Below are 47,925 nucleotides of genomic sequence, written 5' to 3' on the forward strand. Positions count from 1 at the left end.
TTCTCGCTTGTGTCTTTATCTGGCTGCCGCTGATTTGAATTCTATACAGCCCCTAAAATTAATAGTTAAAAAAGGACATCATAATGACCACATTATCACAAGCCAGCTGTGAAGCCTGCCGTATTGGCGCTCCGACCGTCGATGAGAGTGAAGCACGCGAGCTATTAAAACAAATTCCTGATTGGTCGCTTATCGAAGTCGATGGCATCAATCAATTACAACGTCGGTATAAATTTAAAAACTTCGTTAAAGCGATGGCATTTGCCAATGAACTTGCCGAAATTGCCGAAGCAGAAGGGCATCATCCTGGGATGTTGGTTGAGTGGGGAAAGGTTACCGTCACTTGGTGGTCACATAGCATCAAAGGTCTGCATCGTAATGACTTTGTCATGGCAGCTAAAACTGATAGCCTAATGGGTAAATAATGAGAGTAGCAATCATTATCGTAACTCATTAAACTGTCCACCCTCAACGCCAACCCTAACGCCAGAATTTACTGGTACGCCAAGGATGTGTTATGCCGCCACATGTACTTACCGAGCTATCTCCTAAGATAGCTTTTATCATTGCTAGCGTTGTCATCGCGATTATGGGTGTCACCATGATCGGCTTTGGCTGGGTTCCGCACCTATCGTTAATGCTTGCTATTGCCGTTTTGCTGGCCCTAGGTATGTTTAAGGGTTTAAGCTTTGAGAAGATGCAAGAGCAGATGTCTTCAGGCGTCGTTAGCGGTATTGGTGCCATTTATTTATTATTTTTTATTGGATTGCTAGTTGCTGCTCTCATGATGTCGGGCGCTATTCCCACCATTATGTACTATGGTTTTGACCTCATCTCACCGCAGTATTATTATATTTCCGCCTTTGTATTGACCTCTATTATCGGTATTGCTTTGGGCAGTAGTTTGACCACGGCAGCGACGATAGGCGTGGCCTTTATTGGGATGAGCAATGCCTTTGATGCCAATGTCGCTATCGCTGCAGGTGCCATCGTCTCGGGTGCGTTCTTTGCAGATAAAATGTCTCCTTTATCAGACACTTGTACGCTGGCTTCTTCTGTCGTGGGCATTGATTTGTTTGAGCATATTCGTAATATGATGTATACCACGGTACCGGCGTGGCTCATTACAGCAGGATTGTTTTGGTTCTTTTCGGGGCAGACAGGTAGCGGCAATTTAGATCAAATTACTATGTTGCAATCACAATTGGTTGATAGCGGCTTAGTCCATGGTTATTCAGTACTACCATTTATCGTGCTAATCGTCTTAGCGGTTTGTCGAGTGAATGCCATCTACACTATCATTTACACCATTGCTAGCGCGTTACTCATTACCTATTTGCACAGTACGCCCAGTATTGGGCAGCTGGGTAATTACATGTTTGGTGGTTATACACCTGCTGACAACTTGGAGCTGGGCGAAGTAGGCGGCATGATCTCACGCGGTGGTATGCAGAGCATGTTCTTTACGCAGACCATTGTGATATTGGCATTAAGCTTAGGTGGCTTGCTACGCGCATTGGGTATCTTGCCAGCGTTATTGTTAGGTATCAGAGATATGCTAACCAGTTCAGGTCGCGCGATTTTTGCCGCCGCTATGGCAGCATTGAGTATCAACGTGCTTATAGGTGAGCAGTATTTGAGTATTCTATTATCAGGGACGGCTTTTCGCCAGACGTTTGAGCGCTTGAACTTACATCCCAAAAACTTATCGCGCACTATTGAGGATGCGGGTACGGTTATCAATCCACTCGTGCCATGGAGTGTGTGTGGTGTGTTCATCAGCCAAGCGTTAGAAGTACCTGTACTTGATTATCTGCCTTATGCATTCTTCTGTTATTTATCGCTATTACTAACGATATTGTTTGGCTTCACAGGAATAACCATCACTCGCAAGGATGGCACTAACGTTCGTAAGCACCAAAAAGCACAAGCTGTCAATTAACAAGCTAAATAGAAAAATAGCATTCATCACGAAGTATAAAACAACCCCCGTAAGTGAATAACTTATGGGGGTTGTTTAGTATGAAAAATAGAGGTTTTTAAACTGTTTACTGCACTTTTTTATGTAAGCTCTTTTTTATGTAAGCTCTTTTTTAAAAAGTGATCAAAAATAAACGGCCCAAATGGTAAAAACGAGCCGAGTACACCCGCAGGCATCGCCCAAATTGGGGTTTTAACCTTGTTGACGACGATCATGAGTATTAGGATATAGGCGATGAATAAGCCACCGTGAGCCATACCGAGGTATTTCACCGCTTCGGGGATACCCATCATATACTTTAGCGGCATGGCAACGCCTAGCAATAATAAAAAAGAAGTGCCTTCTAGGTAACCTATGATGGTTAGATTTTTCAATGCAGATTTTTGATTTTTTCTCATGCCAGATGCGGGTTCGGTAGTTGTCTGAGCCTTCGACACATGGTGTTCCTTTTGATATGATCGTTTAGATTGAGGGCATGCCTTGATACCGCTATGATACTGGCTTTGCTCGATGCTTTGAAGCATTAGTTTTTGCCAACCTTTAATAGAGATCAGTAGAAAACCAAACAACCACTAGGACGAATCTGATAAAAAGTATCCTAGAGTCTGTGACTATGAGCCTATTGATCTCGCTTTGACTGCGAAAAATATCTATGACTGTTTCACTTCCTTACTTATATTCTTTTCGTCGCTGTCCCTATGCCATGCGCGCGCGGCTTGGTCTTTTGTTTGCTGGATTGCAAGTAGAGCTGCGAGAGATAGTCCTTAAAAACAAACCAGCCCAAATGCTGGCCATTAGTCCGAAAGGCACCGTACCTGTATTACAGCGTATTGATGGGACTGTGATTGAAGAGAGTCGAGAGATAATGCTGTGGGCGCTTGAACAGCAAGATCCGCAAGGGCTGTTAGACTCAGAGACTTTACCTCAGGCAAACGCTTTAATCGAGAAAAACGACAACGAGTTTAAATATTGGCTGGATCGTTATAAATATGCCGACCGCCATCTTGAAATGACCCAGACAGAATATCGACAACAGGGTGAAGAGTTTTTACAGGTTTTAGAAGCGTTGCTCACTAAAAATGCTTATCTACTGGGAGACAGTGTAAGCATTGCCGATATTGGCATTATGCCTTTTGTTCGCCAATTTGCCCATGTGGATCGTGAGGTATTTTACAGTTTACCATATCCAAAACTACAATCATGGCTACAAAATTGGCTTGAGCATCCCATCTTTTTGCAGGCTATGACTAAGTTTCAGCCATGGCAAGAAGAAGATGACGTGGTGGTTTTTCCTGCGTCTTTTATACCGTTATGTTAAAAGGGCTAAATGGCTATTGTGTACACTTGTACTCTTAGGTTAAGATGCACGCATAATATGTGGCCAATTAAATATGCGTGAGTCATCTACAAGGGAATGCTGAAAATGTCAGAAAGTGCAATTAAAAATAGCGAATTGGAACAGTTGGGTATCGTTTTAGAAGAGCAGGTTTTAGAGATTGGTGTTCAAAATGAGTATGCGGACAAGATAGCTGCTGAATATGTAGAGAAGCTCGCAAGCGCAAAAGGGGATAAAAATAGCGTCTTATATAAATCCTCTAAAGTGAAGGAACGTTATAAACAGTCAGACTTGCATCAGTCTATCAACCGTATTATTAATAAAATTGAGCCTTTGCGAGTCGCCATTATACGTGAGCACTTAGCATTGAAGCAGGCAGTCGCTGAAGGCAATAAGCAGGCAGCAGATGAGAGTATTAAGGCTATCGCTAAAAATAAAATGGAAAAAGGTAAGCTTGAGAAAAACCTTAACGCACTTATGAGTAGTGCAAATAAGCTTAAGCTTGCTAGCTAATAAGACAGCCAACCAGCCAAAACCTTCTACGTTATTTCTGTATAGCATAGAAGGTTTTTATATTTGAGAAACCCCATAACTAAATCACAAGTGATGCATATACCCCTTTTAGCTATCTATATACCACCATGTAAGGATATCAATAGTCATAGTAGCAACGTAACTTAAGTGATCATTTTCTGTTATGAATTCTTTAGCCATAAGCTGAATGGTTTTGTTATAACGCCATTGCATACATTGTGTAGGACACTGCACCTTTAATGTCTTTATACCTATTTTAGTAATGACAGTTTTTAGTAATGACAATAGGGATCATCGGGATAGCGAACACTAATATTTGAATGTTCAACAGACCCTGATAACAGCGTCTCTATTAAATATCCTCTTAATAACCAATTTGATAACCAAAGAGAGTGTTTTAGGGTGTGGTTTTTTACAATTATTAGGAAGTATCATGCGCACTATGAAGGATCGGATTCGCCATACTTTAGCCTTTCAAATAATAGGTTTATTAACTTTTGCCCCTTTAGCAAGTTGGGTGTTTGGATTTGAGATGCAATTGATGGGCACTATCGCCGTGGTAGGCTCTGTCACTGCGACCATTTGGAACTATATTTATAATTTGTTGTTTGATCATGGCTTATTGAAACTACGTGGAGACAGCCATAAAACAATCTCGCTACGAGTATTACATGCGTTGTTGTTCGAAGCAGGACTGCTATGCTTACTGTTACCATTTATTGCTTGGTACTTGCATATGAGCCTTTGGGAAGCTTTTAAAATGGACATTACTATGGCTACTTTTTATCTGGTATATGCTTTTATCTATAACTTGATTTATGACAAAATTTATCCTATACCGCCAGCAGTTAAATCTTTGGCTTAAAAAAACCACTTGTTATAGGCAATTCTAAATAAAATCGATACGATTGTCAGAAAGCTCAGAAGTAAATAGTCACGTGCTATTATAAACTTTTCTTGCTTGCTGCTCGCAAGCGTGACAGAGGCTGCAAAAAATTTACTTCAGCAGCACTGTATCGTTTTTAAAGTGAATCAACTAGACCTCTTCCTTTTCAGTGACGTTAAGTTCCTGATTTGGGCGCTTATTCCCTTCTAAAATAGCCATCCTCTCAAATATCCCCACTATTTTTTGAATCTGTTGAACATTCAAGTATTGGGACCGCTGATATAACTACTTATGACAAGAGTTATCGGCAAGGCTGTTTAATATTCCACATGACTCGGCTGAGGCCTCGTTTATACATTTCTGCCGTAAAGCTATTAAATGTTGCTTTAACTGTGTCAACTCCTTCATCCGTATTTCCACAGCGTGAATATGCTCATCCAACAAGTTATTGACATCACCACACTCTCTGTCAGGCTCATCCCAATACTGTAGTAAGGTTCGAACTTCATCCAACGTCATGTCCAATGTACGGCAGTGTAGGATGAATTGTAGTCGTGCCATATGCGTTTCGCTATATAAACGATAATTGCCTGCGCTGCGTGAAGGCGCTGGTAACAACTGCTCTTTTTCATAATAGCGAATGGTTTCTACTGTGGCGCCTGTGCGTTTAGCAAGCTCACCAATTTTGATTGGCATAACAATCTCTAGAATCTAAAACATTAGAGTAACTATAATGTTTGATATCGGATAAATCAAATTTATAGGCTTGAATATAAAGGACATTGAACAGATATTGCATTCTAAAGTAAATTCACTATATCGATAAAAATCGACCATCACATTAATATATTTGATGTGCTATTCTTTTATATCCATTATGGTGATGACCGATGTCAGGATGCTTGTTAGAACAGCACCAAAACTTTTAGTCATTGTTATGGCTTATTGTCTTCAAGGAGTAATTCTATGAAACCTATTGACAATGAAAAACCTATCGAAGGCGGCAAGTACGATAAAGTACCTGAGCATTACAACGGTACAGTCTTTATTTGCCCCATGCATCCTGAAGTCAGAGATATCGAAGCGAGTGATTGTCCAATATGTGGGATGTTTCTTAAACCTGAAGATGAGGTTGCTGACTCAAGCGATAATGAAGACAAACAAGCACAATGTCATAGCACTGATTCAACCAATACCAATAATACTGATGTAAAATCCGTCAAAGGTGGCAAATACGACAAAGTGCCAGATGATTATGAGGGCACAGTCTACACCTGTCCCATGCATCCTGAGGTCAGAGATGTCGAGAATAGTGGCTGTCCAATATGCGGTATGGCGTTAGAGCCCGAAACGCTCACTGTCGGTGAAGAAGATACCTCAGAGCTTGACGATATGACCCGTCGTTTTTGGATCTGTACCGTACTCACTATCCCGCTTTTCTTGTACGCCATGAGCGATATGGTCGGGATAAATTTAGATAGCATTGGTCAATTTGCTATCTCTTCACAAGTCGCGCAGTGGATACAATTAGCCTTAGCAACCCCCGTTGTCGTTTGGGGTGCAGCGCCGTTCTTTGTTCGCGGTTGGCAATCGATAAAAAGCCGCAATCTAAATATGTTTACCTTAATCTCTCTGGGCGTAGGTGCCGCGTTCGGTTTCAGTCTAGTGGCCACTTTCTTCCCAGCTATCTTTCCAGACAGCTTTAGAGACTCGGCGGGTCAAGTCGGTGTTTATTACGAAGCGGCCGCTGTTATTACTACCTTAGTCCTATTGGGCCAAGTTTTAGAATTAAAGGCCAGAAGTCAAACCTCAGGCGCGATTCGAGCGTTACTTGAGCTAGCCCCACCGACAGCAAGACGAGTGGATGAAAGTGGCGCTGAGGTAGAGGTTTCTTTAGAAGAAGTCGTCAGTGGCGATAAGCTGCGCGTCAAACCAGGTGAAAAACTACCCGTAGATGGTACGGTCATTGAGGGCAATAGTAATGTTGATGAGTCGATGGTCACTGGTGAGCCGCTTGCTGTCGCTAAAGTGACAGGCGATTCCGTTACTGGAGGCACCGTCAATGGTACTGGCACTTTATTAATCGAAGCGGTCAATGTCGGTGACGATACGGTGTTATCCAAAATCGTGCAAATGGTTGCCGAAGCTCAGCGTAGTCGTGCGCCAATACAAAAAATAGTCGATCAAGTAGCAGGTTGGTTCGTGCCGATTGTACTTATCTGTTCAGTCATCACTTTTATCGTTTGGGCTATGTTTGGGCCTGCACCTGCAATGGCATTCGCGATAGTTAACGCTATTGCAGTACTTATTATTGCTTGCCCTTGTGCGCTCGGATTGGCAACGCCGATGTCTATTATGGTTGGTACCGGTAAAGGCGCACAAAATGGCGTCCTTATCAAAAATGCTGAAGCGCTTGAGAGTATGGAAAAAGTCGATACCATCGTCGTCGATAAAACCGGCACATTGACTGCTGGTAAACCTGAATTAACGGCGATCGATGCACTGGCAGGTCAAGATGAAGATGAGTTTTTAGCTTTAGTAGCCGCTGTAGAAAGCGCTAGCGAGCATCCTTTAGCAGAAGCTATCGTTCGAGCCGCTGAGGACAAAGCGCTTAGTATTCCCAAAGCTACTGATTTTAATTCAACGACGGGCGAGGGCGTACAAGCTACAGTTAATGGCAAGCAAATCGCTATCGGTAACTCAAAGTTGATGCAAAGCCTAAATAGTTTTGATAGTGAATTATCCAGTAAAGCCGACGTGCGTCGAAAAGACGGCGAAACAGTCATGTTCGTCGCAATAGACGGCAAAGCGGCGGGGATAATATCAGTCGCTGATCCCATCAAGCCCAGTACTGCTGACGCTATAAAACTGCTACATGATGCAGGTTTAAAAGTAGTTATGCTAACCGGTGATAATGAGAAAACCGCACAAGCAGTCGCTAATAAATTAGGCATTGACGAAGTACACGCTGACGTCTCACCAGAGGACAAAAACCGTATTGTCAAAGAGATGCAAGATAGCGGTAAGTTGGTGGCTATGGCAGGAGACGGTATCAATGACGCTCCCGCACTAGCACAGGCTAACGTTGGTATCGCTATGGGTACGGGTACCGATGTGGCGATGGAAAGCGCCAGTATTACTTTGGTCAAGGGCGATCTAATGGGCATTGCCAAAGCCTATAAACTTAGCCACGCTACCATGCGTAATATCAGACAAAACTTGTTCTTTGCCTTTATCTATAACGCTATTGGCATACCGATTGCTGCGGGCGTACTGTATCCCACTTTCGGGTTATTACTGAGTCCGATGATAGCCGCAGCTGCGATGAGCTTATCGTCAGTATCGGTGATTGGTAATGCGCTTAGATTGCGTCGGTTAGAGTTATGATGTAATACCATTCACAAAAATTAGAGTAGCAAGGAAAATGTGTGCAAGTGCTACGCACTGTAGCCTAAACGAGTTTGACACGGCTAATCGTTTTTTTGGGTTTGGTGTAAGGCGCACTAAGGCAGTGTGCTTGGTTTATCTCATCAGTACTCGGCTCTCGTAATATAACTATCGGAACTGTCTGTTCTGCTGTCCAACGAATAAGTCCCATATTTGAAAACTGCTCAAGCCATCCCTCCATCGGCCAATGCTGCTATTTCTCATAAAAGCGGTTGGCAGAGGACTTATGGATATTAAAATCCATACCAATTAAATACTTAGGATTCAGTTGTATACTTTGAAATTTGAAGCTACTTTAACAAGAGGTTCACTAAGCTTTTATTATGAGCAATGCCCTCAGTAACTTGTGTACTATTTTAAGATACGGATCCTTCAGGCTTAGACATCGAGCGCCACAACATATCAAATAGAGCATCAAAATTTGCATTTAGCGGCGTATCTGCTTGACGAATATTCTGCATAATGCCAAGTCGACTGACGAATCCCATAAACACATCAAATAAAATATGCAGTGGTACTGTATCAACGAGTACCCCTCGCTTTTGGCCATCTTCTAATACACTCAAAAACGCGTTAATAAGCTCTTTATTCTTATAAATAGCAATGTTATGAAAACGCGCTATCGATACTTTAGATAGCACCATCACAGCGTCAGGCTGAGTATCTACAAAATCAAGACATACCCACAATGTCTTGCGTAAGCGATCCTCCACACTGTCAATACCTTGTAGGTGATCCATCATTCTCGCCGCCAACCTTCCCAGCACCAAGTCCATAATAGTGTAGAGCACCGTTTGTTTATCACCAAAATACTTATAGAGCGTTTGCAGCGACACGTTTGCCGCATTTGCAATCTGTATCATAGTGATATCGCTTGCATCATGACCTGCAAATAACTGGCGCACCGCTTTTTCTATTTTGTCTAAAGTAGCGGGTCGCATGTCGGATAAAGGAGCCAAGGATGAGGGTTTACTCTGAGCCTCTTTTTTGGAGGTTGTATTATTGGTTTTACTACTAGTCTTAGCATGAGTCTTGCTAACTCTGTGATTAGAGCCATCATCATTACTAAGTTGTGTTTTCGAGCGAGTGGTTTTCATAGCTTATGGTTCCTTTATAGTATTGGCTTTTAGATGGTTTTAGCGTTTACAGTAAATTGATAAAGACAATATATATTACCATTATAAAATAATCGATTGCACAAGCTGTATATATTTTCTAATATAATAGCTATCTAGATTAGTATTTAATGAGATTATAAGTATTATACTTAAAGGTAATATATATTACCATTTTATTATAAATATAATATAGCTGTTATTTTTTAACTCCATTTATCATCTACAAAAAGGGATTTTTTATGACTGAGACCGCCTACATTTATGAGTCACTTCGCACGCCACGTGGCAAAGGAAAAAAAGATGGCTCGCTTTATCAAGCGACGCCTATCTGGTTAGTTCGTACTTTGTTAAAAGAGATGCAGCAGCGTCATAGCTTAGACACCAGCTTAGTTGATGATGTGGTGCTTGGCTGTGTAACTCCAATTGGCGAACAAGGTTCTGATATTGCTCGCATTGCAGTCATTGATGCAGGCTGGGCACAAAGTGTCGCAGGAGTGACGTTGTCACGTTATTGCGCATCAGGCCTTGAGTCGATCAATCTTGCCGCTGCCAAAGTTATGTCAGGTATGGAGGATATGGTGGTCGCAGGTGGCGTTGAATCGATGAGTCGCGTGCCGATGGGTTCTGATGGTGGGGCGTGGTACATGGATCCACGCGTCAACGAGGCGACACACTTTGTTCCGCAAGGGGTTGGCGCAGATACTATAGCGACGCTGAAAGGCTTTAGTCGTACTGATGTCGACGAATTTGCCACCGAGTCGCACCGCCGTGCCGCTGCGGCGTGGGAACAAGGCTACTATGATAAATCAGTCGTCCCTGTCACTGACATGAATGGCATGCTGTTGTTAGACAAAGATGAAACCATTCGTCCAAACACCGATGTAGCCACTTTAGCTGGGCTTAATCCTTCTTTTGTTATGCCGGGAAAAATGGGTTTTGATAGCGTTATATTAGATAGATACACCACCATTGAACACGTCAACCACGTCCATCACGCGGGTAACTCGTCAGGCATTGTTGATGGCGCTGCGCTCTGTTTAGTCGGTAGCGCTGCTGCTGGCAAAAAGGCCGGTCTAAAACCTCGTGCCAAAATCACCATGGCTTCAGTCATTGGCTCGGAACCTGCCATCATGCTGACGGGTCCAACGCCTGCCTGTCAAAAAGCCCTCGATAAAGCGGGCATGCAAGCCTCGGATATTGACCTTTGGGAGATTAATGAAGCCTTTGCTGCCGTACCACTCAATACTGCCAACGACTTTGGCATCTCACTTGATATTGTCAACGTCAATGGTGGCGCTATCGCGATGGGTCATCCCCTTGGCGCGACAGGCGCGATGCTTATGACGACGGTACTTGACGAATTAGAACGTCGCGACTTGAAAACAGCGATGATCACCTTGTGCGTAGGCGGTGGTATGGGCATTGCGACTATCATTGAGCGCGTCTAGCACTGATAGGTTTTTAATGATTGTCATTAGTTTTTAGTGATTAAAGCGACATACAATAATATAAGAAGGACTTAATATGAGCACAAATAGCGTAGATGCCATCAATGCATTGAACCACTTTTCTGCCGAATCTGATAATGGAATTATCACTGTTATTATCGATCAAGCAGATCGTAAAATGAATGTCATCGGTGATGGTTTTACAGACTCCTTTGCTAAGATGACCGATAGCTTTATCAACGATGCGTCTGCCAAAGGTTTGATTTTAACCTCTGGTAAAGAAACCTTTGTCGTTGGTGCCGATATTGACCAATTGGCTAGTATCCAAACCGCTGAGCAAGCATTTGACTTAGTAGAAGATCTTAAAGGTAGCTTACGTAAACTTGAAATATCAGGAAAACCTGTCGCCGCCGCCATAACTGGAACGGCACTTGGCGGTGGCTTAGAGCTAGCATTGGCTTGTCATTATCGTATAGTGATTGATTCTCCTAAAACCAAGCTGGGTCTACCTGAGGTTAAGTTGGGTCTGTTGCCAGGCGGTGGTGGTACTCAGCGTTTACCGCGCTTGGTTGGTATTCAAGTAGCATTAGAGCTCATGACTCAAGGTAAAGAGCTGCGTCCAGCTGCTGCTAAAGACATGGGTCTGATTGATGCCGTGGCCACTGATCAAGCAGATATGCTAAAGCAGGCCAAAGACTGGATCAAAGCCAATCCTACTGCGCAGCAACCGTGGGATAAAAAAGGCTTTAAGATTCCAGGTGGTGATAGCAAAAACCCTAAAATAGTACCGATATTTTCTATTGCTCCTGCGATGGCCAATCAAAAATCACATGGCAATTATCCGGCCATCACCCACATTATGTCTTGCGTGTTTGAAGGCTGTTTGGTTGATATCGATACCGGTCTTGAGATTGAGTCACGCTACTTTGTCGCCTGTGTGCTCTCAGCTGAATCCAAAAATATGATTAATACCCTTTGGACACAGCTTAATAGCATCAAAAAAGGCCAATCACGACCTGAGGGTTTTGAGCGCTATAAAACTAAAAAGGTCGGTATTCTTGGTGCTGGCATGATGGGGGCAGGTATCGCTTATGTCTCAGCCAAAGCAGGCATGGAAGTGGTTCTTTTAGATACGGCGATCGAAGGTGCTGAAAAAGGCAAAAATTATTCTACTAAGTTGTTAGATAAGGCTATCAGCCGTGGTCGCTCAAACGAGGACAAAAAACAAGCGTTATTAGATAAAATCAAAACGACAGTTTCTTATGATGATCTAGAAGGCTGTGATTTAATTATCGAAGCGGTCTTCGAAGATGTAGATGTTAAAGCAGAATGTACTCGTAAGTCTGAAGCAGTGATACCAGAAACTGCTGTTTATGCCTCAAATACATCGACGCTACCTATTACTGAACTTGCGAAAGCGAGCACACGTCCAAACCAGTTCATTGGCCTGCATTTCTTCTCGCCAGTCGATAAGATGCCGTTGGTTGAGATTATCGTTGGTGAAGATACGGATGATGCAACCTTAGCCAAAGCCTTTGATTATGTCGGTCAAATTGCTAAGACGCCAATCGTCGTTAACGATAGCCGCGGTTTTTACACCTCTCGTGTATTCGGTACTTATGTCTCAGAAGGTATTGCAATGTTAAGTGAAGGCATACATCCGCGCAGCATCGAAGTGGTCGGTATGAAATCTGGCATGCCGGTGCCGCCACTGGCACTGCAAGATGAAGTATCGCTCAGTCTATCCTTACATGTGATGCAACAAGCTAAGCGGGCACTAGAAGCTGAAGGTAAAACGTTCACGCCACACCCTGCAATGCCAGTGGTTGAAAAAATGGTTAATGAGCTTGGCCGTGAAGGGAAGAAGGTCGCTAAAGGCTTCTATGATTACCCTGAAAATGCTGAAAAACGCTTATGGCCTGAGCTCACTGAGCTATATCCAACTAAAGACGAGCAACCATCGCAGCAAGACTTGGTAGACCGTTTATTATACGTTCAAGCTAATGAGACCGCGAAATGCTTCGAGGAAAATGTCGTACGTACCGTGGCGGATGCCAACATCGGCTCTATCTTTGGCTGGGGTTTTGCACCTAACCAAGGCGGTACGTTGCAGTTCATCAACTCAGTAGGTGTCGACAAATTTGTAGAGCATAGCCGCGAGCTTGCTAGCAAGTATGGTGAGCGTTTTGAACCGGCTCAGATTCTTGTGAAAATGGCCAAGAAGGGCGAGGAGTTTATCGATGGTTAATTTAGCTAGTGCTATGGATGCTATGAGCGATTGTTTGGATGGTTTGCGCGTCGTTGATTTGACGCGCAATCTCCCAGGGCCTTTCGCCACGCGACTACTTGCAGATTTAGGTGCGGATATTATTAAGATTGAACCGCTTAATGGCGATCCAGCCCGCGCCTTTGGCGAGCTGTTTACCGCGTTGAATCATGGTAAAGAGACTCAAAAAGTTGATTTCCGTGATCCTGAGGGTATTGATGTTATCAAAGCGCATTTAAAAAGTGCGGATGTAATGCTTGATAGCTTTCGCCCTGAAGTGCTTGAAGGTATGGGACTGGATGCCAAAACCTTGCATGCTCTCAACCCCAAGCTGGTCATGGTTTCAATCACGGGTTATGGCATAACTGATGGAGTGTCTGATGGCAGTGACGACTCTCAAACCAAGCCGAATATTAAACATAATTGGGCTAACAAAGCTGGTCATGACATCAACTTTATGGCGATGAGCGGCGTGCTTGACCAGCTCAAGACTGCCGCTGGCGAACAGGCCATGCCTAATATCCAGTTTGCAGACTTGGCAGGCGGTAGTGACACGGCAGTGATTGCCCTTTTGGCTGCCGTGTTTTCAGCACAGCGTACTGGCAAAGGTCGTCACGTAGCGGTCAGTATGACGCACAGCTTATATCAGCATATGGTCATGCCTAAAGCGACTGGGAAGCTGGTAAAAAGCTTCACTGGTAAAAATCCAAAGCCGCAACATGATTTTTTAGGAGGCTTACTGCCTTGTTATCGTTTATACAAAACAGCCGACGAGCGTTATATGGCAGTAGGTTCGCTAGAATTGAAGTTTTGGCAAGGTTTATGTGACGTTTTAGAATTGCCTGAGCTCAAGACCAAGCACTGGCAAATGGGTGTCATGCCAAATACCAAAGACAGTCAAAAGGCGGCTAAAGTGGTCGCTGATACCTTTGCCAGCCAGCCGCTTGCTTACTGGCAGCAGATTTTTGAGTCAGCAGATGTTTGCGTTACTCCGGTGTTGACGTTGGAGGAAGCTCGCGTGCATCCTTTATTTGCCCATCAAGATGAACATAGTGCGACACCAGGTTGGCAGTAAAGCATAGTCAGTCCTATATAAATCAGATACGGTGTCAGGCTCGCTTAGTCTACTATTTATAGTACTTTTACTCGCCTTCCTTGTATCCAAATTATATTGAACTGACTATAGCTTATCGAGTTAACCATCAATGATAAAAAACCAAGGAAGGTTTATTATGAAAAAGGTTTGGCTAGAGAATTATCCTAAAGGCGTCGTAGCTGATGTCTCAGCGACCAACCAATCCCTTTTAGAGCTATTTGAGCGCTCTTTTGCAAAATTTTCTCAAGATGAGCTGATCACCAATATGGGCGTGACTCATACCTACGCTCAGGTTGATGAGGCATCAAAAGTGGTTGCCGCTTGGATACAAAGCCTAGGTCTTAAGCAAGGATCGGTGATTGCCATTATGATGCCTAATGTCAATCAGTATCTGCCTATCGTTATTGGTGCACTGCGAGCAGGTATGGTCATTACCTTGGTCAACCCGCTATACACAGCTCGAGAGCTTGAATACCAACTTAATGACTCTGATTGTAAAGCCATATTCATTTTGACGCCTTTTTGCGCAACGCTTGAAAAAATAGTTGGTGGAACTGGTGTAAAAACCGTTGTGTGTAGCGATATCGGCGATATGTTAGGCACTGTCAAAGGTAAAATCGTCGATTTGGCGGCAAAATATGTCAAAAAAGCAGTTCCAGCCCACACGCTTAAATCCAATAGCCAGTATAAAGTCTACGCCTATAAATCCATCTTGAGAAAGGGTAAAGGTATGAGCTATACCCGCCCTCAAGCTGGCGCTAAAGATGTGGCGTTGTTGACCTATACAGGCGGTACGACAGGCAAGGCTAAGGGTATTATTATCAGCCATCACAACATAGAAATTGCAACCACGCAGTATGAGGCTTGGTTTCAACCTATTTATGATGGAGTGACTAGCAAGGAGCAAATAAATACTATCGTTGCTTTGCCTCTATACCATATATTTGCTTTTGTAATCTCTATGGTAGGTGTCAGATTGGGTCAGCACCTGATGCTAATTACCAATCCGCGTGATATCGATGGTTTTATCAAAACACTCAAATCGCGTCCATTCCATCTTTTACCCGCAGTAAACACTTTATTTCAAGCGTTAATGGCGCATCCTCAGTTTAAAACCATTGATGTCTCTGAGCTAAAACTGTCTGTTGCTGGTGGTATGGCAGCGACGCCAGAAACGGCTAAAAAGTGGCTTAAAGCAACGGGTCATCCTATCTTAGAAGGTTGGGGTATGTCAGAGACCATGGGCGTAGGCACCGCCAATCCTTTTACCAATAAGGAGTTTAACGGTAGCATCGGCATGCCATTACCCGGTATAGATATCAGCATTCGTGATGAAGCTGGAAGCGTTCTACAGTTAGGAGATGTAGGAGAGCTCTGTATCAAAGGCGATAATGTCATCTCTAGTTATCACAATATCGACAATGCGGGATTTTTCACCGCTGATGGTTACCTCAAAACAGGTGATATCGGCACTATGGATGATAAAGGCTACGTAAAAATATTCGATCGCAAAAAAGATATGATTATTGTGAGTGGTTTTAATGTTTATCCCAATGAAGTCGAAAATGTCATTGAAGCACATCCCAAGGTGGCTGAATGTTCGGTGGTCGGCGTTGATAGTGAATCACAAGGTCAATCAGTCAAAGCCTACGTGGTAAAGTCGGATTCTAGTGTCACGGAGGAAGAGATTAAAGCGTTTTGTAAAGAAAGCTTGGCAGGCTATAAATGTCCTCGTGACATTGAGTTTATCACCGAGTTGCCCAAGTCAACGGTTGGTAAAATACTGCGTCATGAACTGCGAAAAAAAGCCAATGAGGCGGCTTAAGATATAGTTTTTAGGGTAATTTTAATTACCGATATAACTGACTATTATTTTAATTGTTACTTGACTATAAGGGTGATCTTAACAAATAATAGGTCTTGCTAAGCAATAAGGATGTTATTTATGGTAATTTAAATTACCTATGATAAATATATAGTTTTTAAGATAAATACTTCTTACTTTTATCATAAAGAGTAATAAGGGTGCTTTGCCTAAATAGTGGTTTTTTATAAACCTTATACCAACTCAAATTTAATAAACTATCAAGGAAGATTTTATGGCTATCGCCTGTTTTAAACCGAAATGGATGGACGAAGAGATTGAGATGCTGCACGAGAGTGCGCTAAAACTTTTTAAAGATTGGGAGCAGCATGACGAAAAGTGGCGTGAAAGTGGCATGCTGGATCGCGAAGCGTGGTTAGAAGCTGGCGAAATGGGCTTTTTATGTGCCTCTATGCCAGAAGAGTATGGCGGAGCAGGCGGTGACTTTCGTCATGAAGCGGCATTAATTTATGCTCAGGCAGAAGCCAACCAAGCAGGATTTGGCGGCTTTTTGCATTCAGGAATCGTAGCGCCTTATATCTTGCATCACGGAACAGAGGCGCAAAAGCAGAAATGGCTACCGAAGATGGCGACCGGTGAGCTTATTGGCGCTATTGCTATGACTGAGCCGGGTACAGGCTCTGATTTGCAAAACATCAAAACCTTTGCCGTCAAGGATGATGATGACTATATTATCAATGGCTCAAAGACTTTTATTACCAATGGTCAATTAGGCAACTTAATCATCGTTGCTTGTAAAACGGATAGAGATCAGGGTGCTAAAGGCGTCTCGCTAATTGTAGTAGAAACCGACAATGCCCCAGGATTTGAGCGCGGTAAAAAGCTGAAAAAGCTAGGTTTGGCTTCACAAGATACCTCAGAGCTATTCTTTAGCAATATGCGTGTGCCGCAAGCGAATTTACTCGGTACCGTTGAAGGTATGGGCTTTATGCAGTTGATGCAAGAGTTGCCGCAGGAACGCTTGATCGTAGCGTTGGCAGGTATTGGCGCTATGAAACTAGCACTAGATTTGACCATTGACTATACCAAAGAGCGTACTGCTTTTGGCAAACCAGTCTGGGGCTTTCAAAATACCCGTTTTAAACTGGCTGAGTGTAACAGTCATTATATCGCCGCAAGTGCGCTATGTGATGCTGCTATAGAGGCGTTGTTAGACAAAAAGCTTACTGTACAACATGCCGCATTAATTAAGTATTGGGTGACTGAAAAACAATGTATCGTCATGGATGAATGCGTGCAATTATTTGGTGGCTATGGCTATATGATGGAATATCCTATCGCTCGACTCTATGCCGATGCACGGGTACAAAAAATCTATGGCGGCACCAATGAGATTATGAAGGAGCTTGCGGCACGTTTCATGTAAAAGTGGTTTGGTAAAACCACCTGATTTATATAGGTCAGGTGTCGGTAATTACCTTTTTTTGGGTGTTATGAACATACTTGTCATTTTGAATTTTTAACCTTTGATGAGCTTGCTAAATGAGATAACACCCAACTATTCAGAACGAACTTTCAAGGAGGAAAGTATGCTCGGACAAATGATGCACCGTCCATTGCTGATTAGTCATTTAATTGAACATGCAGCCAAATATCATGGCGATACCCCAATTATCTCGCGTGAGACGGATGGTAGTACCACTCATTTGGATTGGAAAACCATACATAGTAATAGTAAGCGTCTGGCTAATGCTTTAGTGAAGAGTCAGCGCTTGAGCCCGATGGTTGGTTCGATACAGGCGATATTGCAACCATCAACGAAGACGGGTATTTAAGAATTCGAGATCGTGCCAAAGACTTAATCAAGTCGGGTGGTGAGTGGATATCATCAGTAGAGCTAGAAGATATTGCTATGTCGCATCCTTCGGTAGCTATGGCAGCGGTTATTGGCGCCACACATCCAAAATGGGATGAGCGTCCGATTATCATTACCCAATTGGCGGTTGGCGAGCAGGTAAGCGAAGAGGCGCTAATCGCTCATTATGAAGGTAAGGTAGCAAAATGGCAGCTTCCTAATGCTGTCATCTTCGTAGAAGCAGTTCCGTTAAATGGTACTGGGAAAATGCTCAAAAAAGACTTACGTGAGCAGTATGCTAATCACCTTATTGAGCGCGGTTTGATCGATTAATTAAGCAATATTAAGACTTTTGTCTAAAAATAGAAAAGCTGTTGACCCTACAAAGTACTCAGGGTCAACAGCTTTTTTTTAAATGGATTTTAGGTAGTTCACTAGCTTATATAGCCCTAAATTGACCGATAAGACGCTTTGAGTAGTAGGGAGGAAATCATAGGTTTTTCAATTACAATAAATAGTGCTCTTGAACATATGCCACACACAGCTCATAAAAAGCTTGAGCAGGCGGGGAGATGGTTTTATTCGCCAATTTAAAAATACCAATTTGTCTATTTAAAGAGGGGTCAAGTAAACTTATCCAAACCAGCTCAGGTTCGTTAGAAGGAAAAGCAAGTTTCGGTAGGGTAGTGACACCTAAGTCATTTCTCAATAACGAGAACAATGAAGTGATGTTTTCTACTGTGTAGCGAGCCTTGCGATTAAGGGCTTCAGCAGGTGTATTTTCAAGGAGCTTACAAGTACCATTATAGATAAATGGCTGTGTCATTAGCTTCTGCCATTTTAGCCCTTTTTGAGCTTTAGTTTTTGACGACTTTGACTGCTGCTCTGATAAACGGTTTAGCTCATTGCTTTTCAGGCAGACCACACCGATGGGGTCTGATATGAGCGGAGTAAAATCAATATCCGCTTGATTGATACTCGTACAGTTGCCTAATGCTAAATCAACTTCTCCTGTCAGCAAGCGATTTGCCACACCCACCGCATTATCATCTATCAAGACGATTTCGATATCCGGAAATTTTTTTGAATAGGCGACCAAGACGCTAGGCAGTAGCTTAGTGACCAATGATGGCACGCTAGCAATTCTTATCTTTCCTTTGTCCCCTGAAGCGATTGCTTGTAAATCATCTTCTAATCCTTGATAAACACTAAGAAACTGCTGAATTTTGGGTACGCAGCTTTCTCCAAATGGGGTCAATGTTGCCTTATTACCCACTTCAAATAAACGCTGATTCAGTGTCTTCTCTAACTCCTTTATAGATGCTGATATGGCTGCTTGCGAGCGATTGGCTCGATTGGCTGCTGCGCGAAAGCCGCCTTCTTCTACTACAAATAAAAAATGTCTTAACTGCTGCAATTTCATAGTGGTTAGCACCTTTATGCTTGCTGATATCTCGAAAAAATATGATGGCTTCAAGTGATAGATTAAACCTATCATATTTAATATTTAATTGGTTAGATTTATCATATTTAAATAGGTAGCATAAGGATTATAACGTAAAGGATTGAGGAAACACTCTCTTTAAAGGATAAAAACCCATGACTATTTACTCAACCAAACAAGCCGTAAAAACCTCATTATATGCTTCTAAGTCGCCACTTGAGTGGGCAGTTACTAATAATAATACTCTCTATACGGCGCAAATTCCTATCGATGAAAATGGTGAGGTGGTAGCAGGTGGTATCGAAGCCCAAACTCGCCAAACACTTGATAATTTAAAGCATACCCTAGAATGTGCTAATACTAATATGGACTCGGTATTACAGGTATTAATTTATGTCACTGACCGCGACTATCTAAAAGTGGTCAATCAGGTTTATGCTGAATACTTCACCGCACCTTATCCAAATCGCGCTGCTTTAGTAATATCAGGATTGGCGCGTGAAGAAATGTTGGTCGAGCTAGTTGTTTATGCGGCTGTACCTTAGGCTTTCATTTGTAATTTTCTATTTATTTTATGACCCAAATCTATTGTATTTTTTATTTAAATAAACTCACTAAAAATTGTTATTAAGGATGTTCTTATGTCAACTCAAGTAACTCAACAAGACCCACAACGCTCACTTTATATCAACGGTGAATGGCAAGCAGGTAGCGATACGATTTCTAATATTAACCCATCTGATGTTACGGAAACCATTGGTGAGTTTGCTCAAGCCAGCAGTGACCAAGTACAAGATGCTATTGCAGCTGCGCGCCTTGCCCAGCCAAAATGGGAAAAGACGCCCATAGAAAAAAAGCAGTCAATTCTACAAGCCATTGGCGATGAGATGATTGCGCGTTGTGATGAGCTAGGTACTTTGCTATCACGCGAAGAAGGCAAACCGTTTGCGGAAGGTCGAGGCGAGATTTATCGCGCTGGTCAATTCTTTCATTATTATGCCGCTGAAGTATTACGCCAAATGGGCGACCTTGCTGACTCGGTACGTCCTGGGGTGAAAGTCGAGGTAACCCGTGAAGCGGTCGGAGTCGTCGCTATCATTTCTCCTTGGAACTTCCCAACTGCTACCGCTGTCTGGAAAATTGCACCAGCGTTAGCCTATGGTAATAGCGTCATTTGGAAGCCTGCGAATCTAACGCCAGCCAGTGCGGTGGCGTTGGCAGAAATTATTCACCGTCAAGGATTGCCAGAAGGCACGTTTAACTTGGTACTTGGTGGCGGCTCATCAGTTGGTGATGCGTTGATTAATTCAAAAGACATCGATGCGGTCAGCTTTACTGGCTCAGTCGCGACTGGTCGTAAAGTTGCGGCGGCAACCGCACCAAACTTTGTCCGTTGCCAGTTAGAGATGGGCAGTAAAAATGCCTTGGTCATCGCTGACGATGCTGATTTGCAAGTGGCTATTGATGCTGCCGTTGCTGGCGCGTTCGGTGGGTCGGGTCAGAAATGTACCGCCTCTTCACGTCTGATTGTGATGGACGGTATTCATGATGCTTTCGTTGATGGCGTTATTGCAAAAATGAAAACCTTAAAAGTCGGTCATGCGCTTGATGACGGTATCTTTATGGGTCCAATCGTTGATGACAAGCAGCTTGCGTCTAACATGGATTGGATTGAAAAAGCCAAGCAAGTTGGTGCCAATTTAGCCTTTGGTGGCGAGCGTTTAGACATGCCGCATGACGGTTATTATATGTCGCCTACCTTATTTACCGAAACTGATAATAGCTGGGACATCAACCAAGAAGAAGTATTTGCTCCGCTTGCTTGCGTCATGCGTGTGCAGAACTTGGAAGAAGCGATTGCCATGACTAATGACACGCGTTTTGGCTTAACTGGCGGCATTATTACCCAAAGTTTGCGTAATAGCGCGATGTTTAAAGAACAAGTCCAAGCAGGCTGCGTGATGGTCAATCTAGCAACGGCGGGTACGGATTATCATGTGCCATTCGGTGGTCGTAAAGAATCAAGCTTCGGTCCACGCGAACAAGGAACGTATGCCAAAGAGTTTTATACCATCGTTAAAACTGCTTATCAGAAAGCGTACTAGAAACGGATTAAAAGGATGCTAGCCGCAGTTAATTGATTAATTAATTAAACATGGTGCAACTGGTTAAACCTGCGCCGAGCGGCTACTTACAAAAGCATAAAAGGAGTTTGAGATGTACCAAGATCATATCATCATTGACGGATTACAGTATAGCCATTGGGATCGTGATTATTTCAAGATGCTACAAGCCAGTGGTATCGATGCGGTACACGCCACCTTGGTCTATCACGAGGATGCGCGCCAAACCCTAACGCGCTTTGCTGAGTGGAATGCACGCTTTGAGCAAAATAGCGATCTGATTTTGCCCGTGTATTCAGTCGCAGATATTGAGACTGCTAAGCAACAAGGCAAAGTGGGTATCTTCTTTGGCGCGCAAAACTGCTCGCCTATCGATGATGAGATTGGTTTGATTAGTGTCATGCGCCGCTTAGGTTTATTGATTATGCAATTGACTTATAATAATCAAAGCTTACTAGCGACGGGTTGTTACGAGCAAAATGATTCTGGCGTAACGCGTTTCGGTCAACAAGCAATCGCTGAGATGAACCGAGTCGGTATGATTATTGATATGTCGCATAGCGCGGAGCAGTCAACGCTTGAGGCCATTGAGATATCAAGCCGTCCAATCTGTATCAGTCATGCCAATCCGAGTACTGCCCATGAGGCGCTGCGCAATAAATCCGATACTGTCATTAGTGCTTTAACCAAAGCTGGCGGGCTGTTAGGTTTCAGCTTATACCCGTTTCATCTGCCAAATGGTAGCGCCTGTACGCTCAATGACTTTTGTAGAATGATTGCTGATTGTGCTGATAAATATGGCGCCCAGCATTTAGCGATTGGTAGTGACTTATGTCTTAACCAACCGCAAGCCGTGCTTGAGTGGATGCGTAACGGTCGCTGGTCAAAGGCGATGGATTATGGTGAAGGTAATGCCAATAATTCAGGCTGGCCTGATACGCTGCCGTGGTTTGCTGGCAAAGACGGTATGGAAAATATCTATAACGGTCTATTGCAACATGGTTTCAATGATACAGACGCTGGCAAGATTATCGGTCAAAACTGGTTCGACTTTCTTGAGAGCGGTATAAAGCCTCTAGCTTAAATGTTTAAGCGGTATTTAGTGCGCTATGACGCTACATACTATTTGAATTATTAAAAGGTAAAGCAGAGCAAGACAAGATCAGAAAAGTAAGACTGTTTAGATAACTCTCTAATTTAAATGACACATCATTATGGAGCCACACCATGGCTGACTTAAAGGGATTTAATAGCAAGGATAATGGGCAAGGACGCTCTAATGATGCCGTTAAGATAGCGGATACTTCAGCCCATGCAGAAGCCTCATCCGATACGCTAGGGCTCAAAAACCCAGCATTTTGGTACAGTGGTGGTTTCATTATTATTTTTGTTCTCATGGCGATCTTTGCAGAAGAGCGCTTATCGAAAATAGTGGACTTGGGTTTTGTGTGGTCGGCTAAAGTTTTTGGTCCTTTTTGGCAAATCTTATTGTTAGCCACTTTTGTGATTGCGTTAGCAGTTGGCGCTGGTCGCACCGGAAGGGTCATTTTAGGCAATCTACCCAAGCCTGAAATGGACAACTTTAAATGGATGGCGATTCTATTTTGTACGCTACTTGCGGGTGGTGGAGTCTTTTGGGCAGCCGCTGAACCGATTGCTCACTTTGTGACAGCACCACCTCTCTACGGCGAATCTGCTGATATCCAACAACGTGCATTTAATGCTTTATCCCAGTCATTTATGCACTGGGGTTTTTTGGCGTGGTCGATTGTCGGTAGCTTGACCGCTATCGTGGTAATGCATTTGCATTATGACAAAGGCTTGCCACTTAAACCTCGTACGCTCCTGTATCCTATGTTTGGCGAACGTGTTCTACATGGTCAAACGGGCGCAATCATTGATGCCTGCTGTATTGTCGCGGTTGCTGCCGGTACGATTGGTCCCATTGGTTTTTTGGGACTGCAAACCAGCTATGCACTCAATACACTATTCGGTGTTCCTGATACGTTCGTTACCCAACTCGTTATTATCATCTTTGCCATTGCCCTTTATACCATCTCAGCCATTAGTGGGCTGGCTCGCGGTATGCAATTACTTAGTCGCTTTAACGTTATGTTGGCTGTAGCACTTATGGTCTTTATCTTGGTGTTTGGGCCAACCAATTTTATTGTTAATGGTTATATCCAAGGCGTTGGCACGATGGTGCATAACTTTATCCCGATGGCGACTTTTCGCGGTGATGAAGGCTGGCTCGGTGGCTGGACAGTATTCTTTTGGGGTTGGTTCTTGGGTTATGGACCGATGATGGCTATCTTTATTGCCCGTATCTCACGCGGTCGTACCATTCGCCAATTAATCACCACGGTTTGTATTATTGCTCCACTAGTGACCTGCTTTTGGTTCACGGTCGTTGGTGGCTCAGGTCTGGCGTTTGAGATTGCCAATCCGGGTAGTGTTAGTACCGCTTTTGAAGGTTTTAATCTACCGGGTGCTTTGTTGGCTGTCACTCAGCAGCTGCCATTCCCCTTAATTACCTCGCTATTATTTATTATTTTAACCATGGTCTTTATCGTCACAACCGGCGACTCAATGACCTATACCATCAGTGTTGTTATCAGTGGTGAGCGCGAGCCCAACGCTATGATCCGTACCTTTTGGGGCATTATGATGGGGGTAACGGCTATCGTTTTAATCTCGCTGGGTTCAGGTGGGGTGACAGCTTTGCAATCCTTTATCGTGATTACCGCGGTACCGGTGTCATTCGTTCTACTGCCATCATTATGGAACGGACCCAAGATTGCTCAGCAAATGGCACGCGATCAAGATCTTTATCGTCCTAACCGAGTTGAGACAGATCATAAAATTGCGGAAGAAAAGCTTGCTAGACAAAACACTACTAAAGAAATCGATTGAATGCGTCATGGATATAGCGGATAACCTATTTACGCATTGATGTCAGTATTTAAAAGTAGCAGATAAATTATTGGCTTAATATATTATTTAAGGTGAGAGTCATATGGAACATAGCTTATTAGGTAATAGTAACCCAAACAATGGAAAGCTAGCCAACGATAATTTAGACGCGGTCAGCTTTCGTACCCCAGATGTAGTGATGCAATCTGAGAGATTGGGCGCGATGCACCAAACGCGTATTAGCTTTGTGCGTACGCTCCTGCGTAAAATTGATAAAGAAAATTGGACGCTAACTAAGCATCTTTGGGGTTGCAAACAGTTAAATAAAACATATACAAACCTACCTATTTATTACTATAATAGATAGATTATATCTATAATATAGAGAGCAAGTTATGGGGAAACTGGTTAGTATTGGGGAGGCTGCCAAACATTTCGGGGTTGCTCAATCCACATTAAGACGTTGGGATGAGGATGGTACGTTAGTCGCCAAGCGAACCGAGAACGGGCATAGGCGATATGATTTAAGTGAAATCAGACCGCATTCCTTGAATACACCACCTAAATTAGACCGAAAAACCATTGCTTATGCTCGTGTGTCGAGTCGTGATCAAAAAGACGACTTACTTCGCCAGTCTCAAGTTTTGGAACTTTATTGTGCCAGGCAAGGCTGGACTTTTGAGACGATTACCGATCTTGGTAGTGGAATGAATTATAAAAAGAAAGGCTTAAAAAACCTGCTTGATGACATACTGAGCAATAAAGTTGAACGGCTGGTAATTACCCATAAAGACAGGCTTTTACGATTTGGTGCAGAACTGGTTTTCATGTTGTGTGAGGCTCGTGACGTTGAAGTGGTAATAATCAATCAAGGTGAAGAGTTGAGTTTTGAGCAAGAATTAGCCCAAGATGTATTGGAGATTATCACCGTATTTTCAGCGAGGCTATACGGCTCTCGCAGCAAGAAAAACCAACAATTAATAGAGGCGGTTAAAAAAGCATTATGATCCGTGGACACATTATCGAACTCAAGCCAAACAACGTACAGGCAAATCACCTTGCTCGTGCTTGTGGCGTGGCGAGAAAAGCCTACAACTGGGCTTTGCATGAGTGGCAGCGGCAGTATGCGCTTGACAAAGCGTACCGTGATGCGTGTTTGGCCGCAGGCGTTGAGGTTGATACTAAAAATCTAAACAAGCCCTCACAGGCGAAGCTCAGACGCGAATTGAACGCCATTAAGCGTGAATTATTCCCCTATATGCTGGAAGTGACCAAATGCGCTCCGCAGGCGGCAATCATGCAGTTGGGTGATGCTTATAACAACTTCTTTAAAGGCTTAGCGAAATACCCAACCGCTCGTAAAAAAGGCCGTGACGATAGATTCAGTTTATCCAACGACCAATTTGCCATTAAAGGTAAATCCATTCGTATCCCAAACTTGGGCTGGGTTCGCTTAAAAGAAGCTTTACGTTTTGACGGCAAGATCATGTCAGCCACCGTCTCTAAACGTGGCGGTAAGTGGTTTGTTAGTGTGGCTGTTGAAATACAAAAAGCTGTAATTCCTACTAAAAAGACAGGTAAAAGCGTTGGTGTTGATCTTGGTATTACCGACTTACTGGTTTTATCAGACGGCACTAAAATTAAAGCGCCAAAACCACTTCAAGCAAACCTTAAAAAACTAAGAACGCTAAACAAAGCGCTCAGTCGCACTAAAAAAGGCAGTAAAAACAGAGAAAAAGCGAAAACCAAGCTCTCTCGTTTGCACTATAAGATCAGGTGTATTAGGCAAGATTCTCTCCATCAAATCACAACAAGTCTGGTTAATGAGTTCGATGTGATTGCGATTGAGGATTTGAATGTCAAAGGTATGGTTAAGAACAGGCGGCTATCAAGAGCTATCAGTGACTTGGGTTTCTTTGAGTTTAAGCGACAGCTTATCTACAAAGCCACTGAGCAAGGCAAGGTTGTGAAATCAGTCGGACCCTTCTACCCAAGCTCAAAAACCTGTTCAAACTGCAATCATATCCTTGGTAAAGATGAGCTAACATTGAAAATGCGTGAGTGGTTGTGCCCTAACTGTCAGGTTTCTCATGACCGTGACCTCAACGCCAGCATCAATATTTTAAATAACGCGACTGTTATTTTAACAGCTGCATAATCCTGTTTATTGGACGGTGAGTCCCATCGCCAATTAAAAAAGTCTGTGGAGTCGTGGTCAGTCTAAATCTCAAATGAGAAATAGCGCGTGACAATGAAGCAGAAAGAAAACGTCAAACCTATCTAATAGTCAATATTGGCTAGGTTTGAGTAAGATTTTTGGAACGGTTTGGATGACAATGGCTACGGACAAGTTATCTATCGTTTGCAAACGCCGGAGCACGTTTATCACTTGGTGGTGTTTTGCAATCAGATTGCCGATGAAGAACGCAATGATCGCGTGATTGCGCAAAAGTGGGATGTGACATTTGCTTTGGTTTATGGCGAAATTGGCGATGAGCTATTGGCAAACCTAAAAGCTAACGTGCCGCTACAAGAAGCCGGTCGCAACTCAAACATGGTGATGGTGCTGGCACGGGCTAATAAAAGCGTGCGAGTCTTTGAGCATATTGTCAGTGCGCTTGCCGATGGACAGCAACCTGATTTGGACGTACTGGCGCAAGTCGGTTATATCCTGCGCACCACTGCGGTTTATGGCAATGGTAAGTTTGGTATTTTTGACTTTAAACCACTCGATCATAGCGAAGACTTCAACCAATCATTTCGTGCGCAAATGTGTGCGGTGTATTTGCTTCGAGAGTTTAGCCTCGACTGGGTCGATTATTTGGCTAAGAAAAAAGGTGGCGATAAGGCAGTCAGCCTACACCCAGAGATTAAGCAATATTTGGGTATTGGTAATGCCACTGGTTTGGGTATGGCGCCTTATTTAATCAATCATCCTTGTGTCGTTGATCAGTGGCTAAGTACTCGCGAAGGGGCGTTACAAGCGGTATTGGTTTGTGATATTGAGCATCAAGCGGATAATAATAAGATACAGCAGTTCTCAAGCTTAATGAATCGTGCTATTCAGCATTTTTCTGAAGTAGTTACTATCAATGAGCCACAAATTATTATCAATAACATCATTGTGCAGGAATTAACGAGCCTACAAAACAATCTCACATCTGAGCTCAAAAAGTGTAAAACATGGGCTGATTTTTTACAGCGCAATGATCATTTAATTTTTGAGAGTCAAGAGGTTATTATCTCTTGCTTGATGGAGCTTTATCCTGATCTTGTAGATGAGTTTGCAGGGCAAGTAAACGCTGATGAGACCATGTCACTGCCCAGTGGCAAAGTCCTTCAAGACTTAATTGAGGTTTTAGAGGCGCGTTATCAGTGGGCAATCAACATTGATTTTGCTGCAGAAGAAAATGTCTATTGGTTTTGGTATCGCTCTGAGGATAAAGAAGAGCCGAGAATGGGCGTGCGTGGACAAGAGCGTGGCGATGATAAAGAGTTCTTGCTCGATATTGGCAGACAAGCGAATACTTTGTATTTAGCGTTACAGCAGGCAAATCCACAACAGTTGCTATCAGAATTTATCTTAACCCAGCCAAAATATCGCACCATCGCCCGTCGTGTTTGGACGATGGGTCATAAGAAGATGGGCGATATTCAGATTAACGTATTGCAAAAAACCGCATTACCGATGCATTTATTGCGCTGTAAATTGTCTATGTTTGGTGCAACTAAGTTTGATCCACGTTCAGATCGCTGGGTGCGTGTGACCTTGTTCCAAGGTGCGCCGTTATTCAATGATGTGCATAGTGATGAATGGCTATTTCCTCTTTTACCAAAAATAAATGAGTTGACCACCTTACCGTTAACTGCCCAATAAGGAGTATTGAGACATGATTGTATCGCATAATGAAATCGTGACCATGGTGAATAAAGCCTTTTTGGGGTTGCAACGTGAGGTGGGTGAGGCAGATCTTATTGCTTCTATGGTAGCGGAGCTACAGATGGCTGGACTCAATGGTATTTTACATTTTAATAATGCCAGTCCTTTTATACTGTCCGAACGTGATGTGGCCATTGATATCGTTCATCAAACTGAGGAAGAGCTCATCTTAGATCTGCATGGCAGCAGTCTGGTCTGTCATTTACCGGTGGTGATGGACTACGCCATTGAAAAAATGGGCAATCGTGAGCATTTCAGAATCTACTTGCGTAACTGTCATAACCGCTGGCTGGCTTATAGCGAACTGGTAACTCTTGCGGCAAAAGGCATCGCTTGTCTGGCTAAGTGGGATAATGGCAGCGCCCCTAAGCACACCATCTTTACTTTGGATAAAAGGTTTGTCTATCCTGATTTATATTTCTTTAATGAGGGGCAGGAGAATTATAATACCAATGATATGGTAATTGAGCTTGCGACCTCTAATTTTGATATTGAACAAGATATTCAGTATTTTGACCATAAAATATCAACGGATGAGCTGTTCGAAACCCATCAGCGCGCTTGGAAAGAAGGCGTTTATGTCGACGATGAGCAATGGGCAATACTTAAGAAAAGTGCTGCGGCGATATTGGTTGAAAATAGCGAGGCATCAAGTAAAGGGGCAGGGGGCGTGTAGGTGACAGAACGAGTCTTGAGCGATAAAACTCTAGGGCGTATCACCATTTTCAAAATGAGGACAGGCCCCAGTATACTGCATAGCCAAAATTAAGAGTTAGCATTTTGGCTGCGTAAAGGCTCCAGTAATAACTTCTCTTTCTTATAATAGCGGCAGTAGAAACTACTGCCGCTATAAGCATTTTTATTTCTTCAAATAATGCCCTCTATAATCTAAAACAACAAGGCAGTTTGATGATAGAAAATCAAACTGCCTTGTTGTCAAAAACCTTGACTCTGAAGCCACTACAGGGTTCATAATGCCTTCAATAAAAGGATAAATGATTATGCAATATCATATTGAAGGTATGGACTGTGCGAGTTGTGTTGGCAAAATTGAGAGGGCGCTAATACGTATGCATGGCGTCTCTGAGGTGCAGCTAAACTTTGCTACCCAAAGGCTAGAGCTAACCCTAGCGCCTGATGCAACGACTGACGTTGAAGAGATCAAAAAAACCATTAAGCGTCTGGGGTTTGGTGTGTCAGAGTTAACCGACCAAAAAAATAAGGTGGGCATTGATGGTAGTCAAGCAGCTGTAGACGATAAGCGCTGGTGGCAGACCATAAAGGGCAAGCAGGTCGTTGGTACTGGGCTTTTGATGAGCGCAGCATATGTGTTGTCTTTAATTTTCCCTGAATATGGCGCATGGGCTTTTGTGGCTGCTGTGGCTATTGGTGTCCTGCCATTTGTCCGTAAAGCTTTTGTACTGGCGTCAACAGGTTCGCCTTTTTCAATCGAAATGCTCATGTCCGTTGCTGCTATCGGTGCCCTTATTATTGGTGAAGCTGAAGAAGCCGCTGCCGTGGTATTCTTATTCTCTGTTGGTGAGTTGTTAGAGAGCGTCGCGGCTGATCGTGCTCGCGCAGGGATCAGAGCTTTATCGTCACTAGTGCCAAAGACGGCTATCTTATTGGACGCGCAAGGGCAACAACGTCAGGTAGCGGCAACTTCATTACAGGTTAACGATAAAGTTCTCGTGCGTCCTGGTGATAGAGTCTCTGCTGATGGAGTCATTATCCAAGGTATATCCAGCCTTGATGAGTCGCCTGTGACGGGAGAATCTGTTCCTGTTGCCAAGACCATAAACGATGATGTCTTTGCTGGATCTATCAACGTTGATGGAGTGCTACAAATACGTGTGGAGAAAACGGCTGCGGATAATACGATTGCGCGTATTATTGAGCTTGTGGAGCAGGCGCAAGCGTCCAAAGCACCGACCGCGCGCTTTATTGAGACCTTTAGCCGCTACTATACCCCTATCGTCATGGCAATTGCTGCCTTAGTCATTATCATTCCACCGCTGCTGATGGGAGGAGAGTGGGCGACATGGCTATATCGTGGTCTTGCGCTATTACTGGTTGCCTGTCCTTGCGCTCTAGTACTATCAACACCCGCTGCTATTGCCTCAGGTTTGGCCGTTGGTGCGCGTCATGGACTGCTTATCAAAGGCGGTAATGTCATGGAGTTGGTAGGTCAGGTCAGTACCATCGCTTTTGATAAAACGGGTACCCTGACCGAAGGCAAACCACGGGTAACCGATATTATTGGCTTCACAAAATCACATATAGACGCTGAGGATCAAGATAAATTATTGGCACTGTTTGCGAGTGTAGATTCCGCTTCTAGTCATCCTCTTGCTCAAGCTATTGTGGATCATGCCAAAGCCGCTAAGGTGATTATACCTGATGCCTCTAATGCTTCTGCTACTGCAGGTAAAGCCGTTCATGCAACTGTCGCTGGACGTTCTTTAGCTATCGGCTCACCCGTCTACGTAGCTGAGAAAGTTATGTTGTCAGCTGAGCAGCAGGTTCAAATTGAAACGCTACAAAATGACGGCAAGACGGTTTCGATTTTGTTTGATGAGCAAACGAGTGAGGCGCTAGGGTTGGTGGCTCTACGTGATGAGTTGCGAGAGGATGCACAGCAAGCTATTGCCCAGCTTAACAAGATGAATGTGCGCTCTGTCATGCTTACAGGCGACAATAGCCGTACGGCAAAAGCGCTTGCCAATCCGTTAGATATAGAGTGGAAGGCTGAACTGTTACCTGAAGATAAGCTGCGTCTACTCAGCGAGATGCAAGCCAATAGTAAAATAGCGATGATTGGTGATGGCATCAATGACGCACCCGCTTTGGCAACGGCAGATGTCGGCATTGCGATGGGTAGTGGTACGGATGTGGCTATCGAAACGGCTGATATCGCACTATTAAAAAGCCGCGTGATGGACGTTGCGAACCTTATTGCCTTATCCCGCGCCACCATGAGAAATATCCATCAAAACGTCATCTTTGCACTGGGCTTAAAAGGTATATTTCTAATAACAACGGTGCTCGGCATTACAGGACTTTGGATTGCCGTATTGGCTGATACTGGCGCTACTGTGCTAGTCACGCTGAATGCTTTACGGTTACTGCGCTTTAAAACAAGGTCTTCTACTTAACGATAGTTAAAGAATAAGGTGGTGTATCAGAAAGTATGCTGAGGAGATAAAAGGAGGGTGACAGCCAAAGCAAGATGATATATTTGAGGTTATGAAGACACAAATAGATATCAGCTGCCCCGACTGTCACAGTCCCAGTTTAAAGAAAAACGGCATAAAAAGCTATGGCAAGTAGAACTATCAGTGTAAGGACTGCAAACGTCAATTCATTGGTGACCATGCCTTAACTTATAAGGGCTGTCACTCTAAAATAGAAGACATCATACGGCTAATGACGGTTAGAGGTTGCGGTGTTAGAGATATTGCTATTATAGCCTCAGTTAGTATAGGTAAAGTGCTCAATACTATAGGCTCATCTGTTTATAAGATCGCGCCTAAGAAGCGCTACTATGAACGCTTAGAGGTTGATAAATTCTGGACTTACGTGTATCGCAAAAAGCGTAAAGTTTGGCTTATTTATGCTTATGATCGCGCTACCAATGAGATTGTCGCTTATGTCTGGGGCAAACGTGACCTAAAAACGGCTAAGAAGTTAAGAGCTCGTCTCAAGCAGCTTAAAGTCAGCTATGACTCGATTAGCATGGATAACTGGGACAGTTTTATAACCGCCTTTAAATTTGACCACAAACGAGTTGGCAAATCTCATACGGTAGGCATTGAAGGTAATAACTGCCGTCTTAGACACCGATTGCGTCGGGCGGTTAGAAAAACTTGTTGTTTCTCTAAGAAGCTCGATAATCACTTCAAAGTGTTTGATATGGTGTTCTTTTACATCAATTATGGCTACGTCTGATGCCAGCATACTTTTTAGAACACCACCTAAAATTCAATCCCTGTCATTCTATGCTTCCTTGTATAGGTGAGTGATTATTTCAAACCCTCATGAGTCTAATATAACAGGGATGTTTTTACATATCTATAAGACAATTCTGAGTTGCTTAGGACTTATTTTTATTAGGTACTATTAGTAATGACCCCTGCCGTCAAGCACACTCTAGTCTATATTTATTAAGTTACCTTTTTTGTAAGAGTATTGCCATTAATCAAATGGCTTTTTCTACCTTCTACTTAAATGAATTCAAATGTTATCTGACTCCTAACTTCCAGTTCAGATTGAGCTATGCTGAAGAAATTGTAGAGGTAAACCAAGCATCATAACAGGAGTTTACCAGGATCAAGAAAGTGATAACCTATAGTGGTGAGTTTAAAGCCAGAGCTATTAAAAAGATGGCGGACAATAACGGTAATGTTTCAAACTCTGCAAAGCAGCTATGCAATTAATAAGCTACGACTGCTGATTTAGTTTGCGCATGTCTAACCCATGAAGTAACCAGTGGAGTATAAGCAATAAGCTAATATTTTTATACGTATTATTAAACCACCCTCTTCGATGCTGAGACCTTCTAAGCACTGCGTCCGATCTTATCAGCAAGAACTTGCAGTTTAGCGACCATCGTCAGAGCATAATTGTCCGCATCCCAATTTGCTCGAGGCACACTGGCATTGAGCGAATATGCATATTGACCTGTTGCAACATCAAAGACACCAACGGCCACTGCCAATATATCAGTAGAGAACTCACCATCTGATACTGTATAGCCATACGCTTTATAATGCTCTGCTGCTTTAGAGAGAGCTGACTGCGCGTGGTTATAATCCTCTGTAGATAAATGCTCTTTTAAATTACTGTCAATGATAGCCTGTCTCGCTGGCGAGCTAGCCGCATAAAAAGCGCGTCCAATAGCGGTTCGGGCTACGGGCACTGCTGAACCAACTTGCAAATTGACAGATAGGCGAGCAGGGCTACGACAACAAGCATGATAGCGCATTTCTCCTTCGACCTCGGTCGCTAGATTCACCGATACTTCATTGCTACTGGCAAACTGTCGTAGCAACGGCTCAGCTGCCGCCACCATATCATGACGACTCCACGCAGTAGCACTTAATCGCACGGCACTACTACCCAATTGATACTGTCCGTACTCCGTAATGCGCAAAAATCCAAGCGTCATCAAGGTGTGAATCAGACGAGTGATGGTCGCTTTTGGCAGGGTAGTCATCTGGCATAGCTGCTGATGGCTCAGTTGATCATGATGCTCAAAGGCTGATAATAAAGTCAGTCCACGCCCCAATGCAGTCACGAATTGTCTGTCATTATTTTCTTTGCTTTGCTCAAGTATGGTATTCATTCGAGTCAGTAATGGTAGAGCTGCTGATATATTTTTTGTCATTTTATGCTCATTTTTTTTGATAAAGGTTTACAGCGACCTGAAACTTTGTTTTAATATATTTAAATTATGAAACTAAGTTTCGCACAGCGGAATTAGTAAGTCAATAACCTATTAAGTCAATTTACTCATTAATTACTACTCGTCGGTCAGGATGACTGATATCAAGGAGCAGCACATGGCAACATCTACGCGTCCAAGTTTTGACTGGGAAGATCCTTTTTTATTGCGCGATCAGCTTACTGACGAAGAGCGCATGGTAACGGACAGCGCCCGCCAGTTTTTTCAAAAAGAGCTGATGCCTGGCATCGTTGAAGCCAATCGTCATGAGAATTTTGACCGCAATATCATGCGTCAAATGGGTGAGATGGGCTTACTTGGTGTCACGATTGAAGGTTATGGCTGTGCCGGTTTATCTAGTGTTGCTTATGGTCTGATTGCCAAAGAAGTAGAGGCAGTTGATTCAGGCTACCGTTCAGCGATGAGTGTGCAATCTAGTTTGGTAATGCATCCTATTTGGGCATACGGTACCGAAGAGCAAAGAGAAAGGTATCTACCTAAGCTTGCCACTGGTGAATATATCGGTTGTTTTGGTTTGACCGAGCCAGATTCAGGTTCAGATCCTGCATCGATGTCGACTCGTGCACGTGCCGTTGATGGCGGTTATGAGCTGACAGGTAATAAAATGTGGATTACCAATAGTCCTATCGCTGATGTATTTGTCGTTTGGGCAAAAGATGATGCTGGTGAGATTCGCGGCTTTATTTTAGATAAAGAGATGAAAGGTTTATCAGCACCGAAGATTGAAGGTAAGTTCTCACTACGTGCTTCAGTGACGGGTGAAATTGTCATGGATAAAGTCTTTGTTCCTGAAGCCAATACTTTTCCAGATATTCGCGGTCTTAAAGGTCCATTTGGCTGCCTTAACAAAGCCCGTTACGGTATCGCTTGGGGTTCAATGGGCGCGGCTGAGTTCTGCTGGAAAGCGGCTCGCCAATATACGCTAGATCGTAAGCAGTTTGGTCGTCCGCTTGCCGCAACGCAGCTCGTTCAATTGAAGCTTGCCAATATGCAGACGGAGATTACTTTAGGATTGCAAGCCGCGCTGCGTGTCGGTCGTTTAATGGATGAAGACAATGCGGCCCCTGAGATGATTTCACTGATTAAGCGTAATAACTGTGGTAAAGCGCTGGATATCGCCCGTATTGCTCGTGATATGCATGGTGGTAACGGTATTTCTGATGAATTTCATATCATTCGTCATGTGATGAACTTAGAGGCCGTCAATACTTATGAAGGAACGCATGATATTCATGCGCTAATCTTAGGGCGTGCTCAAACAGATATTCAAGCTTTTTATTAATTCTCTAGGAAAAAATCGTTAATACGGTTTACCTGATGACGTACGTTACTGTTTGGCTTTTTACGAAGCACTTATCAGCAGTAGCGTACATTTTTTAGTTGCTATCCATTATTTACTTATCATTGTTTGTGGATAAAAGGTAAATGAGGCATAGCAATTTTAGGTTAAGCAAGTCCAGGATACGTTACACAATAAGGAATTATTATGACTGTTGATACAGTGAGCTCACCAACGGCTGAGTCTGATGCTAATAATAAAGCCATGTCACAGGGTGCATTGCACGGTATCAAGGTGCTCGATTTATCACGTGTATTAGCAGGACCTTCTTGTACGCAAGTACTCGCAGATCTTGGTGCCGAAGTTATCAAGATAGAGCGTCCTAGTGTGGGGGATGAAACCCGCCACTGGGCACCCCCAAAGTTCAGCGATGATACGTCCGCTTATTACGCCACCATTAACCGTAATAAAAAATCGCTTACCGTCGACATCAATACGCCAGCAGGCCAGACGATTATTAAACAGCTTATTGCTGATAGCGATATCGTCGTTGAAAACCTTAAAGTTGGCGGTCTGAAAAAATACGGTTTAGATTACGATAGTCTAAAACAAGACAATCCGCGCCTGATTTATGCCTCATTGACAGGTTTTGGTCAAACAGGCCCCGATGCTAAGCGCCCCGGTTATGATTATATTATCCAAGGGCTATCAGGATTGATGAGTATCACGGGTCCTCGTGATGGCGAACCGCATAAGGTCGGCGTGGCTGTCGTGGATTTGTTTGCAGGCTTACAGCTGACCATTGGTATTCAAGCAGCATTATTAGCGCGTCAAAATACTGGGCTCGGGCAATATGTCGATGTGGCATTACTAGACAGTGCGCTAGCAATGCTAGCCAACGTTGGGATGAATCATTTGGCCTCAAATGATGTGCCGCCAAGACTGGGTAATCAACATCCCAATATTGTACCCTATCAAGTATTTTCAGGGCAGGGTGAAGCGCATTTTATTTTAGCCTGCGGTAATGACAGTCAGTTTGCCAAACTTTGTGATGTACTGGCTGTTGACTGGCATACCGATAGCCGCTTTACGACCAATCCACAACGCGTTATTAATCGCCAGCTGTTGTGCAGTGAGCTTGCTAAAAAATTCTCTGAGAAACCTCGCTCTTATTGGTTAGAGGTTTTGGATGCGGCCGGTATTCCGAGCGGGGCGATTCATAATGTCGCTGAGGCACTGGCGATGCCGCAGGCTCAAGCACGTGAAATGATTGTTGATTTCGCTGCACAAGGTAGCCCAGTCCGAGCACTTGGCAATCCAATTAAGCTATCAGCATCGCCGGTTACTTATCGTACGCCGCCGCCACAATTGAGCGAGCACACGGATAGCACGCTTGCTGATTTGGGTTATGACAGCGACATGATAGCTAAGCTCAAAGCAGATGGGATTGTTTAGCTTGTTTATACCTTTTAGCACCGAATCATGAAGATTAGTAAGTAACTTAGTAAATAACAAAGCTATGCTGAATGTTCAGTAGTAAAACCGAGGCGCTGCTCAATCTGTTCGGCGAGTTCGATTAATACGGTACTGACCTCAGCGCGTTTAGATTCATACTCTGCTTGTAGAAAGCTGATTGCCATACCTGCAATGGCATTGCCTGACGCATTACGGATATAAGTACCTAAGCAGTACATACCATCGCGCAGTTGCCCATCATCTAATGAGATGCGGCTACTGTGAATGGCATTTAGCTCGTCAGCTAAATCGATAAAGTTACTGACCCCATTGGGAGTAAGTGGTTTAGGGAAGTTGTCATTATATAAAGATTTTATGGTGTGAATGGGTAGAGTTGAGAGCATGGCTTTACCAGTTGCTGAAAAGACCGCCGGTACACGTACACCAGCACGGAAAGTAAAGCCAAGTGGTGCAGGGGCTTCATGACACGCTAAAAATACGACCTCGCCTAAATCTAACTTAGATAGAGTGACGGTATGTTGTAGCAAGATAGGGTATTGCACGATAAGGTCTTTAAATAGTTGAATAACACCCTGCTGCTGCTCATATTTTCCTGCCCAATATAGTAGGTATGAACCTAAATAAAAACGGTTATCACTATCTTTATAGATGACATGTTTTACCAATAAGCTCTGTAATATATTATGCGTCGAGCTTCGAGGCAGACTTAACTCCTTGGCTATATAAGCAGCCGTCAATGGCTGCTGACTTGCCGTAATTAAATCTAAAATTTGAAAGGTTTTGTCTAATGCAGGAACGGCAGTTGTGCTCATAAGTTACCTATGAAAATGTAAGAGATACAAGTTTTCCGAATAACACTCAAAAAAACAGTTGCAAAAAGTGTGGCATCATTCCTATAATGGTGTCTCGTATATAGAACCTGTGTTCAGTATACTGAACAATATATAAGTTATCAATAGATATGAATGACTGAATATTTCAGTTTTAACGATTATTTTAAACGCTATTTATTATTTTCTATTTTAACGAAATTTGCTAAATAGCTTCATTAATAATCAACCCTAAAAGAACGATAAACATGGAGTGTTACGATGCAAAATACGACACAAAATACTAAGCAAAAAAACCCGTTAAACCTCTCAAACCCTGCCTTAATCAAAGAGCAGTGCTTTATTAATGACGGCTGGTACGCTGCCAACGACAATTGCACTATTGAGGTGAGCAACCCATTCACAGGTGATGTGATTGGCTCTGTACCAAGTCTGACCAAAGATGATGTCAATGAAGCGGTCGCTTACTCTTATGATGCTCAAACCGCTTGGGCAGCAAAAACATCGCAAGAACGTAGCGTTCTGCTGCAAAAGTGGGCGGATCTTATTGATGATAATAAAGAAGATTTAGCCATTATTATGACTGCCGAGCAGGGCAAGCCTTTGGTCGAGTCACGTGGTGAGATTGGCTACGCCAATAGTTTTATCCGCTGGTTTGCAGAAGAAAGTAAGCGCGTCTACGGCGATGTCATCCCTGCTACCAACTCGCAATTGCGTTATGTCATTTTAAAACAACCTGTTGGTGTCTGTGCAGCCATTACTCCATGGAACTTTCCAGCAGCAATGATTACTCGTAAAGCGGCACCTGCATTGGCAGCTGGCTGTACGATTATCATTAAACCTGCCTCTGAAACACCGTTTTCTGCTCTAGCATTGGGCGTACTAGCAGAGCATGCGGGTATCCCAGCAGGCGTCATTCAAGTAGTCACTGGTAAATCCTCAGTGATTGGCGATATCTTAACGGGTGATTCTCGTATCCAAAAACTATCATTTACTGGCTCAACTGAAGTTGGTCGTACTTTGATGGCGCAATGTGCCCCAACGATTAAAAAGCTGTCTTTAGAGCTTGGTGGTAACGCCCCTTTTATCGTATTTGATGATGCTGATCTCGAAAAAGCCGCTGATGGCTTAATCGCCTCCAAATATCGTAACGCTGGCCAAACCTGCGTTTGTGCCAACCGCGTCTATATTCAAGACAGTATCAAAGATAAATTCTTAGGTATTTTTGTCAAAAAAGTCGAAGAGCTTAAAGTTGGTGATGGTATGGATGAGAGCGTCGATATTGGACCGCTCATCAATCAAGATGGATTAGAAAAGGTACAGGCATTATTAAAAGATGCGCTTGATAAAGGCGCAAAAATCATCACAGGTGGTGATATGAATGACGCCTCCGCGCTGAGCTTTAATCCAACCGTTATTACTAATCTAAATGACGATATGGATATTGCTAGCGAAGAGATATTTGGTCCTATCGCCACCATATTTACCTTCTCCAGTGAAGAGGAGGTCATTCGTGATGCCAATGACACCATTTATGGTCTTGCCGCTTATTTCTATAGTGGGGATTTTGCACGCGCTTGGCGAGTAACAGAAGGACTTGAGTACGGTATGGTTGGTCACAATACGGGTCTGATTTCTACTGAAGTTGCACCGTTTGGTGGCGTTAAACAATCAGGTTTTGGTCGTGAAGGTTCAAAGTATGGCATCGAAGAATATGTCGTGACCAAGTATTGGTGTTCTGATGTTAGTTAACTTTATGGTTGAGACTTATTTACCTCAATGTCAATAATTTAAGTGCTTGGTATCTATTCCAGGTAGGTGCCAACTATATATAGCATTTAGCTACATTTAGTATTTATCTTATAACCGCCACTGACTAACGCAATATTGGTATTTGCTTAACATTGGCACTTACGTAAAAAAGAAAGAAAAGGATATTCTTATGACTACTAATCAATCATTGCTCGAGCGCCGTAAAGCGGTTCTACCAACTGGACTTGGGGTTGCTTTTCCTATCTTTGCAGAAAAAGCAAAAAACTCCGAAGTCTGGGATATTGAAGGCAATCGTTATATCGATTTTGTCGGTGGTATCTCAGTCCTAAATACTGGTCACAGCCATCCTAAAATTACTCAACGTGTGCACGAGCAGCTTGATAAATTTACGCATACTGCCGCGCAAATGATCAACTATGAATGCTATGTTGAGCTTGCCGAAAAGCTCTGTGAAAAATCACCTATTAGCGGTAAGAAAAAAGCGTTCTTTTTGACCACTGGTGCAGAAGCAGTTGAAAACTGTATCAAAATTGCACGTGCTAAAACCGGTCGCCCAGGTGTCATCTCGTTTGTTGGCGGCTGGCATGGCCGTACCTTAATGTGCATGAGCTTGACCGGTAAAGTGTTGCCTTACAAAAAGAACTTTGGTCCGATGCCAGGTCCTGTCTTTCATGCGTTATTCCCTGCTGAAGAATTAAACGTTACCGAGGCACAAGCTTTGCATAGCCTTGAAATGATTTTTCAAGCAGATATCGATCCAAGTGAAGTGGCAGCGATGATAATTGAGCCAGTTCAAGGCGAAGGTGGCTTCCATCAAGTAACTCCATCCTTTGCTAAAGCTTTGCGTGGTATCTGCGATGAGCATGGCATCGTGCTGATTTTTGATGAAGTACAGTGTGGTTTTGCGCGTACGGGTACTTTGTTTGCCAGTGAGCAGTTAGGTGTTGAGCCTGATTTAATGACTAGCGCAAAAAGCTTGGCTGGCGGTTATCCTATATCTGCTGTTATCGGTCGTGCTGATATTATGGATGCGCCGCAAGTTGGCGGCTTGGGTGGTACGTACTCTGGTAACCCATTGTCTTGTGTGGCTGCATTGGCAGTGATGGAAGTGATTGAGGAAGAAAACCTAATAGAGCGCAGTGTTGAGATTGGCGACAAGATTGCGTCTTTTCTAAAGGATTTAAATCTAAATAGTATCGGTCATATTCGCCATAAAGGTGCAATGCTTGCGTTTGAGCTAATCGATAGTAATGGTCAGCCAGACACGGAGATGACTGCTAATCTAAAGGTAAAGGCTTTTGAGCAAGGCTTGCTGCTAGCGTCTTGCGGTATGTATGGTAATGCCATTCGTGTGATGGTGCCATTAACGGTAGAAGATGAAGTGCTGCAAGAAGGTCTTGATATCATCAAAGGCATATTAGTAGCCTAAATATTTTGTCAGCCTATTGATTGCACTGGATAGATTAAACGTTAATGGTAGCAGCATACAGGTCGCCTTCAGAGTGTTTACTCTGGCCATGCTTTACAACGGCGCCTTGCAAGTCAAGACGCCGTTGCTGTCTCTGCTAGGCAAATCTTATAAATACAGTTAAACCTATCGTCTGATGGGTATGGAAAGATAAAGACAAAGGGCAAGACCCTACTAAATAAAGAATAATTAGTATCAGTGTAATTGAAAAAGGACTGACACGGATGACACACGGACAAGGAGCAAATTATGTCTGAGCTAAAAAAATCGCTAGGTATGTTTGATATTATTGCCTTAGCATTCGGCGCTATGGTCGGTTGGGGGTGGGTGGTTCTGGCAGGTGATTGGATCATTGCTGCAGGAACATGGGGTTCCATGTTAGCGTTCATGATTGGTGGTTTGGCTGTCATTATGATTGGCGTTAACTATGCTGAGCTGGCCTCATCTATGCCAGTGACGGGTGGTGAGCATACCTATACACATCGAGCACTAGGAGTCACAGTCTCTTTTATTTGTTCATGGAGTATTTTGTTTGGTTACTTCTCCGTCGTTGCTTTTGAAGCTGTGGCATTGCCTACCGTGGTTGAGTATTTTATTCCTAATTATAACCAAGGTTATCTGTGGACGATTGCTGGATGGGATGTTTACGCCACTTGGGTCGGGGTGGGTATGCTTGGCTCAGTGATTGTGACTTGGCTCAATATTCGCGGGATGGAAGTCAGTGCTTGGTTCCAAAAAACAGCGGTACTGGGTATTTTATTCGTCGGTACGTTATTATTCATTGGGGCGGTGCTCTATAGTTCTGAGACTTCAACAGCAGTTCAAGCGCCAGCATTTATCGGTGGTATTGGTGGCATGATGACGGTGATTGTCATGGTACCTTTTATGTTTGTCGGCTTTGACGTTATTCCTCAAGCCGCAGAAGAGATTGACCTTACCCGTCCTAATATTGGTAAGTTTTTGATTGTCTCTATTATTATTGCTGTCATGTGGTATGTCGGTGTGGCGTGGAGTGTCGGTCGCACATTACCGCTGATACAAGCGCAAGGCTCTACCTTAGCCACTGCAGATGCCATGACAAATGCGTGGCAAGGTAAATGGGCTGGTATTTTACTGGTCATTGGCGGTGTGCTTGGTATTTTATCTAGTTGGAATGCGTTTTTAATTGGTGGTAGTCGTCTACTATATGCAATGTCAAAAGCTCATATGCTACCAGCATTTTTGGGTAAATTGCATCCGAAATACAAGACACCAAAGAATGCTATTTTATTAATTGGTGGTCTTGCTACTCTAGCACCATTATTTGGGCGTAAAATGCTGGTATGGATTGTTGATGCTGGTGGTTTTGGGATTGTCATTGCTTATACGTGTGTTGCGATCTCTTTCTTAGTCCTGCGCTACCGTGAGCCGGATATGGTACGTCCATTTAAAGTACCAGCTGGCAAGCTAGTAGGTATGTTTACCATTGTACTAGGCTTTGGTTTGCTCATATTATACATGCCAGGTATGCCTTCAGCGCTTAGTGCCATTGAGTGGTGGATATTCTTTGGTTGGACAGCACTTGGGATTGGCTTATATAGCTATGCCATCATCAAATATCCTGGTATCAGTGAATCTATCATGGCGGAAGAGTTACGAGAGTTAAAAATCGTGAATCAACTATGGTTAAAAGACAACCCACCTAAATAGATAACAGACTTTACTTAGTTAATAAGAAAGCCTAACGTTGAACGCTAGGCTTTTTTTATATAGTCAGTGAAAAGCAATGTCGTCACGTTTTTAACAGTATCGCGCACTCATCCCCCTACCTCTAAGGTAGGGGGATGAGTGCGTATTTGAGTTTTAGAGTATATGTAGTGGCTCAAACATTGGGATTGCTTCAGGATTAACTGACTTTATCGTCTTATCGGACGGTAGCAAAGTGGCTAATCCTAAGTTTCTCACAAAGTTGGCCCGTGCATAGAAAATACTGGATAAAAGTAGATAATTTTCTAAAGCAGATCAGTGCAAATTAAACGACTGCCGCTACTATCAAAAGCAAAAAAACAAAGTCGCCAAGATTTACGAGAAAATAACGAATAGTCGCAAAGACTTTCTACACAAACTCTCATTCAATATCATCAAAAACCACGATGTTATTGCCATAGAGGACTTGAATGTCAAAGCCATATCAGACAGCTCATGGTCAACGTTTACCACCATGCTGAGCTATAAAAGTAATTGGTATGGTAAAGAGCTTGTTAAAATAGGCCGATGGTATCTGTTCTCTAAGACCTGCTCAAACCCTGATATTAAGAGCGTCACCTAAGAAAACCAGTAAATGAGTAGAGGTGGCTCACGCTATACTATGTATAGTTCTATAAGGATTTTCCATTGTTCATAAGGTTTGTTCGTTATATAGATACTTTTAGTATACTGGTAATTTTGCTCCCTCATTAACAGACTTATTCGCACCTAACAAATTATGAGCTGCCCTATAAAGTAAGTTTTTATGGTATTATAGTCATTGAAAAACTACGTCTCTGAATGGAAATTGCTGACTAATACTAAGCTTAGTTCTCAGCTCCTGCGACACAGTCACATTACTATCGCTGATATCAATTATAGAGTAGGCGGCCTCAGTCATGTGCGGTTCAATAAGCCCTGTGGTTTCGGTGTCGAGTATGTATGTGCTCATAATTGGTCTTGGTCGTTTTGACTTGATATAGATAGTTCCATTATATCTCTAATGGTCTATTAACCATAGAAAAACCAGACTATTTTAAATGTCTAGCTTTTCTATAGTTAATATTTTTTGCATATCAACTTTATTTAACTGCTGAAAAGTTAGTTATGGTGTACCAGCATGACCAACTTTAACCTGTGTAGAGAGCATACGACCTTTAGTCTCAGCGGTACGTAATGCTTCATCCCAATCAGGTGCTGCACACATAAACAAGGTCTTACCATCTTGTCCGCCAAGAGCCACTGCAAAAATACCATCAGGTGCAGTATCAACGACTTCTACAATTTCCCCGCCCTCTTTAATACGAACAGCTCGCTGGTTCAAATCCCGATATTAACAGCGTCACCTAAGTAAACTATCAAATGAGTAGAAGTTGCTAACCCTATGCTATGTATGGCTTTATAAAACTTTACATTGTTTATAAGGTTTATTTGTTATATAGATTCGGGTGGTGTATCAAAAAGTATGCTGATTAAAATTTAAACAATTCTTGAAGCTTTTAAAGCGCTGTAGGATTATAGAACGTAGCATAGATTTCTTATTGACCTTTATCGTCAGCATACTTTTTAGAACACCACTACCTCTGCGTATAACTGAGAAAAATATGAAGCATATTACCTATATTCATGAATATCCAGAGTTGAGCTTCAAAGCAAGTTAAGCAACCAGACACGCAGCCACAAAAAAGCCCCACTATAAAGATATAGTAGGGCGTTTATTCATCATTTGCCGTGATAAAACATGCCAGCATAGGCCGGTCAGCAGGGTAACTTAACCACCAATATCTCTCATGCGAAGCTCAGACTCGACACCGTTTGGGACATGGCATAAATCCCTGTAAGGCGCGAATTTATCAGCAAAATCAGACCTCAACGCTTCACTTTGCGCTTTATATTCAGGCTCTCCGACGGGCAACTCACCAGCCCTTGCATAGAACTGGTCATATAAATCAACACAGGTTTTAATCGTAGCAGTGATTTCATCTGCCTTGGCCTTATCAAGCCTAGTAAAGCTCGTAGTAGAGCTACCGCTTTGCCCGTTTAGAGTTTGGCCATCGTCTGACAGGCTTAGCTCCATTGTGTCACCTCTTTCACTTTCCGCTAATAACTTGCTGTCACTAGGTTTTAACATCACTTGTGTATTTTCACTAAAGTCATTAATGGAAAGATCGAAGTTAACGTCAGGATTTATCATGTAATTATCACCGTCTTTATATATCTCAGAAACCTTAGTGTGACGAATTCTAGAGGCAGCATTGCTATGCCAGTAACCAATATAGTCAGAATAGGTGTCTCCTGAATTTACTTGGCTTACTTGCTCTTCGCTTGTGCTCTCATTGCCTGAAGAGCTTGTGTTCTCGTCGTTTGAAGAACATGCTGTTAACATGCTGACAAGAAGGACTGATAGCAATAGACGCATAAGTTTTAACTCCGTTAAACTCTATATCTTGTATTAAATAATTGTTTTGGTGGTTTGAGATTATGATTATCATAACATAGCAAATACTCAGAACAGAAACTTTTATATTAAAATGAGGTGGTGTATCAAAAAGTATGCTGAGGAAATAAAAGAAGGAGTGACAGCCAAAGCAAGATGATATATTTGAGGTTATGAAGACACAAATACAGATCAATTGCCCCAACTGTCCCAGTCTTTCGATCAATGGTATAAAAAGCTATGGTAAGCAGAACTACCAATGTAAGGACTGCAAACGACAATTCATTGGTGACCATGCCTTACCCTATCATGGCTGTTATTCTAAAATAGAAGGCAGCATACGGCTAATGACGGTTAGAGGTCGTGGTGTTAGAGATATTGCTGTTATAGCCTCAGTTAGTACTGGTAAAGTGCTCAGCACTATAGGCTCATCCATTTATAAGATTGCGCCTAAAAAGTACTACTATTAACGCTTAGAGGTTGATGAGTTCTGGACTTATGTGTATCGAAAGAAGCGTAAAGTCTGGCTTATTTAGGCTTATGACCGCGCTACAAACGAGATAGTTGCTTATGTTTGGGGCAAACGTGACTTGCGTACAGCCAGAAAGCTACGTTCCCACCTGGGACCGCTTAAAGTGAGCTATAGCTCTATTAGTATGGACAATTGGAACAGCTTCATAACTGACTTTAAATCAGATCATAAATGAATTGGAAAACAATATACTGTAGGTATAGAAGGCAATAATTGCCGCCTTAGATATCGATTACGTCGAGCCGTTCGAAAGACTTGTTGCTTCTCTAAAAAGCTCGACAATCACTCAACAGTGTTTGATTTGGTATTTTTTTATATCAATTATGGATACGTCTGATGTCAGCATATTTTTTAGAACACCACCAAAAAATGGACTTATCTCCTAAAACATAAAATTAGTTGATATAATCCTGAAGTAATTGCTACTATCATCTATTTTGAATAGATATCCCGATAAACAGGACGTTAATATGAAAAACTTAAACCTTATAGGTATTGCTGTTATTTCAGTATTATCCTTGGCTGCTTGTGGTGAAGAGGGAAAGAAAGTTCTAAGCACTCAGCATTACATTGACAATCCAAGTGAAATCAAAAAAATAAAGGATAAATGCAAAGCAGAACGCGATAAAGGGTATACAGTTGAGGGCGCGCTTAAGGAAAACTGCAGGAATGCTGGTAAAGCACGAAATAAATTGGTTGGAGCCGCATTAGGTTAAACAGACGTACCAATCATCTCTATAGCTAGAAAATAAATAACGTGTGACAATCATAGTTTTTTGAGCCTTTCATAAAAAGCGTGTAACTGCTTATAATCCACTAACAGGAGAATAAGCAAACCCCAATATTACTCCTGATTATTTCGTAAAACGTTAAGATACTGTTAAGTAGCATGAGAAGGCGCTTGGTAGCGCTTTATTCTGCTAGGTTATGTTAAGTACATCATTCTTCGTTATATTAAAGCTGATAAAAACGTACCAAAAAAATACTGGTATTGTCACCTAGGCAAAGTATCGGATAGAAAAGATTTAGCGTTAAACGGTCGCTTTGACAGTAAAGGCACTTATCAAGAAATTGCCAAATAACCACAGTCAGACTTTAAACGCTTAAATCAGTTCATTCAGTTTCTGCTTTATATTAAAATAAGAGTTTAAAATAGCGATAGTATTTCAAATAAAGAGATGGTGGCTATGCCAAATGAAAATATCAATTCATATGAGACTAAAGCTGAAGAGCAAAGGTATATTACTAGTATGCTACCGTCTCAGCTATTAATAAAAGGCATACCGGAAGGCAAGGGCTTAGCAAGTCAACTCACTAAAAAACTTTCTAAGATACATAGAAAACGACAAGCTCAATTAGCGAGTATATTTGATGATTTAGCCACTACACAGCAAAAAGGTAGTATTACTAAGGAAGATATAAAACTTGTAGAGGATGAGTCGCTCAGTCACCCTTATGAGTCTTTATTGCGTTCTTTTGGCGCTGAGACAGCTCATGTTCTACTTGAGCATACTAAGGTTATAGACTCATGTCTAAACCAAGAGCTTAGTGATCAACTAATTGTAAAATTCAAAACCTATTTGTCCAATACGTTCAACTATGAGGATGACACTCTCAACGCTGACATGCCAGCAAGCGAGTTCTATCTACATGTAGCTTTGAGTTTCGTTGCTCATCTTGATGCCTGTATTCACCATGCGGCCTATTCAAAGGCTATTGCACCTATTAGTTTAGGCTGGCTGTTTATGCAAAAATTAAATCCAGATAAATGGCATTATGACTCAACTAGTAAAAAGCATAGTTTAATCAATAAAAACGGCAGTCCGTTTACTTGTACCTCGCGCTCTTTTATTCATTTATTACTAACTGTCTTCTATTTTCAGAAGCACAAGACAATGCCTACAAGTTTGTATGGTATTCGGGACAAAATTGATTGGAAGGTAGAAGATGAAGAAGGCAGGCTAGATGAGTTCATTTATAAAAAAAGCGAGCGAGACAGTAAGAGAAACTGGCTTAGTCTTGAAGACGTCTTTTGGCTAGTCGGTATGGAAAATTCTGCAAGGGACGAGCCTAATAAAGTGCTGATAAATTGGCAACAATCATTTGTTAAGTATATAAAGACTGAAGATATAAGCGACCTAAAAGGGCTACCGCCTAGTGCTGAAGCTATCATCTGGTTCATCTATGCTTTTTTTCAGAACATCTATGAGCAAACAGCTAAGCAGAATAAAATGAATAAAGAACAAAGCTGCGTTATCTATGATGATTATTATGACTTATGGGAGTCTATGACTGTCTATTATGAGTCTAAGATAAGTGAAGGCATAAAAGCTGAACGTATCAAGTGGCCAGAGTATCTAGAAAATCAAGCCACACGTGCTGAGCGCATGGCCTGAGATAAATCTTTTGGTGGTGTGTCAAAAAGTATGCTGATTAAAATTTGAACAATTTTGAAGCCTTGAAAAGCCCTATAGAATCAGAGAACTTAGCATAGATTTCTTATTGACTTTTATCGCCAGCATACTTTTTAGAACACCACCAATCTTTTAACTAAATTATGCTAAGGTTTAGAGTTGTTACTTCTTTTTTTTACCAGACACTTGACCTTCTTTCATACTAGGTTTATTTTCTGGGTATTGAGGGCGTGGCTTACTGTTATTATTTTTAGACATGATATAGTCAGTTCAAAATAAAACTGTTATGGCCAGGACAAATATCATAAAATAATT

38 protein-coding genes and 4 pseudogenes are annotated in these 47,925 nt (G+C 42.7%); 34 read left to right on the forward strand and 8 right to left on the reverse strand.

What is annotated here, in order from left to right; translation table 11 throughout:
• Positions 1-83 precede the first annotated feature (83 nt).
• Complete coding sequence (locus EI162_RS03640; RefSeq protein WP_192523075.1) at positions 84-425, forward strand: 4a-hydroxytetrahydrobiopterin dehydratase; 342 nt, start codon at positions 84-86, stop codon at positions 423-425.
• 92 nt (positions 426-517) lie between these two features.
• Positions 518-1,942, forward strand: coding sequence for a Na+/H+ antiporter NhaC (gene nhaC / locus EI162_RS03645; protein ID WP_192523076.1), 1,425 nt, complete (start codon positions 518-520; stop codon positions 1,940-1,942).
• Between the two features lie 119 nt (positions 1,943-2,061).
• Here the strand turns inward: nhaC and EI162_RS03650 are convergent, their stop codons facing one another.
• Complete coding sequence (locus tag EI162_RS03650; protein WP_225736902.1) at positions 2,062-2,379, reverse strand: DUF3817 domain-containing protein; 318 nt, start codon at positions 2,377-2,379, stop codon at positions 2,062-2,064.
• A 254-nt stretch (positions 2,380-2,633) separates the two neighbouring features.
• Between EI162_RS03650 and EI162_RS03655 the strand changes: the two genes are divergently transcribed.
• The 3 genes from EI162_RS03655 (at position 2,634) to EI162_RS03665 (ending at position 4,716) form a co-directional block, all read left to right on the forward strand.
• Positions 2,634-3,299 (forward strand): glutathione S-transferase, encoded by a 666-nt coding sequence (locus EI162_RS03655; protein ID WP_192523078.1) that lies wholly within the window; start codon positions 2,634-2,636, stop codon positions 3,297-3,299.
• Positions 3,300-3,404: 105 nt separating this feature from the next.
• The gene (locus EI162_RS03660; protein WP_192523079.1) at positions 3,405-3,830 is read left to right on the forward strand and encodes a hypothetical protein; all 426 of its coding nucleotides are present in this window, start codon (positions 3,405-3,407) and stop codon (positions 3,828-3,830) included.
• Positions 3,831-4,284: 454 nt separating this feature from the next.
• Positions 4,285-4,716, forward strand: a complete 432-nt coding sequence (locus tag EI162_RS03665) for a PACE efflux transporter (protein WP_192523080.1) — start codon at positions 4,285-4,287, stop codon at positions 4,714-4,716.
• A gap of 306 nt (positions 4,717-5,022) precedes the next feature.
• Here EI162_RS03665 and cadR read toward each other — a convergent pair whose 3' ends face one another.
• Entirely contained in the window at positions 5,023-5,433 is a 411-nt protein-coding gene (gene cadR, locus EI162_RS03670) for a Cd(II)/Pb(II)-responsive transcriptional regulator (RefSeq protein ID WP_225735223.1), read from the reverse strand.
• 270 nt (positions 5,434-5,703) lie between these two features.
• Between cadR and EI162_RS03675 the strand changes: the two genes are divergently transcribed.
• Positions 5,704-8,124 carry a copper-transporting P-type ATPase gene (locus EI162_RS03675; protein WP_192523081.1) on the forward strand — a complete coding sequence of 807 codons (2,421 nt, stop codon included), beginning with the start codon at positions 5,704-5,706 and terminating at the stop codon, positions 8,122-8,124.
• Between the two features lie 416 nt (positions 8,125-8,540).
• Here the strand turns inward: EI162_RS03675 and EI162_RS03680 are convergent, their stop codons facing one another.
• Positions 8,541-9,281, reverse strand: a complete 741-nt coding sequence (locus EI162_RS03680) for a TetR/AcrR family transcriptional regulator (RefSeq protein WP_192523082.1) — start codon at positions 9,279-9,281, stop codon at positions 8,541-8,543.
• Between the two features lie 260 nt (positions 9,282-9,541).
• Between EI162_RS03680 and EI162_RS03685 the strand changes: the two genes are divergently transcribed.
• The 7 genes and pseudogenes from EI162_RS03685 to EI162_RS03715 form a co-directional block, all read left to right on the forward strand.
• Positions 9,542-10,750 (forward strand): acetyl-CoA C-acetyltransferase, encoded by a 1,209-nt coding sequence (locus EI162_RS03685; RefSeq protein ID WP_192523083.1) that lies wholly within the window; start codon positions 9,542-9,544, stop codon positions 10,748-10,750.
• 76 nt (positions 10,751-10,826) lie between these two features.
• The gene (locus tag EI162_RS03690) at positions 10,827-12,998 is read left to right on the forward strand and encodes a 3-hydroxyacyl-CoA dehydrogenase NAD-binding domain-containing protein (protein WP_192523084.1); all 2,172 of its coding nucleotides are present in this window, start codon (positions 10,827-10,829) and stop codon (positions 12,996-12,998) included.
• Positions 12,991-14,091 carry a CaiB/BaiF CoA transferase family protein gene (locus EI162_RS03695; protein ID WP_192523085.1) on the forward strand — a complete coding sequence of 367 codons (1,101 nt, stop codon included), beginning with the start codon at positions 12,991-12,993 and terminating at the stop codon, positions 14,089-14,091. Before EI162_RS03690 ends, EI162_RS03695 begins: the two co-directional genes overlap by 8 nt.
• 157 nt (positions 14,092-14,248) lie before the next feature.
• On the forward strand, positions 14,249-15,937 hold the full coding sequence (locus EI162_RS03700) for an AMP-binding protein (RefSeq protein WP_192523086.1): 1,689 nt from the start codon (positions 14,249-14,251) through the stop codon (positions 15,935-15,937).
• A 274-nt stretch (positions 15,938-16,211) separates the two neighbouring features.
• A complete protein-coding gene (locus EI162_RS03705; protein ID WP_192523087.1) occupies positions 16,212-17,363 on the forward strand; it encodes an acyl-CoA dehydrogenase family protein in 1,152 nt (383 codons plus the stop codon).
• A 163-nt stretch (positions 17,364-17,526) separates the two neighbouring features.
• Positions 17,527-17,772, forward strand: coding sequence for a hypothetical protein (locus EI162_RS03710; protein ID WP_192523088.1), 246 nt, complete (start codon positions 17,527-17,529; stop codon positions 17,770-17,772).
• Positions 17,697-18,125 (forward strand): annotated as a pseudogene (locus tag EI162_RS03715) (AMP-binding enzyme); the annotation flags it as partial. The gene EI162_RS03710 and the pseudogene EI162_RS03715, both read left to right, overlap by 76 nt.
• Positions 18,126-18,297: 172 nt before the next feature.
• Here the strand turns inward: EI162_RS03715 and EI162_RS03720 are convergent.
• Positions 18,298-19,215 carry a LysR family transcriptional regulator gene (locus tag EI162_RS03720; RefSeq protein ID WP_192523089.1) on the reverse strand — a complete coding sequence of 306 codons (918 nt, stop codon included), beginning with the start codon at positions 19,213-19,215 and terminating at the stop codon, positions 18,298-18,300.
• Between the two features lie 176 nt (positions 19,216-19,391).
• Between EI162_RS03720 and EI162_RS03725 the strand changes: the two genes are divergently transcribed.
• The 11 genes and pseudogenes from EI162_RS03725 to EI162_RS03775 all read left to right on the forward strand — a co-directional run bounded on the left by EI162_RS03725 (position 19,392) and on the right by EI162_RS03775 (position 32,160).
• Positions 19,392-19,781, forward strand: a complete 390-nt coding sequence (locus EI162_RS03725; protein WP_192523090.1) for a RidA family protein — start codon at positions 19,392-19,394, stop codon at positions 19,779-19,781.
• A gap of 96 nt (positions 19,782-19,877) precedes the next feature.
• The gene (locus EI162_RS03730) at positions 19,878-21,341 is read left to right on the forward strand and encodes an aldehyde dehydrogenase family protein (RefSeq protein ID WP_192523091.1); all 1,464 of its coding nucleotides are present in this window, start codon (positions 19,878-19,880) and stop codon (positions 21,339-21,341) included.
• Positions 21,342-21,453: 112 nt separating this feature from the next.
• Positions 21,454-22,443, forward strand: a complete 990-nt coding sequence (locus EI162_RS03735; protein WP_192523092.1) for a membrane dipeptidase — start codon at positions 21,454-21,456, stop codon at positions 22,441-22,443.
• Positions 22,444-22,586: 143 nt separating this feature from the next.
• Entirely contained in the window at positions 22,587-24,272 is a 1,686-nt protein-coding gene (locus EI162_RS03740) for a BCCT family transporter (protein ID WP_192523093.1), read from the forward strand.
• A gap of 103 nt (positions 24,273-24,375) precedes the next feature.
• Complete coding sequence (locus tag EI162_RS03745; protein WP_192523110.1) at positions 24,376-24,639, forward strand: hypothetical protein; 264 nt, start codon at positions 24,376-24,378, stop codon at positions 24,637-24,639.
• A gap of 28 nt (positions 24,640-24,667) precedes the next feature.
• Positions 24,668-25,279 carry an IS607 family transposase gene (locus EI162_RS03750; RefSeq protein ID WP_068404139.1) on the forward strand — a complete coding sequence of 204 codons (612 nt, stop codon included), beginning with the start codon at positions 24,668-24,670 and terminating at the stop codon, positions 25,277-25,279.
• Positions 25,276-26,430, forward strand: a complete 1,155-nt coding sequence (locus EI162_RS03755) for an RNA-guided endonuclease InsQ/TnpB family protein (protein WP_192523094.1) — start codon at positions 25,276-25,278, stop codon at positions 26,428-26,430. Before EI162_RS03750 ends, EI162_RS03755 begins: the two co-directional genes overlap by 4 nt.
• Positions 26,431-26,598: 168 nt before the next feature.
• Positions 26,599-28,149: a hypothetical protein gene (locus EI162_RS03760; RefSeq protein ID WP_225735225.1), complete on the forward strand. Its 1,551-nt coding sequence runs from the start codon at positions 26,599-26,601 to the stop codon at positions 28,147-28,149.
• Between the two features lie 13 nt (positions 28,150-28,162).
• Positions 28,163-28,888: a DUF3726 domain-containing protein gene (locus tag EI162_RS03765; RefSeq protein WP_192523095.1), complete on the forward strand. Its 726-nt coding sequence runs from the start codon at positions 28,163-28,165 to the stop codon at positions 28,886-28,888.
• Between the two features lie 325 nt (positions 28,889-29,213).
• Positions 29,214-31,367: a heavy metal translocating P-type ATPase gene (locus EI162_RS03770; RefSeq protein ID WP_192523096.1), complete on the forward strand. Its 2,154-nt coding sequence runs from the start codon at positions 29,214-29,216 to the stop codon at positions 31,365-31,367.
• A gap of 91 nt (positions 31,368-31,458) precedes the next feature.
• Positions 31,459-32,160: pseudogene (locus EI162_RS03775) on the forward strand (IS1 family transposase).
• A gap of 610 nt (positions 32,161-32,770) precedes the next feature.
• Here EI162_RS03775 and EI162_RS03780 read toward each other — a convergent pair.
• Positions 32,771-33,598: an IclR family transcriptional regulator gene (locus EI162_RS03780; protein ID WP_192523097.1), complete on the reverse strand. Its 828-nt coding sequence runs from the start codon at positions 33,596-33,598 to the stop codon at positions 32,771-32,773.
• A gap of 175 nt (positions 33,599-33,773) precedes the next feature.
• On the opposite strand from EI162_RS03780, the gene EI162_RS03785 reads away from it, so the two are divergent.
• Both EI162_RS03785 and EI162_RS03790 read left to right on the forward strand, forming a co-directional pair.
• Positions 33,774-34,958: an acyl-CoA dehydrogenase gene (locus EI162_RS03785; RefSeq protein WP_192523098.1), complete on the forward strand. Its 1,185-nt coding sequence runs from the start codon at positions 33,774-33,776 to the stop codon at positions 34,956-34,958.
• Positions 34,959-35,219: 261 nt separating this feature from the next.
• Positions 35,220-36,410, forward strand: a complete 1,191-nt coding sequence (locus EI162_RS03790; protein WP_192523109.1) for a CaiB/BaiF CoA transferase family protein — start codon at positions 35,220-35,222, stop codon at positions 36,408-36,410.
• Between the two features lie 62 nt (positions 36,411-36,472).
• Here the strand turns inward: EI162_RS03790 and EI162_RS03795 are convergent, their stop codons facing one another.
• Positions 36,473-37,243: an IclR family transcriptional regulator gene (locus tag EI162_RS03795; RefSeq protein ID WP_192523099.1), complete on the reverse strand. Its 771-nt coding sequence runs from the start codon at positions 37,241-37,243 to the stop codon at positions 36,473-36,475.
• Between the two features lie 279 nt (positions 37,244-37,522).
• On the opposite strand from EI162_RS03795, the gene EI162_RS03800 reads away from it, so the two are divergent.
• The 5 genes and pseudogenes from EI162_RS03800 to EI162_RS14900 all read left to right on the forward strand — a co-directional run bounded on the left by EI162_RS03800 (position 37,523) and on the right by EI162_RS14900 (position 42,810).
• On the forward strand, positions 37,523-39,013 hold the full coding sequence (locus EI162_RS03800; RefSeq protein WP_192523100.1) for an NAD-dependent succinate-semialdehyde dehydrogenase: 1,491 nt from the start codon (positions 37,523-37,525) through the stop codon (positions 39,011-39,013).
• 190 nt (positions 39,014-39,203) lie between these two features.
• Positions 39,204-40,463 (forward strand): 4-aminobutyrate--2-oxoglutarate transaminase, encoded by a 1,260-nt coding sequence (gabT, locus tag EI162_RS03805; protein ID WP_192523101.1) that lies wholly within the window; start codon positions 39,204-39,206, stop codon positions 40,461-40,463.
• 288 nt (positions 40,464-40,751) lie between these two features.
• On the forward strand, positions 40,752-42,191 hold the full coding sequence (locus EI162_RS03810) for an APC family permease (RefSeq protein ID WP_192523102.1): 1,440 nt from the start codon (positions 40,752-40,754) through the stop codon (positions 42,189-42,191).
• Positions 42,192-42,522: 331 nt separating this feature from the next.
• Positions 42,523-42,666, forward strand: a pseudogene (locus tag EI162_RS14895) (transposase); the annotation flags it as partial.
• Positions 42,655-42,810, forward strand: coding sequence for a zinc ribbon domain-containing protein (locus EI162_RS14900; protein ID WP_192523103.1), 156 nt, complete (start codon positions 42,655-42,657; stop codon positions 42,808-42,810). The pseudogene EI162_RS14895 and the gene EI162_RS14900, both read left to right, overlap by 12 nt.
• Before the next feature lie 522 nt (positions 42,811-43,332).
• Here EI162_RS14900 and EI162_RS03825 read toward each other — a convergent pair.
• Together EI162_RS03825 and EI162_RS03830 are read right to left on the reverse strand one after the other, a co-directional pair.
• On the reverse strand, positions 43,333-43,551 hold the full coding sequence (locus EI162_RS03825; RefSeq protein ID WP_225735226.1) for a hypothetical protein: 219 nt from the start codon (positions 43,549-43,551) through the stop codon (positions 43,333-43,335).
• A 447-nt stretch (positions 43,552-43,998) separates the two neighbouring features.
• Positions 43,999-44,646, reverse strand: a complete 648-nt coding sequence (locus EI162_RS03830) for a hypothetical protein (RefSeq protein ID WP_192523104.1) — start codon at positions 44,644-44,646, stop codon at positions 43,999-44,001.
• 191 nt (positions 44,647-44,837) lie between these two features.
• Between EI162_RS03830 and EI162_RS03835 the strand changes: the two are divergent.
• The 3 genes and pseudogenes from EI162_RS03835 to EI162_RS03845 all read left to right on the forward strand — a co-directional run bounded on the left by EI162_RS03835 (position 44,838) and on the right by EI162_RS03845 (position 47,592).
• A pseudogene (locus tag EI162_RS03835) lies at positions 44,838-45,533 on the forward strand (IS1 family transposase).
• Between the two features lie 133 nt (positions 45,534-45,666).
• The gene (locus tag EI162_RS03840) at positions 45,667-45,912 is read left to right on the forward strand and encodes an EexN family lipoprotein (protein WP_192523105.1); all 246 of its coding nucleotides are present in this window, start codon (positions 45,667-45,669) and stop codon (positions 45,910-45,912) included.
• Positions 45,913-46,383: 471 nt separating this feature from the next.
• Positions 46,384-47,592, forward strand: coding sequence for a hypothetical protein (locus EI162_RS03845; RefSeq protein ID WP_192523106.1), 1,209 nt, complete (start codon positions 46,384-46,386; stop codon positions 47,590-47,592).
• Positions 47,593-47,925 lie beyond the last annotated feature (333 nt).

This window comes from Psychrobacter sp. FME6, from assembly GCF_014861365.1.
Taxonomy (GTDB): domain Bacteria; phylum Pseudomonadota; class Gammaproteobacteria; order Pseudomonadales; family Moraxellaceae; genus Psychrobacter.

Excerpts from the sequence above, each read along its gene's own strand:
- EI162_RS03640 (WP_192523075.1), top strand. The coding sequence starts at position 84 with ATGACCACATTATCACAAGCCAGCTGTGAAGCCTGCCGTATTGGCGCT.
- nhaC (WP_192523076.1), top strand. The coding sequence starts at position 518 with ATGCCGCCACATGTACTTACCGAGCTATCTCCTAAGATAGCTTTTATC.
- EI162_RS03650 (WP_225736902.1), bottom strand. The coding sequence starts at position 2,379 with ATGAGAAAAAATCAAAAATCTGCATTGAAAAATCTAACCATCATAGGT.
- EI162_RS03655 (WP_192523078.1), top strand. The coding sequence starts at position 2,634 with ATGACTGTTTCACTTCCTTACTTATATTCTTTTCGTCGCTGTCCCTAT.
- EI162_RS03660 (WP_192523079.1), top strand. The coding sequence starts at position 3,405 with ATGTCAGAAAGTGCAATTAAAAATAGCGAATTGGAACAGTTGGGTATC.
- EI162_RS03665 (WP_192523080.1), top strand. The coding sequence starts at position 4,285 with ATGCGCACTATGAAGGATCGGATTCGCCATACTTTAGCCTTTCAAATA.
- cadR (WP_225735223.1), bottom strand. The coding sequence starts at position 5,433 with ATGCCAATCAAAATTGGTGAGCTTGCTAAACGCACAGGCGCCACAGTA.
- EI162_RS03675 (WP_192523081.1), top strand. The coding sequence starts at position 5,704 with ATGAAACCTATTGACAATGAAAAACCTATCGAAGGCGGCAAGTACGAT.
- EI162_RS03680 (WP_192523082.1), bottom strand. The coding sequence starts at position 9,281 with ATGAAAACCACTCGCTCGAAAACACAACTTAGTAATGATGATGGCTCT.
- EI162_RS03685 (WP_192523083.1), top strand. The coding sequence starts at position 9,542 with ATGACTGAGACCGCCTACATTTATGAGTCACTTCGCACGCCACGTGGC.
- EI162_RS03690 (WP_192523084.1), top strand. The coding sequence starts at position 10,827 with ATGAGCACAAATAGCGTAGATGCCATCAATGCATTGAACCACTTTTCT.
- EI162_RS03695 (WP_192523085.1), top strand. The coding sequence starts at position 12,991 with ATGGTTAATTTAGCTAGTGCTATGGATGCTATGAGCGATTGTTTGGAT.
- EI162_RS03700 (WP_192523086.1), top strand. The coding sequence starts at position 14,249 with ATGAAAAAGGTTTGGCTAGAGAATTATCCTAAAGGCGTCGTAGCTGAT.
- EI162_RS03705 (WP_192523087.1), top strand. The coding sequence starts at position 16,212 with ATGGCTATCGCCTGTTTTAAACCGAAATGGATGGACGAAGAGATTGAG.
- EI162_RS03710 (WP_192523088.1), top strand. The coding sequence starts at position 17,527 with ATGCTCGGACAAATGATGCACCGTCCATTGCTGATTAGTCATTTAATT.
- EI162_RS03720 (WP_192523089.1), bottom strand. The coding sequence starts at position 19,215 with ATGAAATTGCAGCAGTTAAGACATTTTTTATTTGTAGTAGAAGAAGGC.
- EI162_RS03725 (WP_192523090.1), top strand. The coding sequence starts at position 19,392 with ATGACTATTTACTCAACCAAACAAGCCGTAAAAACCTCATTATATGCT.
- EI162_RS03730 (WP_192523091.1), top strand. The coding sequence starts at position 19,878 with ATGTCAACTCAAGTAACTCAACAAGACCCACAACGCTCACTTTATATC.
- EI162_RS03735 (WP_192523092.1), top strand. The coding sequence starts at position 21,454 with ATGTACCAAGATCATATCATCATTGACGGATTACAGTATAGCCATTGG.
- EI162_RS03740 (WP_192523093.1), top strand. The coding sequence starts at position 22,587 with ATGGCTGACTTAAAGGGATTTAATAGCAAGGATAATGGGCAAGGACGC.
- EI162_RS03745 (WP_192523110.1), top strand. The coding sequence starts at position 24,376 with ATGGAACATAGCTTATTAGGTAATAGTAACCCAAACAATGGAAAGCTA.
- EI162_RS03750 (WP_068404139.1), top strand. The coding sequence starts at position 24,668 with ATGGGGAAACTGGTTAGTATTGGGGAGGCTGCCAAACATTTCGGGGTT.
- EI162_RS03755 (WP_192523094.1), top strand. The coding sequence starts at position 25,276 with ATGATCCGTGGACACATTATCGAACTCAAGCCAAACAACGTACAGGCA.
- EI162_RS03765 (WP_192523095.1), top strand. The coding sequence starts at position 28,163 with ATGATTGTATCGCATAATGAAATCGTGACCATGGTGAATAAAGCCTTT.
- EI162_RS03770 (WP_192523096.1), top strand. The coding sequence starts at position 29,214 with ATGCAATATCATATTGAAGGTATGGACTGTGCGAGTTGTGTTGGCAAA.
- EI162_RS03780 (WP_192523097.1), bottom strand. The coding sequence starts at position 33,598 with ATGACAAAAAATATATCAGCAGCTCTACCATTACTGACTCGAATGAAT.
- EI162_RS03785 (WP_192523098.1), top strand. The coding sequence starts at position 33,774 with ATGGCAACATCTACGCGTCCAAGTTTTGACTGGGAAGATCCTTTTTTA.
- EI162_RS03790 (WP_192523109.1), top strand. The coding sequence starts at position 35,220 with ATGTCACAGGGTGCATTGCACGGTATCAAGGTGCTCGATTTATCACGT.
- EI162_RS03795 (WP_192523099.1), bottom strand. The coding sequence starts at position 37,243 with ATGAGCACAACTGCCGTTCCTGCATTAGACAAAACCTTTCAAATTTTA.
- EI162_RS03800 (WP_192523100.1), top strand. The coding sequence starts at position 37,523 with ATGCAAAATACGACACAAAATACTAAGCAAAAAAACCCGTTAAACCTC.
- gabT (WP_192523101.1), top strand. The coding sequence starts at position 39,204 with ATGACTACTAATCAATCATTGCTCGAGCGCCGTAAAGCGGTTCTACCA.
- EI162_RS03810 (WP_192523102.1), top strand. The coding sequence starts at position 40,752 with ATGTCTGAGCTAAAAAAATCGCTAGGTATGTTTGATATTATTGCCTTA.
- EI162_RS03830 (WP_192523104.1), bottom strand. The coding sequence starts at position 44,646 with ATGCGTCTATTGCTATCAGTCCTTCTTGTCAGCATGTTAACAGCATGT.
- EI162_RS03840 (WP_192523105.1), top strand. The coding sequence starts at position 45,667 with ATGAAAAACTTAAACCTTATAGGTATTGCTGTTATTTCAGTATTATCC.
- EI162_RS03845 (WP_192523106.1), top strand. The coding sequence starts at position 46,384 with ATGCCAAATGAAAATATCAATTCATATGAGACTAAAGCTGAAGAGCAA.